Genomic DNA, 56,071 nt, shown 5'->3' on the forward strand with positions numbered 1-56,071 from the left:
CGGATACCTTGCCCTGCACCACATCCGAGGACTCGGTGACCGCGCGGGCCAGTGCGTCCTTGGTGCCGTCGAGGTGCTCGTGCACACCCTCGTCGACCTCGTCCAGGCGCCCGCGCAACGCGGTCTCCAGGGTCTCGATCCGCTCGCGGACCGGACCGTGCACGGAGCCGGGCACCTGGTCGATCTTGACGTCCTGCTTGTCGAGGTGACTGTCGAGTTCGTCGATACGGCGGTGGATGCTCGACAGCTTGTCCTCCAAGCCGTTCATCCGGCCCGCCACGCCCTCGAACCGCCCGGCGACGCCGTCGAGGCGGCCGTCGAGTTGGGCGAAGGGGGTGGCGAGCTTGTCGACGATGCTTTCGACCGCGCGGCCGATGGCGGCGATCGCGCTGTCCTGTGTCTCCAGCTTCCGCATCGCCTCGTCCAGGCGCTCCGCCAAGGCGCCGACCTCGGTGCGGTCGGGCATCTCGGACAGGCGCTTGCGAACCGAGCCGATCGACTCCAGCGGCGACAGCCTGGCATGGATCTCATCCAGGGCGTCGAAGATCTGCTGCTGTTCACTCTCACGGATCTCGGCCGCGCGCGTGAGCATGTTGCGCATCCGGTCGAACGACACCGTGGGGTTCGTGCTCTCGTTCACGGAGGTGACCTTCGTCCTGGGGAGGGGATGTGGAGACGCAGGGGAGCCTAGCCAGTCCCAGAAGGCGTCCATACACCACCCGTTGCTTGTTCGGCGGCCCAGACACGAACGATTGGGCCGTATGGTGGACAGTCGACCGGCGGTCGCCGGGACTTCGGCGTACCTTACGTGACCGGTTGATTACTCGAACGAGTGGTGCCCGGGTGTGGGTACCGTGTGCCCATGTCGACCCACGTCTCGGCACCGGTGACCCCGGAAGCCATTGTCAGCGCTCCTAAAGTCCTGCTCCATGACCACTTGGACGGCGGCCTGCGGCCCGGCACCGTCCTCGAACTCGCCGAGGCGAGCGGCTACCGCGACTTGCCGACCACCGACGTCGACAAGCTCGGCACGTGGTTCCGCGCGGCGGCCGACTCCGGCTCGCTGGTCCGGTACCTGGAGACCTTCGCGCACACGTGCGGTGTCATGCAGGACGAAAGTTCACTCGTTCGGGTGGCCGCCGAATGCGCCGAGGATCTCGCGGCCGACGGCGTCGTCTACGCCGAGGTCCGCTACGCGCCCGAGCTGTTCAGCGAACACGGGCTCGCGCTCGACGGGATCGTCGAGGCCGTCCAGGCGGGCTTCCGCGAGGGCGAGCGGCGCGCCGCCGCCGCGGGCCGCACGATCCGCATCGGCACCCTGCTGTGCGCGATGCGCCAGAACGCGCGCTCGCTGGAGATCGCCGAACTCGCCGTGCGGCACCGCGACACGGGCGTCGCGGGCTTCGACATCGCGGGCCCGGAGGAGGGCTTCCCGCCTACCCGCAACCTCGACGCGTTCGAGTACCTGCGTCAGCAGAACGCGCACTTCACCATCCACGCGGGCGAGGCGTTCGGGCTGCCGTCGATCTGGGAGGCCATCCAGCACTGCGGCGCCGAGCGACTCGGCCACGGCGTGCGGATCGTCGACGACATCAAGGTCGCCGAGGACGGCACCGTCCACTTGGGACCATTGGCGGGCTATGTCCGCGACCGGCGGATCCCGCTGGAGATGTGCCCCACCTCGAACCTGCAGACCGGCGCCGCGACGTCGATCGGCGAGCACCCGATCGGGCTGCTGACCCAACTCCGGTTCCGCGTCACGGTCAACACCGACAACCGGCTGATGAGCGGCTGCACGGTGTCCAGCGAGATGGCGGCCCTGGTCGAGGCATTCGGCTACGACTGGAGCGACCTGCTGTGGTTCACCATCAACGCGATGAAGTCCGCGTTCCTCGGCTTCGACGAACGCCTCGCGCTGATCAACGACGTGATCAAGCCGGGCTACGCGAAGCTGATGGGCACCTGAGTTCGGACGCACAGGTGACCGGAATGTCAGGGCGTGGGTGGGGCCTCCGGTCCCGCCTGCGCCCTGTTCGGTAGCCGACACCTCAGGTTGGCAATAGTCTCCTCATTCGCGCGAAGGATTCGATGTCCTCACGAAATTGCCCGAGAGACGCAAGGGTGTACATGCCATCGATCTGCCCGGATCGCCAAAGTTGGTAAATGCGGTTCAAGTCTGCGCGTCGACTCTTCCAGTCGATACCGTCGATTACAGCGACAACAAATTGCGTTGGCTTGCGAACCTCAGCCATCTCCATGACTTCCCGAACCGCATCGGTAAGCTTGGAACCGGTCGAATCGAAGCCCTTCGCCGCTACGGCGATCTGCGCATCCGTGCCGTTCGGAATGGCGAGATCACATGGTGCGTCCCGGCGGTTCCTCCCGATAAACCGCGTGCGCGTCTCGCAGGGCAGACCTAAGCTCGACACTATCGTTTCGATCTCGTCCTCGACTTTACGACCAGAGACTGCGGCGCGCTTGGCGGTCGTCCTGGTCCCAGCACGCGCCACAAGAATGTCACCAAAACTGTACTGCTCGCGTCGCTGATCGGCCACCATTCGCACACAGCGCGGCTTCCTTGAGTTCCGCCGTAGCCACAGTCAACGCGGTCGGATCAACATGGACAGTCAACCGGCCGAGTGAAGAAACGTATTCTTCGAAGTCGGGAGTATCGAGCGCCACGGCTACCGTCCAATGAACAGGTATTCGGCGACATCGCGGCGCTTTGCGGCGGAATGTGTGCCGAAAGAGTATTCGTGAGCAATTGGCCGAAGCTCGACGTCGTCCTTGACTTCACGTAGTAGACCGATGATGGCGGCAGCGTCTGGCAACGCGTTTGACGAGTACGAAAGCACTATGGTCGAGTCTTTGAATCGCTTGAATGTTTCCCGCAGCGCCTCGGTAACTGTTCGCTTGTACGAGAACGGCGTGAATCGCTTTTCGAGTTTCTTGGTCTTGGTGTGTTCCATAATCTTCTGACCTTGCCAGTATACCGACAGTCCCTCAAGGAAATGATATCGCTTGATGTAGTCGTTGTCGTCACGCGGCGGAGCATAGGGTGGATCCAGGTAGACCACATCGTGCCCTGTTGCGTCGACACTGGAGACATCTCCACAAAATGCGCGATTTCTCCGTCGATTTGTGAAAACCACACGGTTGTACGCGGCTACGCATTCGCGGAAATGTTCTCGGAGGGGTAGGTGGAGATCGCGCCGTCCGTCGTCGTATCTAAGATCGGTAAAGGTGAAGACGCCGCGTGGCTGCTTTTTTGCGGAAGCAAGGACCAGGGCTGAGATGGCAATCGCTCGCTTGTGACCGGTCAATTGATCGACGTGTGACCAGGCTGAATCCAAGAAGACTCGGTCATTCTGGGTGAAATAGAGTCCATCGAAAGTACGTTGAATGAAGTCTCGGCCGTCGGCTGACGTGCCACAGATCTTGTCCATGTCGGTTTCCGACAACTGGACTGTCTGGTTGACAACGGCGGCCCGGCAGATGATTGATGGAAAGTTCAAGAAGTCATTCGACGTGACTTGGTACCCCAGGCTCTTGAGCAGGTAGGAGACCACTCCGCTGCCGGAAAAGGCATCCAACGCGGTGTGTCCGCCGAGTTCAACGAAGACCTCGGCCAGATGCGGGGCAAGCCGGTACTTCGAGCCCATGTACCGAAGGCGCGGAAACGCTGCGGTTCGCGCCAGCGCCTCGTCCAAGTCAACACCCTGGTCGAGAATTGGAGTAGCGGTCACTGTGTCATCTTGGCTCATCAGTGGTCGTCAGTGCGGGCGACTCGCGCACGGTGTGCACAAATGTTCGGTGCCCAGGTTGCCCGCTACTGTCGTCCGGTCGGGTCAGCGCACGCGCAGCCGGTCTTCGAGGTTCTGCACCAGCTTGTTCCAGGTGGCCGCCTCGGCGTCGAACGGCGCGCTCGGCGCCATCCGGGTCGGGTCGGGGGCCACCACGTAGGAGACCAGCCAGCCCAGGCTCTCCGACTGGCTCAGCGACTCCGCCACGGTGTCGTCGCCCGCCCAGTCGGCGGCGTCGTTGAGCAGTTCCAGGGCCAGGTCGAGCTGCACCGGGTCGACGGCGTCCACGCCCTCGCCCAGGTCGTCGCCGAGGCCCTGCAGGACGTAGGTGTTGTCGGTGTCGACCTCGACGTCCAGGCTGCCGTCGGTGGCCTTGACCGCCACCTCGCTCCAGGTGGAGACCTCGGCGAGGTCGTTGTCGGCCAGATCCTCGTTCGCGAGGAACTTCGCCAGGCCGCGCGCGGAGGTCGCCACGTCGATCTTGCCCGCCGAGCCGAGGAACACCGGCACGTCATCGAGGTAGCAGCGCAGGGTGTAGTACTCCGAGCCATCGGTGATGATCTTGATGGGGTCGATGCCGACCTCGGCCCAGAAGCCGACCGGGCCGTCCTCTTCCTCTTCTGCGTCGTCCTCGGCGTCCTCGGCCGCGTCGAGATCGTCGTCCACGGCCTCGACCGCTTCGGCGTTGAACGCGGCCAGCTCTTCGGCACTCTTCTCCAACGCGGCCGCGTCCACGTCCGGCACCGCCACCACCGAGTCGAGCGCGTCGAGCACCTCGTCCCAGCGCTCGGCGATGGTCTGCGCCAGGTCGGTCCACAGCCGCTCGCCGTCGCGGCCGGTGAAGGGCAGCGTGCCCTGGTCGAGCACGGAGAACCCGTCGGCCGAGTTCAGCACGTCGTGCACCTCGTCCAGCTCGCACACGTCGGCGAGTGAGCGCACGATCGCGACGATGTCGGCCAGCTCGCCGACGGTCCAGGTGTCCGGCTCGTCCGCGGCCAGCTCCGGCACGCCGACCAAGTCGTACTGGTGTTCCTCGTCGGGCATCAGCTCGGCCACCGACAGCGCGGGCACCAGGTGCCACGCCGGGTGGTCGGACAGGTCGTGCTCGGTGGCGGTGCGGACGAACGCCGCGAGCTGCGCGGTGTCCGGGAAGGCGTAGAGGTCGTCCTCGTGGCCGAGGAACGCCTCCCATTCCTCGCCGTCCTCCCGCCAGCGCGGCGCCCACAGCGTGACGACGTCACCCTGCGGCAACCCGAGCTCGATCGGGACGATGTCCTGGGCCATTGGAGGTCCTCCTGGTCGCGCAGCCATCGGCGTACGTGCGCGCAAACACGCGCGATGCGATCGGCAGCCTACGGGGTGCGGATCATCGGTCGGAACGTAGGGAGGACAGGTCGAACGACAGCGGGTCGTCGGGGTCGAACCTGTCGTCGTGGACCGGGCCGCGGGCGGATGGTTCGCCGTCGGCGCGGCGGACCCGTTCGTCGCGCCCGCGTTGGAACTCCTCGGCGGTGATGCCCGGTTTCGCGGCCTGCCGGGCGGGCGCGGCGCGGCCGGAGATCAGCTCGATCGCGTAGGTCATGTTGTCGCCGAGCAGGGGTGCGAGCCTGTTGTAGCCCGCCTGCGTGGCCTGGTCCATCGCGGCCTTGGCGACCAGCACGATCAGCTTGCCGAGCTGGTCGGCACCCCAGCGCACCGCGTCTTGGCGCAACCACAGCTCGATGAGCTTGCCGCGGCCGTCGACGGTGACCCGGATGCTCTGGTGGTGGTCGTAGGCCGTGCCGGTGACGCCCTGCAGCACGGTGTCGATGTTCGCGAGCGCCTCCTGCCGCGCCCGGCCGTCCTCGATGAGCTGACGGGTGCTGCGCTCCAGCGGCTGCCGGTCGGTCACCTGGTGGCCCGCCGTCCGCCCGTGGGCCCGAGCGGCCGGTCGAACGCCTCGTCCTCGTCGTCCTCGATCGGCTCGTAGCCCAGTGACGTCAGGTGTTTCTCGCCCGCGGGGCCGAGTACCGGCGCGAGCGCCTGGTACATGTTCGCCCCCGCTCGCCGCGTCGCCCGCTCGGCGAGCGCCGTGATCTGCGCGGCCAGCGCGTCCGACCCGGCCGACAGCGCCGCCGGGGTCAGCGTCACCTCGGACAGCAGCCCGCCAGGCCCCACCACCACGGTGACCGCGCCGTCGCCGCTCGCGGCCTGGCCGGTGACCGGCCCGACCCGCCGCGCGGCATCCGCGCGGGTCTGCTCGACCTTGCGCGCCACGGTGTCCAGCTCGTGCTCGACGTCGATCTCCACGTCTCCCAGTCTGCCGCAGGGTCAGCCCGTCGGCCGGTAGAAACCGACGAACGGCATGCCGGAGTTGGTGGTGCGCAGCGGGCCGACCTGGACCGGGTCGCCTGCCTCGACGATCTGGCCGTTGCCGATGTACATGGCCACGTGGCCCTCCCAGCACACCAGGTCGCCGGGCACGAGCTGGTCGGCGGACGGCACCTCGGCGCCGATGTCCTGCTCGCGGGAGGTGCGCGGGATCTCCAGGCCGCCCTCGCCGTAGGCGTACTGGGTTAGGCCGCTGCAGTCCAGGCCGACGCCGGGCGCGGTGCCGCCCCAGACGTACGGCACGCCGAGCTGGCCCAGCGCGGCCCGCACGGCGCGCGCCGCGGTCTCGTTGGGCGCCTGCACGGTGCTGCCGTCCGGCAGGTTCACGGCGACGCCGGTTCCCGGCTGTGGCGGGATGGCCATCGGCAGCCTGCGCTTGGTGACCGCGCCTCCGCCACCCCCACCGCCGCCGTCCCCGCTCCCGCCGCCACCGGTCTGGCGGTCGTTGTACGCGGCGGGTGGAGCCGTCGTGGTCTCGGCGCCCGCCGCCGAGGTGGAGCCCGGGTCGCCGGTGAGCTTGGTGACAACCCCGCTGAGCTGGGTCATCACGGTTTCGAGGTTCATCGACGTGTCGCCGGTGAGCTGCGCGGCGTAGCTCGCCAGCCCGGTGAGCTTCTGCTGTGCGCCCGCCGGGTCGCCCGCCTGCCGCAGCGCCGCCGCGGCGGAGAGCAGCTCGGCGGCCTTGCGGTTGAAGTCGTCGATCTGGTCCTGGTTGACTTTCTGGCCGACCTTGAGGATCTCCCCGGCCTCCCGGACCGCCTGCCGCACGTCGGTGCTGTACTGGCTCAGCTCCGCGCCCATCGTGTCCTGCTGGGTGACGTCGGCCTGGTGGCGCACGGCCCCCTGCCCGGTCCACCCCTCGCGCAGCGAGCCCGCGTAGCGCGTCGCGTCGGTGCCGACGGTGTCCAGCGTGCTGGTGACCCCCGCGTGCGCGGTGCCGATCCGGTCGATGGCGTTGTCGTCGGTGGCGAGGTGGCGCTGGGCGGTGGCCGCGGGCTGGATCATCGGGTCCAGCAGTTCGCGCACAGGTGCGGTCACGTCGGCTCACCCGCCGCGCGGCGCAGGGCGGCCGAGGCGTCCTCTTCGGTGGCGGCCATGTTCGTCCACGTGTTGCGGACGGCCTCCGCGGTGCCGCCGAGGCTGTCCGCCAGCCCTTGGACGCGGCGGTGCTGGCGCAGCGTGGCCTCCCGGATCGCCTGGCTCAGCCCGACCTCGCTGCCGATCTTGGAGAACGCGTGCTCGCCGAACTGCGCCGTGCCGCCGAGGTCCCCGAGCCCCCGGAGCTGCTCGGCGAGCGGGTGCACGCCCGCGGTGTAGGCGCGGAACGCGTCCTCCTCGCCGTGGTAACCCCACACGTCCGAGTGCGTCATCTGGTCCCCCTCCTCGTCGGGACATAGGACGCCCGCCCGGTCCCGATCGCTCCCCTGCGATCGAAATCCAGGTTAGGACAAGATCCGCCCGCGAGGGGCCGAACGCACACGATTGGCGGACATACCCCGAACCGCGGGTGCGCGACTCCGGCGGCTGCTATCGGGACAGGACCGCGCGCAGCCGCGGGGCGAACCCGTCGGGGTCGCGCGGGCTCGCGCGCTTCGAGGGCCGCAGCTCGCTGCGGTCGTGGCTCTACACCGTGGCCACCACCGAGGACGTCACCTGGTCGATGCCGCCGATGGCGCACTGGTACCGCGGCATCGCCGCCGTCACCGACTTTGCCGTGCGGGTCCCGTTCACCTGCGGTTCGTGGCGGCATGTCGCGATCAGCGCGAACGGTCAGCCCGCGCTGGCCTGCTACCTCCGCACCGGCGACGAGGGGCAGCACACCGGTTGGTCGATCACCGTGCTGACGCTGCGCGGCGACCGGATCGCCGAGGTCACCTCGTTCGTCGGCCGCGACCATTTCGCCCTGCTGGGTCTGCCTGATTCGCTGCCCTGAACGCGCAGCGGCCACTCGCCGCTCGACTCGTCTGGGTTCGGACCGGGTCAGACGCCCATCGGGTGCCAGACGGTCTTGGTCTCCAGGACGGCCCGCAGCCGCGAGATGTCCGGCTGCCGGGTCCAGTCCGGCTCGGTCGACGGGGTGCGCAGGACGCGTTTGACGGTGCCCGCCGCGGCGGCCTCCAGTTCGGTGCGCAGCTCGGCCGGGGCGCCGGTCAGGTCGAGCGCGTTGACGTCGGCGTGCGAGGCCAGCCACGGGGCCAGCTCGGCGGTGTGCCCGGTGAGCAGGTTGACCACGCCGCCCGGCACGTCGGAGGTGGCCAGCACCTCGGACAGGGTGATCGCGGGCAGCGGGCGCGCGCCACTGGTGACCACGACCGCGGTGTTGCCGGTGGCGATCACCGGGGCGAGCACACTGATCAGGCCCAGCAGCGAGGACTCCTGCGGCGCGAGCACCCCGACGACCCCGGTCGGCTCGGGCACCGAGAACGAGAAGTACGGCCCCGCCACCGGGTTCGACGCGCCGAGCACGGTGGTGATCTTGTCGGTCCAGCCCGCGTACCAGACCCAGCGGTCGATCGCGGTGTCCACAAGCGACTGTGCCTTCTTCGCCTGCACGCCTTCGCTCGCGGACACCTCGGCGGCGAACTGCTCGCGCCTGCCCTCCAGCACCTCGGCGACCCGGTAGAGCACCTGGCCCCGGTTGTACGCGGTGGCCGACGACCACTTGCCGAACGCCTTGCGGGCCGCGCCGACGGCCTCGCGAAGGTCCTTTCTGGACGCTTGCGCCGCGTTGGCCAGGAACTTCCCGCGCGAGTCGGTCACCGGGTAGGTGCGGCCCGATTCGGATCGAGGGAAAGCTCCACCAAGGTACAACTTGTACGTCTTCGCGACGGCAACCCGTTGGTCGGCTCGGCCGAACGTGACTCGGTCAGACATCGAGGTATGCCTCCAGCCCAGTCCGGCCGCCCTCGCGACCGAAGCCCGACTCCTGATAGCCGCCGAACGGCGCGGTCGGGTCGAAACGGTTGAATGTGTTGGCCCACACCACGCCCGCGCGGAGCTGGTTCGCCATCCAGAGGATCCGGGAGCCCTTCTCGGTCCAGACGCCCGCGGACAGCCCGTACGGGGTGTTGTTCGCCTTCGCCACGGCCTCGTCCGGCGTGCGGAAGGTGAGCACCGACAGCACCGGGCCGAATATCTCCTCGCGGGCGATCCGCATGGCCTGGCTGACGTTCGCGAACACGGTCGGCGCGAAGAAGAAACCCTTGTCCGGCACCGGACACGGGCTGGTCCAGCGGACCGCGCCCTCCGCGTCGCCCGCCGCCACCAGCTCCTGGATCCTGGTGAGCTGCTCGCGCGAGTTGATCGCGCCGACGTCGGTGTTCTTGTCCAGCGGGTCGCCGACGCGCAGCGTGGCCACCCGGGTGTGCAGCTTCGCCAGCAGTTCCTCGGCCACCGACTCCTGCACCAGCAGCCGCGAGCCCGCGCAGCACACGTGGCCCTGGTTGAAGAAGATGCCGTTGACGATGCCTTCGACCGCCTGGTCGAGCGGGGCGTCGTCGAAGACGATGTTGGCGGCCTTGCCGCCCAGCTCCAGGGTCAGCTTCTTGCCGGTGCCCGCGAGCGACCGCTGGATGATCTTGCCGACCTCGGTCGACCCGGTGAACGCGACCTTGTCGACACCAGGGTGATTCACCAGCTCCGCGCCGACATCACCCGCGCCCGGCAGGATGTTCACCACCCCCGGCGGCAGCTCCGCCTGCTGGATGATCTCGGCCAGCACCAGCGCGGTCAGCGGCGTCGTCTCGGCGGGCTTGAGCACAACCGTGTTGCCGCAGGCCAATGCGGGCGCGATCTTCCAGGACGCCATCAGCAGCGGGAAGTTCCACGGGATGACCTGCCCGGCGACGCCCAGCGGCCGCGGGTCGGGGCCGAAACCCGCGTAGTCGAGCTTGTCGGCCCATCCCGCGTGGTAGAAGAAATGCGCCGCCGCGGTGGGCACGTCGGTGTCGCGCGCCTCCTTGATCGGCTTGCCGTTGTCGAGGCTCTCCAGCACCGCCAGCTCACGCCCGCGCTCGGCGATCATCCTGGCGACCCGGAAGATGTACTTCGCCCGCTCGCCGCCGGGCATCCGGCCCCACACCTTGTCCTGCGCGCGGCGCGCGGCCTTGACCGCGCGGTCGACGTCCGCCGTGCTCGCGGTGCTCACCTCGGCCAGCACTTCCTCGGTGGCCGGGTTGATCGTCTTGAGCGGTTCGCCCGCGCCCTCGACGAACTCGCCGTCGAGGAACATCCGGTAGCTCGGCTTGAGGTTCGCGATCCCCCGCGACTCGGGCGCGGGGGCGTAGTCCCAGGTCATCTCAGTCCACCGTCACATAGTCGGGGCCGCTGTAGTGGCCCTCAAGCTGGGTGCGCCGCTGCATCAGCAGGTCGTTGAGCAGGCTCGACGCGCCGAAGCGGAACAGATGCGGGTCGAGCCACCGCGGCCCGGCCACCTCGTGCACCGCGACCAGGTAGCGGATCGCGTCCTTGGTGGTGCGGATGCCGCCCGCGGGCTTGACCCCGCGCAGCTCCCCGGTCGCGGCGTGCCAGTCGTGCACCGCCTGGAGCATCACGTGCGTCACCGGCAGCGTCGCCGCGGGGGAGACCTTGCCGGTGGAGGTCTTGATGAAGTCGCCGCCCGCGAGCAGCGCCAGCCACGACGCGCGGCGCACGTTGTCGTAGGTCGCCAGCTCGCCGGTCTCCAGGATCACCTTCAGGTGCGTGTCGCCGCACGCTGCCTTGATGGTGCGGATCTCGTCGAAGACCTGGCCGTAGTGGCCGGACAGGAACGCGCCGCGGTCGATCACCATGTCGATCTCGGTGGCCCCCGCCTCGATCGCCAGCTCGGTGTCGGCGATCTTGATCCGCAGGCTGGAGCGGCCGGACGGGAACGCCGTCGCGACGCTGGCCACGCCCACCCCGGTGCCCGCCACCTCGGCGGCCGCGGTCGCCACCATGTCCGGATACACACACACCGCCGCGACGTGCGGCACGTCGGGCCGGTCCGGGTCGGGCCTGCGCGCCTTGGCGCACAGCGAGCGGACCTTGCCCGCGGTGTCGGCGCCTTCCAGGGTGGTCAGGTCGACCATGGTGATCGCGGTGTCGATCGCCCACAGCTTGCTGGCCTTCTTGATACTGCGCGTCGCCAGACCCGCACTGCGCTGCTCGACGCCGACCTGGTCCACGCCGGGCAGCCCGTGCAGGAACCGCCGCAGCGAGGTCTCGTCGCGGGTGGCGTCGGCGAACTCGGGCGGTGGCCCGGCACTCACCACTGGGGTCGACGTCTTCGTCGAGGACTCGGCCATGACGGCGAGTCTAGGCCGTGTCCCGAGTCGTTCCCGGTCAGGAACCGCGGTCGAGCATGGTGACGACCGGGCCGCGCGACCGGGGCACCATGCGCACGCCGTCCGTCATGCGGACATTTGGCGCCCGCGGGGTGTGCCGCCGCGACCGCCGTGTTGCGAGTGGGTGCCACCCGTGCCGTCAGTCCTCGATCTCCCTGCGGTCGTCGGCACTGCCGATCTTGGGTTTGCGCGTCGGCCGGACTTCGACCCCGCCCATCATCGCGAACCCCGTCACCCGCACGACCGGGCTGCCGGGCGGTCCCTCGGTGTAGACCCGGCCCTCGAACGCGCCCATGAACCCGGACCCGGTGACGTGCACCGTGATGTCCGGCGGCACGGTGATCTCGATGCCGCCCATCAGCGCGAACGCCTGGATGACGGTCTCCTGCGCCTCGAACTTCGCGTGGGTGAGGTCGATGTCGACGCCGCCCATGATGGCGACCGCGGTGAACGTTGGCGGGACCGTCCACGGGCCCTTGCGCTCGGAGCCGGACATGATCGCGATCGCGCTGGAGGACGAGCCGCGGCCGCCGATCCGGTTGTGCCGCGGCGCGGCGAGCGGTTGGGGCCGCGGTAGCGGCGCCGGGACCACCTGCTGGCCAGGCAGGTCGCGGACCAGCGGTTCGAGTTCGCCGAAGGTCTTGGCCGTGTAGAGCTGGTCGAGCCGTTCCTCCAGCTCGGTGACGCTGAGTCTGCCCTCGGACATGGCGTCGTGCAGGGCCTTGGCGAAGCGCTCCCGATCGGCGTCGGACGCGCGCATCTCGTACGGGCCGGGAAGTCCAGACTGCTCACTCACGCCGACGAGCGTAGCGCGACGGGGTGACGCCGTGGCCACGGGCGAAACATCCGTGACCACGGATTTCAACCGGACCGGGGCCCGTATCCGGCTACCGTGGCGCCATGTCGGAGACCCCGTCGTTCCGTGCCGACCGGATCGACCGCGCGGACCTCGACCGGCTTGTCGGCGTGCTCGATCTGCAGGCCGCGCTGCCCGACATCCGGCGCCTGCGCGACTGGGCGCACGCGGCGCTGGCCGTGCGGCCCGGCGAGCGGGTGCTCGACGTCGGCTGCGGCACCGGGTCGGAGGTCGTGGTGTTCGCCGGTTCGGCGGTGGCGGTCGGGGTGGAGCCGAACCCGGGGATGTGCGCGGTCGCGGCGGCACGGGCAGGCGCGTCGCCCGCGCGGTTCGTCGCAGGCGACGCGTACGCGCTGCCGTTCGCCGATGGCGCCTTCGATGCCGTGTACTGCGAGCGGGTGTTCCAGCATCTCGCGGAGCCGGAGCGGGCCGCCGCGGAGATCGCGCGCGTGCTGCGGCCGGGTGGCCGGGCCGTGGTCATCGACGCCGACTGGACCGCGGCGCTCCAGGACAACCGCGTGCTGGGGGAGGCGCTGTCCGCGACCGTCACGAATCCGTTCGCGGGCGACGAACTGCCGGACCGATTGGCCGCGGCCGGGCTGCGGGTGACCGACACCTGTGCGCGGACCGTGCTGACCGCGACGATGATCGCCCTGCTGGCGCGCAAGGCCGCCGGTTACGGTGTGTCCATGTCGGACACACCGGACGCGCCGCTGTCGTTTCGGGCTGATCGGATCGAGCCAGGGGACCTCGACCGGCTGGTCGAGGTGCTCGACCAGCAGGCCGCGCTGCCGGGCATCCGGCGGCTGCGCGAGTGGGCGCACGCCGCGCTGGCGGTGCGGCCGGGCGAGCACGCGCTGGACGTCGGCTCGGGCACCGGGTCGGAGGTGCGGGTCTTCGCCGCGGCGGTCGGCTCGGCGGGCGACGCGGTCGGCGTCGAGCCGAACCCGGGGATGCGCGCGGTCGCCGCGGAGCGGGCTACCGGGTCGTCGGCGCGCTTTGTCGACGGCGACGCGTACGCGCTGCCGTTCGCCGATGGCGCCTTCGACGTCGTGTACTGCGAGCGGGTGTTCCAGCATCTCGCCGAGCCCGCGCGGGCCGCCGCGGAGATCGCCCGGGTGCTGCGGCCGGGCGGTCGGGCCATGGTTGTCGACTCCGACTGGGCCACCGCGATCGTGCACCCCGGCGACCCCGAGGTGGTTCGGGCGCTCGGCGAGTCGATGCGGGCCAACCTCGCCAACCCGCACTCCGGCCGCCGGGTCCCCGGCCTGCTGACCGCGGCGGGCCTGCGGGTGGTCGACCTCGGCTCGCAGGCGCTCGTCCAGGAGCAGAGCGCGGCGACGGGCCCGCTGGTGCACATGATGGGGGAGGCGGGCGTGGCCGCGGGCGTCATCACCGCCGACCAGCGCGACCGGTTCTTCGCCGACCTCGCCACGGCCGCCGCGGGGGGCGGCTTCCACCTGTCGGTGACGATGTTCGCCGTGCTCGCGCAGCGGTGAGTCGTCCGGCGGCAACCGCTACGGTGTCGCCTCATGGACGTGCTCACCGTGGACCATCCGCTCGCCAAAGCCCGGCTCACCGTCATGCGGGACGCCCGGACCGACCGCGCCACCTTCCGGGCCGCGCTGCACGAGCTGACCGTCATGCTCACCTACGAGGCGATGCGCGACGCCCCGGTGCGCGTCGAGCGGATCCACACCCCGGTCGCCCGCACCGACGGCCACTGGTTGGCGAACCCGCCGCTGCTGGTTCCCGTGCTGCGGGCGGGCCTCGGCATGGCCGACCAGGCGCACAAGATGATCCCGGACGCGCAGATGGGGTTCGTCGGCCTGGCCCGCGACGAGGAGACGCTCAAGCCGACGCCGTACATGGCGTCGCTGCCCGACGACCTGTCCGGGCGCCCGGTGTTCGTGCTCGACCCGATGCTGGCCACCGGCGGGTCGATGGTCTACACCATCCGGCTGCTGGTCGAGCGGGGCGCGAGCGACGTGACCGCGGTGTGTGCGCTGGCCGCGCCCGAAGGTGTCGAGCATCTCGCCCAGTCGGGTCTGCCGGTGCGGCTGGTCACGGCGAGTGTCGACGAGCGCCTCAACGACTCGGGCTACATCGTCCCCGGCCTCGGCGACGCGGGCGACCGCCAGTACGGCGCGGTCTAGCGGTACCAGCCGACGAGGTTGGCGCGCAGGGCACGCTCGTAGGTGGTGAGCACGTCCAGATCCTCGGGCAGCGTGCCGCCGAGTTCCAGCGACACCAGGCCGTGCACGAGTCCCCAGCAGGCCATCGCCATGTCCCGCGGCGCCTCGTCGCGGAACACGCCCCGCTCGACGCCCGCGGTGATTGCGTCCTGCAGGGGTGACAGTGCGGTCAGCGCCTCGGCGTGCGCCTCCTCGTCCGGCTCGAAGCCCGGCACCACGTCGCCGAACATCACCCCGTAGAGGTGCGGGTCGGCTCGGGCGCTGTCCCGGTAGGCGAGGCCGAGCCGGACCAGGTCCTCGATCGGATCACCCGTACGGGTGACCGCGCGCAGCCTGCCGCCGAGCCTGCTGAATGCCTCGACGTAGAGCTCGCGGACCAGCGCGGGCTTGCCGCCGAACAGGGAGTAGACCGCGGTGGTCGAGGTGTCGACGTCGGCGGCGAGTTTGCGCAGACTCAGCGCACCTGCGCCTTTGCTGGACAACAGCTCCCCAGCCCGGTCGAGCAGGCGGACCCGGAGCGCCTCGTCGTGGGTCTTCGGTCGGGGCACGGCGGTCAGCTTACCGGGACAGCGTTTTGTAACGCGGTTACCAAACCGTCGGTGGTACCACAGTGGTATCGTCGTCGGCATGGCGATGACTCTGCGACTGACCGACGAGGAGAACGCCCGGCTCGACGAACTCGCAACGGCCGAGGGGCGTTCCAAGCAGGAGATCATGCGGCTCGCGCTGGCTGAGCGCTGGTCGCGGCTGCACAAGGAAGAGCAGCTCAACGAGGTGCTGAGCCGGGTTCTGCCGCGCTACCGCGGCCTGCTCGACCGCATCGGCACGGTCTGATCCTTGTCCGTGACGGTCTATCTCGACGCCAGTGACCTGCTCCTGCTCGCCGCCGCCGTCACCGGTGGCGACCTGGTCGTCCGCGACCTGGGCCTGCTCGACTCCGCCGCGCACCGCCCGCGCGCGACCGTGCTCGGCGTCGAGGCGTACGACTCGCTGTGGCTCAAGGCCGCGGCCCTGCTCGACTCCATCGTGCGCACCCGCCCGCTCGCCGAGGGCAACTGGCAGCTCGGCTGGGTGGCCGCGGTAACCATGTGCGACCTCAACGGCTGGTGGATCGACGCCGACACCGACGACGCGCTCGAAGTCGTCCGCGAGGTCGGCCGCGGTGGCCTGGAGGTGCGCAAGATGGCCGAGCACCTCCAGGCGTGGGCGCTGCCGAAACGGAGCGATCTCTAGATTCGAGTTGACCTGGAGTGCACTCCAGCTTCTACCGTCGACGGTGTGACCTACGCGATCGCCGAGGCGGCCCACCGCAGTGGACTGTCGATCGACACCCTCAGGTACTACGAACGCATCGAACTGATCGACCCGCCCGCCCGTGACTCCGGCGGCAGACGGGCCTACTCCGACGCCGATCTGGCGTGGCTGAGCTTCCTCACCAAGCTGCGCACCACCGGCATGCCCATCAAGCTGATGCGGGAGTACGCGCGGCTGCGCCACCAGGGCCCGGTGACCGCCGGACCGCGCAAGCGGATCCTGCAGAAGCACCGCGAGGACGTGCGTACCCGGATCGCCGACCTGCGGGTATGCCTTGAGGTGCTCGACTACAAGATCAACAACTATGAGTGTCTGGTGGAGAGCCAGCGCGTCCAGGAGGCTTCCGCATGACCCTTCCCACCCGCGAACTCGGCCCGCTGGTCGTCAGCGCGCAGGGGCTGGGCTGCATGGGCATGAGCCAGGGCTACGGCGCGGGCGACGCCGATGAGTCCGTCGCCACCCTGCGCGCCGCGCTCGACCTGGGGGTGACCCTGCTCGACACCGCCGACGCCTACGGCGACGGCGCCAACGAGGAACTGGTCGGCCGCGCCATCGCGGATCGGCGCGCCGAGGTGGTGCTGGCCACCAAGTTCGGCATCGCCGGCCGCGACGCCGCCACCGGCTTCCGACTGCGCGGCGACGCGGCGTACGTCCGCGAGGCGTGCGAGCGGTCGCTGCGCAGGCTCGGCGTCGACCACATCGACCTCTACTACCTGCACCGCGTCGACCCGGACACCCCGATCGAGGAGACCGTGGGTGCGATGGCCGAGTTGGTCGCCGAGGGCAAGGTGCGCCACCTGGGCCTGTCCGAGGCGGGCGCGGGCACCATCCGGCGCGCGCACGCGGTGCACCCGATCACCGCGCTGCAGAGCGAGTGGTCACTGTGGACTCGCGACATCGAGCGGGAGATCCTGCCCGCCTGTCGCGAACTGGGTATCGGCATCGTGCCGTTCTCCCCACTGGGCCGGGGTTTCCTCACCGGCAAGCTCGCGTCGCCCGAGTTCGCCGACGGTGACATTCGCGCCGCGATGCCCCGGTTCGCGCCGGAGAACTTCGACCGCAACCAGGCCATCGTGGCCGCGCTGTCGGCCCTGGCAACCGAACGCGGTGTCACGGCCGGGCAGCTCGCGCTGGCGTGGGTGCAGAGCCGGGGCGCGGACGTGGTGCCGATCCCGGGCACCAAGCGCCGCGAGTACCTGACCGAGAACGTCGCCGCGGCGACCCTGGAACTGTCCGAAGAGGACATCGCGGCCGTCGAGTCGGCCGCACCCGCCACCGCCGTCGCGGGCGAGCGCTACGCCCCCGCGATGATGCGCGCCGTGGAAAACTGAGAAGGGAATTCGAGTGACCACAATGGACACCCGGCTGCTGGGCGAGCTGCGCGTCGGCGCGCAGGGCCTGGGCTGCATGGGCATGAGCGAGTTCTACGGCCAGGGCGACGAGACCGAGTCGGTCGCGACCATCCGCCGGGCGCTGGACCTCGGCGTAACCCTGCTGGACACCTCTGACATGTACGGCCCGCACACCAATGAGGTGCTGGTCGGCAAGGCCATCGCCGGACGGCGCGACGAGGTCGCGCTGGCCACCAAGTTCGGCATCGTCCGCGACCCGGAAACCCCGGCGCGCCGCGGCATCCGCGGCGACGCGGCCTACGTCCGCGAGGCGTGCGAGGGTTCCCTGCGCAGACTCGGCGTCGACCACATCGACCTGTACTACCAGCACCGCGTCGACCCGAACACCCCGATCGAGGAAACCGTCGGCGCGATGGCCGAACTCGTCGCCGAGGGCAAGGTGCGCCACCTCGGCCTGTCCGAGGCGGGCGCGGACACCATCCGCCGCGCGCACGCCGTGCACCCGATCACCGCCCTGCAGACCGAGTGGTCCCTGTGGTCGCGCGACATCGAGGACGCCATAGTGCCGACCGTCCGCGAACTCGGCATCGGCGTGGTCGCGTATTCCCCGCTGGGGCGCGGTTTCCTCACCGGCCGCTTCGCCTCCACCGCGGACTTCGGCGCGGGCGACTTCCGCGGGACGGCACAGCCGCGGTTCGCGGAGGGCAACCTGGAGAAGAACCTGGCGATCGTCGAGGTACTGAAGAAGTTGGCGGCCAAACGCGGGGTGACGCCGGGGCAGTTGGCACTGGCCTGGGTGCAGAGCCGCGGCTCGGACGTGGTGCCCATCCCGGGGACGAAGCGGTTGAAGTACCTGGAAGAGAACGTCGCCGCTGTCGCGATTGGACTGTCCGATGAGGACATCGCGGCAGTGGAGGCCGCGGTACCCACCGGCGGCGTGGCCGGAGACCGCTACCCGGCCGAGGCAATGAAGATGCTCGGCCGCTGAGCCCAGGGCCAAGGACCATGCGGTGGGTCAGCACGCTCCGCGGTGACCACCGCATGCTCCGGTCACGCGGCGCCGTGGATCTCGGTTGCGGCGATTTCCCACAGGAAGGGAGCTCACAGTGCCCGCGCCCATCGAGTTCGAAGGCAAGATCCTCGACATCGACCCCGACGCCACCGAACGACTGATCCTGGACAAGGGCGGGCAGAAGCTCGGCGACAAGTTCATGCGCCGCCACGTCTACGACATCGTTCCCGGCGACCGGTCCAAGTGGATCAGGCTCCGCGACACCGGCGACGAGACCACGCTGACGGTCAAGGAGATCACCAGCGACGCCATCGACGGCACGCACGAGATCGAAGTCGGCGTGGACGACTTCGGCGCGACCAACGCAGTGCTGGCCATGCTCGGGTTCACCCCGAAGTCCTACCAGGAGACCAAGCGCACCAGCTTCATCCTCGACGGCGCACAAGTCGAGATCGACGCCTGGCCACAGATCCCGCCATACCTGGAGATCGAGGCCGGATCGAAGGCCGAGGTGATCCGGGTCGCCGGACTGCTCGGCTACGCCGAGACCGACCTGACTGGGGAGAACACCATCAAGGTCTACGCGCGGTACGGCATCGACCTCGACACCATCCCTGAACTGCGCTTCTGATCAGGAGACCCTGCATCCAGGGTTGCCTGCGGGTGGCCGTCGAGACGGCTCGACGGCCACCCGATCCGCGTCAGCGGCAGGAGACGAGCAGGAAGGCCAGGACTGAGCAGGTGGAGCGGGCCGTGTCGTTGGCCGGGTTCGGGTCCGCCGGGGTGCTGGCCGTGCGTTGCGCCGTCACCTGGTAGCTCCCGATGCTCAACAGTCCCAACGGAATGCGGAACGTCTTGGTCGTCCCGGCACCCACCGCGAGCGCACCCAACTGGCAGGTCACGGTGCGCCCGGCGACCGAGCAGCCCGGGCCGGGGGTCGCCGTCACGTACTGCGGCAGGGTCGCGGTGACGGTGCCCGACTGCAGCGCGCCGGGGCCGGTGTTGTTGACCGACACCGTGTATTCGATGGCGGGCACCAGCAGGCCGAACCGCGGGGTGGCGCGCAGTCCCACCGCGAGGTCGGCGGCGGGCGGTACCGGCGGCGTGGTTCGGTTCAACAGCACCGAGATCCCGTCCGCGACGCGGTTGGTGGTGACCAGGTCTGGGCGGCCGTCGACGTCGAGGTCGGCGGCGTGCACCTCGGTCGGCGTCGTGCCGGTGCCCAGGGTCGCGGCCGGGACGAAGGTGCCGTCGCCGTTGCCCAGCACGGCCACCGAGTCGGCGCCCGCCACGCTGACGGCGAGGTCCTGGTCGAGGTCGAGGTCGAGGTCCGCCACGGCCACCCCGAACGGGTTCGGGCCGACGGCCTGCGCGGTGGGGGCGCCGAACGTGCCGCCGCCGTTGCCGCGCAGGATGGAGACGGTGCCCGCGCCGAAATCGGCGGTGGCGAGGTCGACGCGGCCGTCGCCGTCGAAGTCGCCCGCGGCGATGTCGATCGGGTTGGCGCCGGTCGGGTACGCGACCGGTGGGGCGAAGCTGCCGTTGCCCGCGCCCTTGAACACCGAGACCGTGCCGGTGAAGAACCCGCCGATCGCGATGTCGACCTTGGCGTCGCCGTCGAGGTCGCGCAGCACCACACCGCGCGAGTAGCCGCCGGACGCGAGGTCGGTGCCCGCGCCGAGCGTGCCGTCGCCCGCGCCGAGCAGCACGGTGATGCCGTCCGGCCTGCTGATGACCACGTCCGCGCGGCCGTCGCCGTTCAGGTCGCCCGCCTTGATGCCCTCCGCGCCGCCGGACACCGGGAACTCCGCGCGGGGGTCGAAGGTGCCGTCGCCCACGCCGAGCAGGACGGACACCGCGTTCGCCACGGTGACCGCGACATCGGCGCGGCCGTCGCCGTTGAAGTCGGCGGTGGTGACGCCGGTGGGCTCATTGCCGGGGAACACCCCGGTGCGCGGGCCGAACGCGCCCGCACCCGTGCCCAGCAGAACGGTCAGTTCCGCCTGGAACCGGTCCGCGGTGATCAGGTCGGGCCTGCCGTCGCCGTTGAGGTCGGCGTCGACCACGGCTTCCGGGTGATTGCCGGTCGCGTAGTCCGCGCGCGGCGCGAACGTGATCGGGTTGGCCGCGGCGGCCGGGACCGCGAGCGCGGTCATCGCCGCTGCCGCGCTGGTCAGGATCGTGATCACCCGTGCGCGTACGCGAACGGTCATCAGGGCTACCTCCGGTGGGAGCGCAGGAGAAGGATGCGTCTCAAGCGAAATCGCTCCCCGGGGTCAGTCCGTTTCGGTGCGCGACCTGCCCGGCAGGAAGATCCACCGACGAGCGGCTGGGACCGGCCCCGGCTCACGGCAGCAGGCTCGCGGCGACCGTCGCGCCGAGTTCGCGGCAGCGGGCCAGGTCGCCCTTCGACGGTTCTCCGTGCACCACAACGGATTCGGCTGCCCGCACCCACGACAGACCCTTGGTGATGCCCTCGATGGCGGCCACGGCGCCCTCGGTGCCCTGGTTGCCGTGCACGTAGTACCCGAAGGGCCTGCCGCGGGTGGCGTCCAGACACGGGTAGTACACGGTGTCGAAGAAGTGCTTGAGCGCGCCCGACATGTACCCGATGTTCGCCGGGGTACCTAGCACGAGTCCGTCCGCCGCCAACACGTCCGACGCGGTCGCCGACAGTGCGGGACTGCGCCGCACCTCGACCTCCGCCAGCTCCGGGTCGTTCGCCCCGGACAGCACGGCCTCGAACATCGCCTGCAGGGCGGGCGACGGGGTGTGGTGCACGATCAGCAGCCTCGGCATCAGGTCAGGATCTCCGACACCGCCGCTGCCAGGTCGTCGAGCAGCGCGTTCGCCTGTCCGCGGGCCGATTCCAGGTCGTCCGGCCCGGCCACCGGGGCCACGACCTGCAGGTACGACTTGATCTTCGGCTCGGTCCCGGACGGCCGGACGACGACCCGCACCCGGTCGCCGGTGAAGCGCAGCACGTCCGCGCCCGGCCGCAGGTCGGCCATCGTCACCGCGACCCCGGCCAGCTCGGCGGGCGGTTCCGCGCGCAGTGACGCCATGAGCTGCCCGATCCGGCCGAGATCGGTCACCCGCACCGAGACCTGCCTGGTCACGTGCACGCCGTGGGCGAGCGCGAGGTCGTCGAGGGCGTCGGTCAGGCCGCGGCCCGCCGCCTTGAGCGTGGCCGCGAGGTCGCAGGCCAGCACCGCGGCGGAGATCCCGTCCTTGTCCCGCACCGAATCCGGGTCGACGCAGAGGCCGAGCGCCTCCTCGTAGGCGTACACCAGGCCGGTGCCCGCCCCGTCGCCCGCCCGCACCAGCCATTTGAACCCGGTGAGCGTGGCATCGTAGCGCACGCCGTGTTTCGCCGCGATCGACTCCAGTAGCGACGACGACACGATCGTGTTGGCCGCCAACGGGTCCGGGTGTGCCACACGGTCCACAGTGGACAAAATGTGCTCGCCGAGCAGTGCGCCGGTCTCGTCGCCGAGCAGCATCCGCCACGATCCGTCGCGATCCCGGATGCCCACCGCGCAGCGGTCCGCGTCCGGGTCGAGCGCGATCGCCAGGTCGGCGTCCACTTCGGACGCACGGGCGAGCAGCAGGTCGGTCGCGCCCGGCTCCTCCGGGTTGGGGAACGGCACCGTCGGGAACTCCGGGTCGGGCACGGACTGCTCGGCAACCAGGCTCACGTCCACGAACCCGGCCCGGTTCAGCGCGAGGGCCAGCGGACCCGCGCCGACGCCGTGCAGCGCGGTCGCGGCCACCTTGAGCGTGCGCGCGGTTCCCTTGGGCAGCAGGGAAACCCGGTCGAGATAGGCGTCGAGCACGTCGTCGCCCAGCGTCGTCCACGTGTCGGCACGCGGCACCGACACCGCGGCGGGCACACCGCGGATCGCGGCCTCGATCTCCCGGTCCGCGGGCGGCACGAGCTGCGCCCCCGCGTCGAGGTAGAGCTTGTACCCGTTGTCCGCGGGCGGATTGTGCGACGCGGTGATCTGCACCCCCGCCACAGCACCGAATTTACGCACCGCGAACGCCACTACCGGTGTGGGCAGCGGATGGGGCAGCGCCCGCACGTCGAAACCCGCTGCCGCCAACACCCCTGCCGCGTCGGCGAAGAACGTCTCGGACCCGTGCCGGGCGTCGCGGCCCACGATGACCGTGCCGCCCGCGTGCCCGTTCGCGGTCAGCCACGCGGCGAGCCCCGCCGTGGTGCGGATGACCACCGCGCGGTTCATCCCGTTGGGGCCCGCCCGCACCGGCCCGCGCAGCCCGGCGGTGCCGAAGGTGAGCGGCCCCGCCATCCGGTCGCGCAGGTCCTCGACGGCCGCGGCGTTGCCGCCCATGGCCGCCGCGGCGATCTTCTGCAGTTCGAGTTTGCTGTCGGCGTCCGGGTCGTCCGCCATCCATCGGAAGGCCCGGTCGCGCAGGTCGGAGGGCAGCGCCGTCACGACCGGACGACCAGCTCGCGCAGCAGCGTGCCCATCTTCCCGGCGGCGATTCGCCCCGCCTCCAACACTTCCTCGTGGTTGAGCGGCTCGCCGGTGATGCCCGCCGCCAGGTTCGTCACCAGCGACAGGCCGAACACCTCGACGCCCGCCGCGCGCGCCGCGATGGCCTCCAGCACGGTCGACATGCCGACCAGGTCGGCGCCCAGCGCGCGCAGCATGTGGATCTCCGCGGGGGTCTCGAAGTGCGGCCCCGGCAGGCCCGCGTACACCCCCTCGACCAGCGTCGGGTCGATCTCGCGGGCGAGGCCGCGCAGCCGCGGTGAGTACAGGTCGGTGAGGTCCACGAAGTTCGCCCCGACCAGCGGCGAGCGCGCGGTGAGGTTCAGGTGGTCGCTGATCAGCACCGGCTGGCCGACCTCGATGCCCTCGCGCAGGCAGCCCGCGGCGTTGGTCAGCACCACGGTGCGCACGCCCGCGGCCGCCGCCGTGCGCACGCCGTGCACCGCGCGCGCCACGCCGTGGCCCTCGTAGAGGTGCGTCCGGCCGAGCACGACCAGCACCCGCTTGCCCTCGACCTGGACCGAGCGGATGGTGCCGCCGTGGCCCTGCACGGTCGGCGCGAGGAAGCCGGGCAACTCGGCCATCGGCACCTCGGCGACCGGCGTGCCCAGTTCGTCCGCCGCCGGGCGCCAGCCCGACCCGAGGATCAGCGCGAGGTCGTGGCGGTCCGCCGCGGTGCGTTCCGCAAGCGCTTGAGCAGCCTGCTCGGCCACCGCCTGCGGGTCTGTGTCGATGTCGATTCCGGTCACGGCGGGGAGCCTACGCGGGCCGCGGACCCGGCCATGCGCCGCGAACGCAAGTCCGACCGTTACGACGTGCCGCTGCTCAGGTTCGGTCCCGGCTCGGCATGACTCCCACCAGATGCAGTTGGCTACCCAGTCGTCGATGCACTCATCAATGGTATACTCAATTTTGGTACTATTGAAGGTGGGAGCATGGCGGGATTCGTCGGCCGCAAGCGCGAGCTGCGGCTGCTGAGCGAGGAACTGGCCGCCGTTCGTGCCGTCGGGACGGGACGTTGCCTGCTCCTCCGTGGACGCCGAAGGGTCGGCAAGTCCCGACTGGTGGAGGAGTTCATCGAGCGGGCGGCCGTGCCCGCGGTGTTCTACTCGGCCGCCGGGGTCCCAGTAGAGCGCGAACTCGCCCAGTTCTCCGGTGCGGTGCTCGAATCGGACCTGCCCGGCCGGGAGCAGTTCACCGACGTCGGCCTCCGGTCCTGGGACGCCGCGCTGCGCCTGCTCACCGACGCGTTGCCCGACACCGGACCCAGCGTTGTCGTGCTTGACAAGGTGCCTTATCTCGTCGCCAACGACTCCGGGTTCGAGGGGACGTTGCAGCGGGCGTGGGACCGCGTCCTGTCCCGCAAGCCCGTGTTGCTGATCCTCGTCGGCTCCGATCTGTCCATGATGGAGGCGCTCAACACCTACGGCCGACCGTTCCACCAGCGGGGCGTTCCGCTAGTGCTGGATCCGCTCGACCCGGCGGAAGTCGGCGAGATGCTGGACCTCGGGCCCGCGACCGCCTTCGACGCCCACCTGGTCACCGGCGGGCTTCCCCTGGTGTGCGCGGAATGGCCCCGCGGTGGAACGGTCCGCGAGTTCCTGGCGCACGCGCTCGGTAGGCAGACCTCCGCGCTCGCGGTCTCCGCGGAACTGGCCCTCGCGGCCGAGTTCCCGACCGAGACCCAGGCGCGGCAGGTGTTGACGGCCATCGGCGCGGGTGAGCGGACCCGAGCCTCGATCGGCCGCGCGGTCGAGCTGCCGCATGCGTCGTTGGACCGGGCACTGAAGTTGTTGATCGAGAAGCGGGTCGTGGCGGCGGAACGGCCGCTGTCCACCGTGCCGTCGAAGGAGACCCGTTACCGGGTCGCCGATTCCTACCTGCGGTTCTGGCTGAACTTCCTCGCCCCGCACCGCGACGAACTCGACCGCGGCCGCGGTGATCGCGTGCTCGACCGGATCGACGCCGGGTGGACGAGCTGGCGCGGACGGGCGATCGAACCGGTGATCCGCGAGGCGCTGCTGCGCATTCTGCCCGGCGCGGACCCGGTCTCGGTCGGCGGCTACTGGACCCGGACGAACGAGGTCGAGGTCGACCTCGTCGGCGCCGACCGGTCGCCGGTCGCGCGCGAGATCAGGTTCGTCGGTTCGATCAAGTGGCTGGAGCGGCGCGCGTTCGACCACCACGACCTGGCCGAGTTGATCGTGCACCGCGACCGGGTTCCCGGCACGGACAGGGACACGCCGCTGATCGTCGTCAGCCGGGCGGGCTCGAAGGTGGGCGACGCCGTGCGGGCCTACGGTCCCGCGGACCTGATCGCCGCCTGGCACTAGCCACTAGCCGAGGCGGAAATCCGGGGCGATCCGGGCGAACAGCTCCCGCCTGCCGCTGTCCTCCTGCTCGATCGGCACCGTCACGGTCACCACCCACAGGTCCGCGCCGATCGGCAGGACGTTGGCGAACGCGGCTCGGTTCGCGTCCCCGGCCGCCGCGTCGGCGGCGACCTCCACCGTGCGGTAGGTCAACTGACGCGCGGGTTCCGGGGTGCCCGCGCCCGGCACCGTCACCGTTGTCGAACCGACCTCCCGGTAGCCGGGCGCGCGGGTCGCGAGCACGCGCAGGTACTGGTCGACGGTGTAGTCGGGGTAGAAGTTCGGGAACCGCTCCACCACGAGCGACGCGGTGCCGTCCGGCGACACCCAGTGCACGCGGGTGCTGTTCGGCATGGTCTTGGTCGCGCGCTGCTCCACGAACTTCACCCAGTCCCGCGGCACCGGCACGGCGAACCCGCCGCCCTGCTCGCCCGCGAGGGTGGCGGCGTCGGCGGACCGCACGACCAGCTCCCGCACCGGCGCCGCCGCCTGCGACGTCCCCGGCCCCGGCCGCGCGGGCGGCAGCACCGGCGCCCCGCCCACGACCCTGGCCAGCGCGAACCCACCCCCCGTCGCGCCCGCGAACAGCAGGACCGCCAGGCAGGCGAGCACCACGGTCCGCAGGGCACCCCGCCCGCGCGGCGCCTGCCTGCCGCCGAACGGCAGCGGTCCGGGCACGGGTGCCAGCGGCAGGCTCGGCGAGCTGACGAGGTCGGCGGGCGGCGCGGCGGCGACCGGCGCGGTGACCACGGTCGGGGCGTCCGGGGGCGGCGCGGGCGCGTTCATCGTCAGCGTCGCGAAGACCGTGCTGCCCGGCACCGGTTGCAGCGCGTGCAGCAGCTCGCGCACCTGGGCGAGCGGCATTCGCGCCGCCGGGTCCTTCACCATCAGCGCGGCGATCACCGCCCGCAGCGGACCAACGTAGTTGGGCACCGGCACCTCGCCGTGCACCACCTGCGCCAGGATCTCCAACACCGGCCCGTCCGGGTCGTACGGCGCGCGCCCGTCGACCGCCGCGAACAGGGTCGCGCCCAGGCCCCACAGATCCGCGCGCGGCGTGACCTCCCCGCCCGAGACGATCTCCGGGGCGATGTACGCGGGGGAGCCGAGCATGATCCCCGCGCGGGTCAGCGTCCGCTCCGAGACGTTGCGGGCGATGCCGAAGTCGGTCAGCTTCACCCGGCCGTCCGAGCCGACGAGCACGTTGCCCGGCTTGACGTCGCGGTGGGTGATGCCCGCCTCGTGCGCCGCCTGGAGCCCGGCGGCGACCGCGTCGGCCACCACGGCGGCCTGCGTGGTGTCCATCGGCCCGTTCGACCGCAGGAGCTGCGCGAGGCTCGTCGCGGGCATGTACTCCATCACCACGAACGGCTCGTCGCCCTCGCGCGCGACGTCGTGCAGAGTGATCACGTTCGGGTGGGACAGCACGGCGATCGCGCGCGCCTCGCGCAGGGTGCGTTCGCGCAGTTCGTCCGCCTCGGCCTGGGGAATGCCCGGCGGCAGCCGCACCTCCTTGACCGCGACCGGTCGCCGCAGGTACTCGTCGTAGGCCGCCCACACGGTGCCCATGGAGCCCTGGCCGAGCAGCCGCCGCAGGCGGTACCGGCCCGCCACCAGGCGTTGCGCCTGCTCTGGAGTGGACACCGGCCCATTGTCGCCGACCAAGCCGTCGTGACGCGGTGAAGTCGCCTGCGCAACCGCATCGTTAACCGCGATCAGCCTCACAGCGCTCTCACCTGGTGCCGCCGCCGGGTTTCCGTAGCATTGCGGGCCATGACATCCCCCTCCGCGCCGCAGGCCGTGCCGGACGAGCTGATCCTCGCGGGTGAGTTCGCCGGGGCCGCGCGCGAGCAGTGGCAGGACCTGGTCGCGGGCGTGCTGCGCAAGTCGGGCGCGCTCCCCGAGGGCTTCGACGGCGCGGTCGAGTCGCTGCTGACCAGCCGGACCTACGACGGGATCGTCGTCGCGCCGCTCTACACCGCCGAGGACGCCGCGCCGTCCGGCGGGTTCCCCGGTCTGCCGCCGTTCGTGCGCGGCGGCCGCCCCGAGGGACAGGTGGCCACCGGCTGGGACGTCCGGTCGCGGCACGCCGACCCGGACCCGGCCGCCGCGCGCGCGGCCGTGCTCGCCGACCTGGAGCACGGCGTCACCTCGCTCTGGCTCGTCGTGGGCGAGGCGGGCCTGCCCGTGTCCGCGCTCGGCGACGTGCTGGCGGAGGTCTACCTCGACCTCGCGCCGGTCACTCTGGACGCGGGCGCGGAGTTCGCCGCGGCCGCCGAGGAACTGCTGCGCGTGCACGCCGACAAGGGCGTCCCGGCCAGCGAGGTGAAGGGCAACCTCGGCGCCGACCCGCTGGGCCACCACGCCCGCACGGGCGCGGGCGCCGACCTCGACGGGGCCGCCGCGCTCGCGGTGCGCGCCGCCGCGGCGTACCCGAGGCTGCGCTCGATCGTGGTCGACGGCCTGCCGTTCCACCAGGCAGGCGGGTCCGACGCCGAGGAACTCGGCGCGAGCCTGGCCGCGGGCGTGGCCTACCTGCGCGCGCTCACCGCCGCCGGGCTCGACGTCGACGCCGCCGCCGCGCAGCTCGACTTCCGCTACGCCGCCACCGCCGACCAGTTCCTCACGATCGCCAAGTTCCGTGCGGCGCGCCGACTCTGGGCGCGGGTCACCGAGGTCAGCGGCGGCGCTGTCGCGCAGCGCCAGCACGCGGTCAGCTCGCCCGCGATGATGACCAGGCGCGACCCGTGGGTGAACATGCTGCGCACCACGCTCGCCTGCTTCGGCGCGGGCGTCGGCGGTGCGGACGCGGTCACCGTGCTCCCGTTCGACGCCGCGCTCGGCCTGCCCGACGCGTTCGCCCGGCGGGTCGCCCGCAACACCCAGGCGGTGCTGCTCGAAGAGTCCAAACTGGCCGGTGTGATCGACCCGGCCGGTGGTTCCTGGTACGTGGAAAGCCTTTCCGACGAGCTGGCCAAGGCGGCGTGGTCGTGGTTCACCGAGATCGAGCGCGCGGGCGGGCTGCTCGCCGCGCTCGACTCGGGGCTCGTCGCGGACCGGCTCGGCGCCACCTGGGCGGCCCGCTCGGCGAACCTCGCCACCCGGGTGGACGCGATCACCGGGGTCAGCGAGTTCCCGAACCTGGCGGAGAAGTCGTTGTCCCGCAAGGCGGAACCGGCTCGGCCCGGCGGCGGCCTGCCCGCGGTACGCTACGCCGAGGCGTACGAGGAACTGCGCGACCGTTCCGATAGGACACTGGCGGAGACGGGCGCGCGGCCGAAGGTCTTCCTGGCCACCCTCGGCCCGGTCGCCGCGCACACCGCGCGCGCGAGCTTCGCGGCCAACCTGTTCCAGGCGGGTGGCATCGAGACCGTCGCGGGGGGTGTCGCCACCGACGCCGAGACGGTCGCCGCGCGGTTCGCCGGGAGCGGCGCGACCGTGGCCTGTCTGTGCGGCTCGGACAAGAGCTACGCCGACCTGGCCGGGCCCGCCGCCGAGGCGCTCAAGGCGGCGGGAGCGGCGCAGGTGCTGCTGGCAGGCAAGCCAGCCGACGGCCTACTGCGGTCCGGTGTGGACGGTTTCGTCTTCGTCGGCTGCGACACCCTGAAGATCCTGCGCGCCACCCTGGAGACGTTGGGAGCAAAGGCATGACGATTCCCGACTTCGCCGCCGTCGAGCTCGGCGAGCCCGCCGCGGGCAGCGCCGCGGACTGGCAGGACGCGTTGCACGCGAGCACCGGCAAGGGTGCCGACGCGCTCGCCTGGGAAACCCCGGAAGGCATCGGCGTGAAGCCGGTCTACGCCGCGGAAGACCTGGCGGGCCTGGACTTCCTGGCCACCTACCCGGGCATCGCGCCGTACCTGCGCGGCCCGTACCCGACGATGTACGTCAACCAGCCGTGGACGATCCGGCAGTACGCCGGGTTCTCCACCGCCGAGGAGTCCAACGCCTTCTACCGGCGCAATCTCGCGGCAGGTCAAAAAGGACTGTCGGTGGCCTTCGATCTCGCCACCCACCGCGGCTACGACTCCGACCACCCGCGCGTTTCCGGCGACGTCGGCATGGCGGGCGTCGCGATCGACTCGATCTACGACATGCGCCAACTTTTCGACGGCATTCCGCTCGACAAGATGAGCGTGTCGATGACCATGAACGGCGCCGTGCTGCCGGTGCTCGCGCTCTACGTCGTCGCCGCCGAGGAACAGGGCGTCGCGCCCGAACAGCTTGCCGGGACCATCCAGAACGACATCCTCAAAGAGTTCATGGTCCGCAACACCTACATCTACCCGCCGCGGCCCTCGATGCGGATCATCTCCGACATCTTCGCCTACAGCTCGCAGCACATGCCCAAGTACAACTCGATCTCCATCTCCGGCTACCACATGCAGGAGGCCGGGGCGACCGCCGACCTGGAACTGGCCTACACCCTCGCCGACGGCGTGGAGTACATCCGGGCCGGTCGCGAAGCCGGGCTCGACGTCGACCGGTTCGCGCCGCGGCTGTCGTTCTTCTGGGCCATCGGCATGAACTTCTTCATGGAGGTCGCCAAGATGCGCGCGGCCCGACTGCTGTGGGCCAAGCTGGTCAAGCAGTTCGAGCCCGCTGACGTCAGGTCGTTGAGTTTGCGAACCCATTGCCAGACCTCGGGTTGGTCGCTGACCGCGCAGGACGTCTACAACAACGTCGCCCGCACCTGCGTCGAGGCGATGGCCGCCACCCAGGGGCACACCCAGTCGCTGCACACCAACGCCCTCGACGAGGCGCTGGCGCTGCCGACCGACTTCTCCGCGCGCATCGCCCGCAACACGCAACTGTTGCTGCAACAGGAATCCGGCACCACTCGCGTCATCGATCCCTGGGGCGGCAGCGCTTTCGTCGAACGGCTCACCTATGACCTGGCGCGCAAGGCATGGGGCCACATCAGCGAGGTCGAGGCCGCGGGCGGGATGGCGCAGGCCATCGACGCGGGCATCCCGAAGCTGCGCATCGAGGAGGCCGCCGCCCGCACCCAGGCGCGCATCGATTCCGGGCGCCAGCCGGTGATCGGCGTCAACAAGTACCGCGTGTCCGAGGACGAGCAGATCGACGTGCTCAAGGTCGACAACGCGGGCGTGCGCACCCAGCAGGTCGAGAAACTGCGCAGGCTGCGCGCGGAACGGGACTCCGCCGACGTCGAGCGCGCGCTCAACGCACTGACCAACGCCGCGAACAGCGACGGCAATCTGCTGGAACTGACCATCGACGCCGCCCGCGCCAAGGCCACCGTCGGCGAGATCTCCGAGGCGCTGGGCAAGGTCTGGGGCAGGCACTCCGCGCAGATCCGTACCATCTCCGGTGTGTACCGCGACGAGGTCGGCCAATCGTCCACTGTGGACGACGCGCGCCGCGTGGTGGACGCCTTCGCCGAGGCCGAGGGCCGCAGGCCGCGCATCCTGGTCGCCAAGATGGGCCAGGACGGGCACGACCGCGGCCAGAAGGTGATCGCCACCGCGTTCGCCGACCTCGGCTTCGACGTCGACGTCGGCCCGCTGTTCTCCACCCCGGACGAGGTCGCGCGCCAAGCCGTCGAGGCCGACGTGCACATCGTCGGGGTCAACTCGCTCGCCGCGGGCCACCTCACCCTGGTGCCCGCGCTGCGCGCGGAACTGGCCGACCTCGGCCGCGACGACATCATGATCGTCGTCGGCGGCGTCATCCCGCCGCAGGACTTCGCCGCCCTGCACGACGCGGGCGCCGCGGCGATCTTCGGCCCCGGCACCGTCATCGCCGACGCCGCCGCCGAACTGCTGGGCAAGCTGGCCGAGCAGCACGGACACGAGCTTGGCTAAGCGGATCGACGTCGCCGAGTACGCCAAGGGCGTGCTCGGCGGCGACCGCGGCGTGCTGTCGCGGGCGATCACCCTGGTCGAGTCACGCCGCGCGGACCACCGGGCGCTCGCCCAGGAACTGCTGGTCGAGCTGCTCCCGCACGCGGGCGGCGCGCACCGGGTCGGCATCACCGGGGTCCCGGGCGTCGGCAAATCCACCTTCATCGACGCCCTCGGCTCCACCCTGACCCAGGCGGGCCACCGGGTCGCCGTCCTCGCCGTCGACCCGTCGTCCACCCGCACGGGCGGCAGCATCCTCGGCGACAAGACCCGCATGGCGCGGCTCGCGGTCGACCCGGCCGCGTTCATCCGGCCCTCGCCCACCTCGGGCACGCTCGGCGGGGTCGCCAAGGCCACCCGGGAGACCATCGTGCTGATGGAGGCCGCGGGCTACGACACGGTGCTGGTGGAGACAGTCGGCGTCGGCCAGTCCGAGACCACCGTCGCCAACATGGTCGACTGCTTCCTGCTCCTCACCCTCGCCCGCACCGGCGACCAGCTCCAGGGCATCAAGAAGGGCGTGCTGGAACTCGCCGACGTCATCGCGGTCAACAAGGCCGACGGCGACCGCGTTCGCGAGGCCCAGCAGGCCGCCCGCGAGCTGGCCGGGGCGCTGCGCCTGCTGCGCGCGCCCGAGGCGACCTGGAGTCCGCCCGTGCTCACCTGCAGCGGCCAGGAGAACACCGGCCTGGACACCCTGTGGGCGCAGATCGAGCTGCACCACAAGGCCCTGTCGGAGACCGGTGAACTGGCCGAGAAACGCCGCCGCCAACAGGTCGACTGGACGTGGTCGATGGTGCGCGACACGCTGCTGTCGCGGTTACGCGAGCACCCGAAGGTCCGCGCCATGACCCCCGACCTCGAACAGCGGGTCCGCGACGGTGAGCTGACCGCCACGCTGGCCGCGGAACAGATCCTGCTGGCCTTCGCCGACAGTGAGCGGGCCGACTAATCTGGTCACTGTCTCCTCTCCCCGATCTGGAGGGCCGGAAATGCCCGTGCGCATGACCAGGCTGCTGCTCGGTGTGCTCCTCGCCGCCCTCGTCACCCTCGGCGCCGCCCCCCTTGCCGCCGCCGTCGCCCAACCTCCGGCCACCGACGCCCCGCTCACCGACGCGCCCGCGGGTCCGCGGCTCGACCCCCCGACCGAGGCCGACGCGGCCAAGTCGAAGGACAAATTGATCATCGGCGTCACCGCGCTGGTCCTGCTCGGCGTCGTGGTCTACGGCAACCGCGTACGCGCGAAGCGCCGCAAGACGACCCCGTCGTAACCGTGAGTACGACAATCGGCCGCCACCGCGCCGCCGAAGGGCCGACCACGCGCAGTTCACCCGAGATGAACAACCGGTCATCTCGATCATCGAACAGCCAGGCTGAACGCGCGCAGGCCACTCGTCGCAGCGGCACTACCGGCGAACCGCTCGACCAGGTTCGGCACGCCCTGCGCCTGCCCACCATGCGGCAGGATCGACCACGATGAGTATCGAGACCACACCCGGAGGGGTCGCGTGACTGTGCTGGATTCGCGGCCCGACATGCCCGCGGAAGGCGGCAGGAGCGCCCGCGCGGCCGCCGCCGGGAGGGACCCTGCTGTGCTGATCACCCCCAGTGGGGTCACTATGCCCACTGTGGAGGATCTCGGCGCGGGTCGCGGGCCCGAATGGCTCGACCAGTGGCTCGCGGCCAACACCGCCGACGTGGTGGCCTGGTTCCGGCACATCCACGCTCATCCTGAGCTGTCCCGCCAGGAGTTCGCCACCACCGAGCTGGTCGCCGGCCTGCTCAAGTCGTTCGGCCTGCAGCCCGAGCTGCTGCCCGCGGGCAACGGCCTGATCTGCGACGTCGGCGAGGGCGAGCGCTGCGTGGCCCTGCGCGCCGACATGGACGCGCTGCCGCTGACCGAGGCCACCGACCTGCCCTACGCCGCCACCGTGCAGGGCGCCTCGCACGCCTGCGGCCACGACGCGCACACCACGGTCCTGCTGGCCACTGGCATCGCCCTGGCGGCGGCACCGGAGCTGCCCGGACGCGTCCGGCTGATCTTCCAGCCCGCCGAGGAAGTCATGCCCGGCGGCGCCCTCGACGTCATCGACGCGGGCGCCCTCGACGGCGTCGAGCGGATCTTCGGCCTGCACTGCGACCCGCGGCTGGAGGTGGGCCGGGTCGGCACCCGGGTCGGTGCGATCACCTCCGCCACCGACCTGCTGGAGCTGCGCCTCACCTCGCCGGGCGGGCACACCTCCCGCCCGCACCTCACCGCCGACCTGGTGCACGCGCTCGGCACCGTGATCACCGGCCTGCCCGCGCTGCTGTCCCGGCGCATCGACCCGCGCTCGGGCACGGTGCTGGTGTGGGGCGCGGTCCACGCTGGCGAGGCGGCCAACGCCGTCCCGCAGGACGGCCTGCTGCGCGGCACCCTGCGCACCGGCGACCACGACGTCTGGGCCGACCTCGAACCCCTGGTCGCGGGCCTCGTGCAGTCGCTGCTCGCCCCCACCGGAGTCGGCTTCGAGCTGCTCCACCACCGCGGCGTCCCCCCGGTCATCAACGATCGGGAGAGCACGCACCTGCTGCGCACGGGCATCGAGACCGCGCTCGGGGAGGACGCCCTGGCGGGCACCAAGCAGTCCTCCGGCGGCGAAGACTTCGGCTGGTACCTCGAACACATCCCCGGCTCCTTCATGCGCCTCGGCGTCTGGCCGGGTGATGGCCCCATGCGCGACCTGCACCAGCCGACGTTCCAACTGGACGAACGCGCCCTGCTGACCGGCATCCGCGTCATGACCCACACCGCGCTGGCCGCCCTGGCTTGACGTCAGCTCGCGGTCAGGTCGTCATCAGCGGCCTCGGGCACACTTGGTTCCAGCAAGCCAAGGAGAGGTGCCCGGAGTGGTTTAACGGGTTCCTGTTTCAGGAAGGGCCTCGGCCCGCGCAGGTTCGAATCCTGCCCTCTCCGCCACCAGCAACGCGGCTACACTCCGGTTGGGCAGGGAATGTCGTCATTGAAGTCGGTCGGTGAACAGCAGACAACCCGCATGTCCACATAGCGTGCGCCGTTCAACCAGAAACTCCACACCACACTACGACCACTCTTGAGTCGTTCCACAGCGTCAAGTGCCCGCTCCTCGGGTGTGGAAGCCCAGTCCGGCACGGGGTACATCTTCGGCGGAAGTTGGGCGTGTTCATTCACCAACCATTGCGCGGCCGGGTTTACCTTCAGCCAGGTGCCTTTGACGAATGATCGAGGTTTCATCAATGTATGGTTGACGACATAGGGCAGTTGGCCCGCACCCGCGAACATCGGGTGGTTGGACCGCTTGGTTGCGTCCGAGGGCAACACGTCCTTGCCATCGCCCTGCCACACGTAGCCATGCCAGTGCATGAATCCTCCAGACCCACGACGACCCCGGGTGGTATTCGTCGCTACGAGATGCCGTATTCCGCTGACCTGTCGGCGACGAAGGCGCGGATCTCGGCTGCGGTGAAACGCAACTCGCCCGCCGAGTGGTTCTTCGAGTCGCGCAGGACCACAGTCCCGGCGCTGCCAGGGACCAGCGCGAACTCCACGCAGGATTCCTCGTTGCCATCGCCGGATGTCTGGTCGCCCGTGTTGCCGCCACAGGGCTTGGTCCAACTCAGCTCAGTCAGTTTCTCGTCGTACAGGCTCACGATGTGCTCCTCCAGTTAAGCGAGTGTCTGTAGCCATTGCCGGTCTGGAACGGGCTTGCTGCCGTCGAAAGGATGGGCAAGCCGGCAACGGACATGACTCGACAGTAAGGCAAACCGTTGTGGTGCGCGGTATTCAGTCGCCATTCCGCATGAACTCGGCAGCGACACCGTGCAGGAACGCGCGTGCCGCCGAATCTGTGAGTGCGCGGCCGAGAAAGTAGTCGAACAGATTGCGGTGGTAGGCGATCTCCAGCGGATCGCGCAGACTGATGCCGCCGGAGAATGTCTCGACGGTCACCAGTCGCTCGTCGTATATGACGAAGATGTTCAAGGGCGAGGCAGACACTTCCACCGATTGGGGAAGGACGGCCAGTTCGACATTGGGCCTCGCCGAGATCTCGGCCATGTGTTGTAGCTGCTCAACCATCACCGGCGCAGGCGCCCGCTTCCACCGCACCGCCTGTTCAGTCAGCAAGAACGAAAAGCGCCGGGAGCGGTCGTCCAGAATGGCCTGACCGGCGAGGCGTGTTTCGAGAATCCGTTCGACATCGTACGACGGCCTACCGGCGACTATTGGCGTGAGTACGCGACGCGCATACGCACGGGCTTGGAGTAGTCCAGTCGGAATTGCCGGAAGGAAGTAGCGCACAACCGATGCGGATTTTCCAAGGGCATTCAACTCCTCCTGTCGTCGCCACAGTCCGATCCGCGCGTAGGCGCGCGATGAGGTGTAGTCGACATTAGCCCGACGTGCCAGTGAGACAAGGCTCGTCGCGATGTCGGGGGGAACCTCCAATGCGGTCAGAATGCGTTCGACATCGATGACAGTGGGTAGCGTCCGCCCGGTCTCGATCCGGCTGATCTTCGCTTGACTCATGGCGCACCGGACGGCCAACCTCTCCCCGGAAAGGCCAGCCGCCTTGCGCAACTCCCGGAGCGTCTGAGCGAGTTCGGATCGCTCCGCGTCCTGGCGGTCAGGCTCGATACTCACCGAATGGTACGGACTCCTTCACCGCGATGGTGCTCCACTGGACATACCGCTCGATCTCGTTCGGCTCCGCCAGAGTGCGGCCGAGAAATGAGCCGTCGTCGTGATAGTGGAGCAGGAGAACGGTGGAGTCGTCGAACATCCAGAAATCCTGATTCGGGAGGTCGGGTGTTCGTTCGGTGACGTCCAGGATTCGATAGCTCTCACCCGCCTCGATGTTGGCCGGGATCGACCACGACAGGCCGTATCGCACGTATTCCGTCATCGGCCGACGGATGAGGCGCACTCTTTGCATCGACTTGCCGCACGCGATATTGGTGCGCACCAGGCTGTGCCAAGCCGCCTGCGCTTCGTCGGCCTCCGGTTTTGGTTCACCCGCAAGAAAGCGGGCGATGCGGGCCTGCTCGCGCACGATTCGGTAGACTTGGCGCGTCTCCAGCCGAAACGCCGACCGCGCGAAGTTTCGGAACAGGTCACCGAAGCCGTCACCAGCCGAGGACACGGACGGCTTCCCTGACGAGATCGATCGGCAGTTCCACTGCTTGCTCGCCGTTGCCAAGGTGTAACCCATCCGCGCGGTGGACCGCGTCGCCTTGGAACACCAGCGTTTCCCGATCGGACACATGTATGGCTGGGCAGTGCTCCAGTTCGCATCCACCCGCCAGTTGGGTCAGTTTCATTGCCGCGTCCTCCTCGGGCGAACCTGTAGTCGAGACGCTACGCAGGGTTGGCATCCAGGACAATCGAGACCGGTGGCCAGTCACGTAGTCGCATAAATCAGAGGGATGCGCGCAGTGCGGCGTCCTTTGCCAGTACCAGCGACTCCAACTCCGCTTGGAAAGTCGCCATCCGGGTCCGCAGCCCCGGGTCCGACGCCGCGAGGATGCGCACGGCCAGCAGGCCCGCGTTCCGCGCCCCGTCGACCGACACCGTGGCCACTGGAACCCCAGCGGGCATCTGGACGATCGACAGCAGGGAGTCCAGGCCGTCGAGGTGTTTCAGGGCCACCGGCACGCCGATGACCGGCAGCACCGTGGCCGACGCGACCATGCCCGGCAGGTGGGCCGCGCCGCCCGCGCCCGCGATGATCACGCGCAGGCCGCGGTCGGCCGCCCCGCGGGCGTAGTCGAGCATGCGTTGGGGGGTGCGGTGCGCGGAGATCACGCTGACCTCGTGCGCCACGTCGAATTCGGCGAGGGCCTCGGCGGCGAGGCGCAGCACGGGCCAGTCGGAGTCGCTGCCCATGATCACGCCGACCGAGGGTGTTGACACAGTCACGTCGCTCCTAGGGCCCGTTTAAGATGTGGCGCACGCGATAGCCGCGCCGAGGCGGCCCCTGACGGCACGGACGAATCGCCCAAATACAACCCGGTATGAGAGACGATCCGTCCGCACCGCCAGGAACCACCTCGATCACGACTCTCACGCACCCCACACCTTAAACAGGCCCTAGTGGATGTCGTACCCATCGAGCCATTCGCCGTGGGAGAGCCAGTGGGCGGCCAGGGCGGCGCGGGGGCGCACATCGGCCATCGACGCGCCAAGCAGCGTCACGTGGCCGATCTTGCGACCCGGGCGCTCCTGCTTGCCGTAGAGGTGCACATGCGCGTCGCGGAAGCGGGCGAACAGGTGGTGCAGGCGCTCGTCTGGACCCATCTGCGGGGCGACCGGCGCGCCGAGGACGTTGGCCATCACGACCGCGGGCGCCACCGGGTCGGTCGCGCCGAGCGGGTAGTCGAGCACCGCGCGCAGGTGTTGCTCGAACTGCGAGGTCCGCGCGCCCTCGATGGTCCAGTGGCCCGAGTTGTGCGGACGCATCGCCAGCTCGTTGACCACCACACCGTCCTCGGTCTCGAACAGCTCCACAGCCAGCACGCCGACCACCCCCAGGGCGTTCGCGACGCGCAGCGCCAGCTCCTGGGCGGCTTCGGCGCGCTCCGGCGCCAGGTCGGGCGCGGGCGCCAGCACCTCGACGCAGATCCCGGCGCGCTGGACGGTCTCGACCAGCGGCCAGCACGCGCCCTGGCCGAAGGGGGAGCGGGCGACCAGCGCGGCCAGCTCGCGGCGCATGTCGACCCTCTGCTCCACCAGCAGCGGGGTGCCCGCGGCCAGCAGGTCGGGCACGGCGGACTCCGCATCGGCCGCCGAGTCGAGCATCCACACGCCGCGGCCGTCATAGCCGCCGCGGGCTGCCTTGAGGACGCAGGGGAAGCCGAACTTCAGCACGTCCGCGACCTCGGTGACCTCGGCGAACTCCGGGATCGGCAGCCCGAGCCCGGCGAGTTTGTGCCGCATGACCAGCTTGTCCTGGGCGTGCACGAGCGCGTCCGGCCCGGGGTGCACGGCGACGCCCTCGGCGACCAGGGCGCGCAGGTGCTCGGTGGGCACGTGCTCGTGGTCGAAGGTCAGCACATCGCAGCCTGCGGCGAAGGCGCGCAGCGCGTCGAGATCGGTGTGGTGGCCCAGGGTCACATTCGGCGACACCAGCGGCGCGGGCTCGTCGGCCGACACCGCGAGGACGTGCAGCGACTGTCCTAGCGCGACCGCGGCCTGGTGCGTCATCCGGGCGAGCTGCCCGCCGCCCACCATCCCGACCACGGGGAAACCGGTTCGTGCGTCCACGAGCAGGGGACTCTACTCAGCCCGCCGGAGGTGCCTGACCAGCACTATCGTTCCGGCGACCAGCGGCACCAGCAGGTAGGCGCTGCCGATCACGTACTCCAGCGGATTCCACTCGAACTCGACGGCTCTGCCGTTGCGCATCGCGAGCAGCACGCAGCTCGCGAACACGAGCACGACCGACCCCACCCCCGCGAACGCGACCCAGCGGGCGCGGCGGTCGGCGGGCAGCGGGTCGGGCAGGCGCGACAGCAGGAACACGACCAGCGGCACCGCCCACACCCAGTGGTGCGACCACGACACCGGGCTCACCAGTAGCCCGAGGAACGCGGTGACCAGCAGCGCGGGCAGCGCGCGCCCGGCCAGGTGCAGCCGCCGCACCCACAGCACGCACGGGATCGCCAGCAGCGCCCCGATCGGCAGCGCCACCCGCAGCGACCAGTCGGCGTTGTCGGTGAACCGCAGCACCAGGCCGTTGATCGACTGGTTGCCCGCCCAGAAGATCGGCCCGATGCGCTGCGGGTCCTGCACGGCGTGCCCCCAGAACTGCACCACATCGTGCCGGATGAGCAGGAACATCAAGCCCTGCAACACGAGGAACGTGCCGATCGCGCGCGCGGCGTCCGCGCGGCGGCCGGTGACCAGCAGATGCGCGACGAAGATCAGCGGGGTGAGCTTCACCGCGGCCGCCACGCCGATCAGCACCCCGCCGAAGCGGCGCGCGCGACCGTGCGCGGCGCCGATCACGAGCACGTCCACGACGACGAAGGCCATCAGGATCAGGTTGATCTGACCGAGGAAAACCGTGCGCCACACCGGTTCTATGCCCAGCAGCACGACGCCGAGCACCGCGACGCGGGTCGGAGTCATCCACTGTGGACGGTCGGGCAGCGCGGCGACGCACACCCTGATCACCAGCGTCATGGCCACAATGGACACCGCGCCGAGCAGCCCCCACGCGACCTGGGTCGGCACCATCGCCAGCGGCACGAACAGCAGCGCCGCCGTGGGCGGGTAGGTGAACGGGAGCCGCGCCCAGGACGGCTCGGCGCTGAGGAACAGGTTGTCGTAGAGCGGTTCGCCGTGCAGCAGCGCGACCGCGCCCGAGCGGTAGACCGCGTTGTCCACCCCGAGGTGCCAGCCCAGCAGCCAGCCGACGACACCCGCGACCACGCATACCGCCGGAAAGAACAACAGCACCGGCAGCTCGCGCGGCGACCGGGTGCGCGCGGGCGCCAAGGCGTGCTCAGTCACCCCGACAGCAAACCATGCGCCCGCTCAGGCCCGGCTCACCCCATGCACGAGCCGCAGCGCGGCGGCCTCGGTCACCGGCAGCCGCTCGACCCGCACCTCCGGGCGCCGCGCGCTGCGCAACTCCGGGTCCACGGCGAGCCGGTCGGCGATCAGCCCGCGCGCGTCGGCCGCCCGCTCGGCCAGGCCGCCCTCGCGCTCGGCGAGCACCACCGCGACGGACGGGCCGAGCACGGCAACGCTCTCGCCGCCGTCGAACACCTGCCGCAGCACGTCGGCGACCAGCACCATCGCCATCAGCCGCGGCCAGCCCGCGACCCGGGACAGATCGACGCTGACGACCAGCAGCACGAACCGGTCGGACGGGCAGTACCCGTCGCGGACCGCCCGCCGGTAGACCTCGCCGAGGCGCACCCGCAGGTACTCCCCGGTGGCGAGCCCGGTCAGCGTCTCCACGGTCTCGGCGGCGCGCACCTCGCCCATCGCGGTGTCCGCCCAGGCCACCGCGGTGACCCGGAGCAGCTTCGCGGGCGTGGCGTCCGGGTCGGCCGAGACCAGGCCGCCGATCTCGGTCGGCGTGGTGAGCACGGCGTGCAGCGCGGCCAGGTCGGCCAGCGTCTCGTCCAGGCCCGCGCCCGCCCGCGCCCTGGCCCGGGCCAGCCCGGAGAGCGCGGTGAGCAGATCCGCGCCGCCGACGACGGACACGCAGACGTCATCGACCTCGGGCAGCCCCCAGTCGCTGGGGAACCGCCAGCCCGCCGCGATGCTCGCGGTGCGCCAGCGGGCCCGCAGCACGCGCAGCGCCCGGTCAGCGCCACCGCGGTGGCCCCGCGCCCCCACCTCTCGTACCGCCACAGCTACGCGTCCCTTCGCCGGTTGCCCGAGTGAGGAACGGGGTGGGCCCCGCCCTGTGACGCCGCTTCGGGTGAATCCGTGTCCGCGCTGACCGGGTGACGAGATGACGGGCGGGTGAGCATCGGTCACACTTGGTCGCGCAGCGCGGCGTCGAGGTCAGGTCGGGAGCCCCGGCCGAGGGGTCGCGCGGACCCGAGGGAGGACCGTGTCGACCGTTCCGGCTGATATCGACGGCCCGAGTGACGCCGAGCTGATCGAGTCCGTGCGGTCCGGCACCGTCGCGTCCTACGGGCCGCTCTACGAACGACACGTCGGCGCCGCCCGCAACCTGGCGCGCCAGCTCACCCGCTCGCCTGCCGAGGCCGACGACCTGGTCTCCGAGGCGTTCGCCAAGGTCCTCGACACGCTGCGCCAGGGCCGCGGCCCGGACTCGGCGTTCCGCGCCTACCTGCTCACCGCGCTGCGGCACACCGCGTACGACAAGACCCGGCGCGACCGCAAAGTCGAGCTGTCCGACGACGTCAGCCAGGTCCGCGGCGTCAACCCGGACGCGGTGAGCGTGCCGTTCGCCGACACCGCCGTGGCCGGGCTGGAGCGCACGCTGGCCGCGCGGGCGTTCGCGCTGCTGCCCGAGCGCTGGCAGGCCGTGCTGTGGCACACCGAGATCGAGGGCCAGTCGCCCGCGCAGGTGGCGCCGCTGCTGGGGCTGAGCCCGAACGGCGTGTCCGCCCTCGCCTACCGCGCCCGCGAGGGTCTGCGTCAGGCGTATCTGCAGGTCCACCTAGCCGAGTCCACCGCCGACCGCTGCCGCTCCACCGCCGACCGGCTCGGCGCGTGGGTGCGCGGCGGGCTGTCCAAGCGGGAGACCGCGCAGGTCGAAGCCCACCTCGACGACTGCGAACGGTGTCGCGCGCTCGCCGCGGAACTGGCCGACATCAACGGCGGACTGCGTGCCGTCGTCGCGCCGCTGGTGCTCGGTTTGGGCGCCACTGCCGGCTACCTCGCCGCCGCCAAGGCCGCCGCGGGCACCACGGCCGTCGTCGCCACGGCCGCCGCCGCGAGCACCGGTGGCGCGGCGGGTGCGCTCGCGGGCGCCCCCCGGCAGTTCCTCGGCGTCGCCGCGTCCGGCGTCGCGCTGGCCGCGGCTGTCGCGGTCGGCCTGGCGTCGTCGCCGTCCGGCCAGCAGATCCCGGCCGCCGCCGCGCCCGTGCCCACGTCCCAGGCGCCCGCGCCGCCCGCCCCCCAAGCGCCGCCGCCCGCGCCGCCCGCGCCCGCGGCCCCGGAACCCCCCGCGCCGAGCGTCACCGAGCCGCGGCCGGTGCCGGAGCCGCCCCAGCCGCCACCCGCGCCGGAGCCGACGCCGACCCCCGGTCCACCCGCCCTGTCCGCCGACGGCCCGGCGACTCCGGTGGCCCTGATCCCCGGCGGCGGCCCGGCCGACCTGCCCATCACCGTGCGCAACACCGGCAGCAGCGTGTCGCAGCCGGTCAGCGCGGCCCTCGCGTTGCCCCCCGGGGTCAGCGCGGTGCCCGCGGGCCCGACCAGGCTCGCGGGGGAGCCGATGCTGCGGCTCAACGGGCGCGCGCAGACCGGCACCGTGTTCTGTCCCGGCGGAACGGGCACTGTCACCTGCGCCACCACCGACGGCCTGCGCCCAGGTGACTCCGCCACCCTGCTGTTCCGGCTCGTCGCGAGCCCCGGCGCGGGCGGCGGCCAGATCACCGGGACGGTGAGCGCGGGCACGACGATCAGCGTCCGCGTCTCGCTGCCGGTCAAAGTGCTCCCACCGCCGACCGTGGACGGTGTAGACGTGCTGGCTGTCACCGACCCGGGCGACTGGTTCCGCAGGCTGCTGCCGTGGCCACGGGATGTGCGGGTGCTCGCGCAGACGATCAACACCGGCACGAGCACCAAGCCGATCACGGTCACCACCGACGTCGGCGGCACCCTGCTGTACTCGACCGCGCCAGTGTCCTGCACGGCGAGCGCGACTGCGGTGAGCTGCCGCACCACCGCACCCGTCGCGCCGGGCACGCGCGTGGACGTGGTGTTCCTGGTCGGCCGGAGCTACCACTGGTCGCCCGGGCTCGGGACGCGCAAGGTCACCGTCACCGTGGCGCTGGGGACGGCGGTGGACTCCGCGTCGGTGAAGGTGCCGTGGTGGCCCGGGCTGTGGTGGCCGGGGCTGGCGCCGGAGGTGCCGACCTCCCCGCCACCCGTGCCGTCGACGGCGGTGAAACCACCGCCCACCAAGCCAACCACCACCACGACGACCACTGCCCGACCGGTTCCGCTGCCGACGTCCACCGTCCCGCCGACCGCGCCGCCGAGCACGGAACCGGGCACGCAACCGACCCCGATCTGCTCCGGCAAGGACCGCGGCGGCACCAAACGCTGGGACCTACCCTGCTGACCCACTTGTCCACATCCGCGCCACCCATCCACAGGTTTTGCCGCACCCTGGCTTTTCCCGCCACCACCGATAGACTGGCGCAGGGCCGATCCCCCGGTGGATGGGTGGGGGTTTGGGTACTGCTGGGGCTTGGAAAATGGTGGAGTGGTCTGCGTGCTGTCGGTGGCCCTTTTGGCCGCCGGTCGGCGGTATCGGCGGCCGCCTGCGCGGCCGGCGCCGCCGACGGACCGGCTCGGCAATCGGGTGCGCGGCTGACCCGTTTGGCGGGTTGCGGTCACTGGTGGTGATCAGCGCGGATAGACTCCGCCGCCATGGCCTTCGTGGAGTCGGTGCTCACCCGTGTTCCCGCACCGCTGCGGGCGCGGCTGCTCAGACACCGCGAGCTGGTGAAGTTCGCCGTGGTCGGCAGCCTCAGCTTCGTGTTCACCATGACGGTGAACTACGCGCTCAAGCTGACGATCCTCACCGAGCACCCGGTCACGGCGCTGGCCATCGCGGTCACCATCGCCACGATCCTGTCGTACATCCTCAACCGCGAGTGGTCCTTCCGCACCCGCGGCGGCCGGGAGCGCCCGCATGAGGCGGCGCTGTTCTTCCTGATCAGCGGGGTCGCGGTGGGGTTGAACTCGCTGCCGCTCTACGTCTCGCGGTACTTCCTGCACCTGCAGGTGCCCGAGGTCAGCCTGGTCACCCAGGAGGTCGCCGACTTCGGCTTCGGGATCATCCTGGGCACCCTGCTCGGCACGGTGTTCCGCTGGTGGGGCTTCAAGAAGTGGGTGTTCCCCCAGGCCGATGTCCGCGTCCGGCCGCTGCGGTCCGTGACCGAACCGGTTGCGGACGAACGCGCCGCGTGACCGCCCGTAGACTGCGGCCGTGACCGTCGTCGAGTCCGTGCTGGCCCGGGTCCCGGGGCCGCTGCGCGCGGTGTTGATCAAACACCGGGAACTGCTCAAGTTCGCCATCGTGGGCGGCACCACGTTCGTGATCGACAACGGGATCTGGTTCCTGTTGAAGTTCACCGTCCTGGAGAGCAAGCCGATCACGGCGAAGGCCATCGCGGTGATCATCGCGACGATCGTGTCCTACATCCTCAACCGCGAGTGGTCCTTCCGCACCCGCGGCGGCCGCGAGCGCCACCACGAGGCCGCGCTGTTCTTCCTGATCAGCGGCGGCGGCGTGGTGATCAACCTGATCCCGCCGTACATCTCCCGCTACGTGCTCGACCTCGAAGTCCCGCACGTGAGCCTGCTGGTCCAGGAGATCGCCGACTTCGCCAGCGGCTCGATCATCGGCATGCTGCTCGCGATGTTCTTCCGATTCTGGGGCTTCCGCAAATGGGTCTTCCCCGACGAACTCGGCCGCAGACGGCACCTCGACGAGGACTCCGCCGAGGAAGAACTCGGCCACTCCTAGCTCAAGCTAGCGCGGTGAGCGCTCAGACGGCCAGCGGACGCCGGGGATGTCGCCCGCCTTCGGGACCGGCAAGAACACGGTGAACGTCGCCGGGCGGGCGATGGACAGCTCCAGCCTGCCGCCGTCGGAGTCGACCAGGGCGCGGGCCAGGGCCAAGCCGAGACCGGTGGACCCCGCCCCGGACACGCCGCGCTCAAAGATGTGCGGCGCCAGCTCGTCCGGCACCCCCGCGCCGCTGTCGGTCACCTCGACCACCACCGTGTCCGCGCCCGCGTGGTCGCCGCCGCGCGCGGAGAGGGTGACGGTGCCCGCGCCGTGCCGCAGAGCGTTGTCGAGCAGCACGCCGATGGCCTCGCGCAGCCGGGCGGGGGTGACCCGGGCGACCAGGCCGGTCGGCAGCCGCATCCGCAGCGACCGGCCGTCCGAGCGCAGCATGTCGCGCCACTCGTCGGCGATGGCGGCGAGTTCGCGGGCCACGTCGATCGGTTCGGCGTCGACCGCGCGCGCCTCGCGGGCCGCGGTGAGCAGTTCGTCGAGCACGTCGGCGAGGCGTTCGGCCTGGTCGAGGGCCTCGCGGGCCTCGGCGGCGGTGTCCTCGTCCGGGACGGCGGTCAGCGCCTCCAACCTGAGCTGCAACGCGGTGAGCCTGCTGCGGAGCTGGTGGGACACGTCGCCGACGAGGTCACGTTCGCGCTGGACGAGCTGTGCCAGCGCGGTCGCCGACGCGTCCAGCGACTCCGCCACCAGGTCGAGTTCCTGCAGGTCGTAGCGGGTCCGGTCGAGCCGGAAGTCGCCCGCGCCGAGCCGGGTCGCGCGGTCGGCGACGTGCCGCAGCGGCCGCGCGAGGCGCCGGGCGGTGACCCGGGCGACGATCGTGCCGACCCCCACCGTGAGCACCACGACCAACGCCACCAGCGCCGCCACCTGGGTCTGCCTGGTCCGCATCGGCCCGGCGTCGATGTCCAGCCGGACCCGGCCCTGCTGGACGATCGGCACCTCCTCGGACACGGTGTCGTCGCCCTGGTCCGGGCCGAGCGTGCGGTCGGCCTGCCCGGGCAGCATCACGGTCAACCGGCCGCCCGGCGGCACCGCGAGCAGCACGGTGTCCAGCTCGATGCGCCTGCCGTTGGCGATCTCGTCGTCCAGGGTGGCCGCGATCTGCTGGGCGCGGCCCGCGAGATCCTCCCTGGTCAGACTTTCCACGACGCGCAGCGCGGTGTAGCCGAGCGGGATGCCCAGCGCGCACGCCGTCACCAGGACGGCGAGCAGGATGGCCAGCAGGATCCGTCGGCGCACGGCTACTCGGCGTTGAATCGGAAGCCGACGCCGCGCACGGTGGCGATGCGCCGCTCGGTCGACTTGGGGCCGCCCTCGCCGAGCTTGCGGCGCAGCCACGACATGTGCATGTCGAGGGTCTTGCTGGTCTTGAGGTCGGGGTCGCTCCACACCTCGGACAGGATCTCCTCGCGGGTGACGACCTGGCCCGCGCGCTGGATCAGCACCCGCAGCAGCTCGAACTCCTTGTTGGCCAGGGTGATCTCCGTGCCGTCCACGGTGACCACGCGCGCGCCCGGGTCCACCCGGACGCCGTTGACGTCGATCGCGCCCGGGGCCTGGCGGCGCAACAGCGCCCGGATGCGGGCCAGTAGCTCCGCGAGCCGGAACGGCTTGGCCACGTAGTCGTCGGCACCCGCGTCGAGCCCGACGACGAAATCCACCTCGTCGGCGCGCGCGGTCAGCATCAGCACCGGGATGCCGCGCCCCGCCGCGCGCAGCCTGCGACACACGTCCAGGCCGTCCAGCCCGGGCAGCCCCAGATCGAGCACGAGCAGGTCGGGATGGCCGGTGCAGGCCCGTTCCAGCGCGCTGTGGCCGTCGCCGACCACCTCGACCTCGTAGCCCTCCCGGTGTAGCGCCCGGGACAGCGGGTCGGCTATCGCCGTGTCGTCTTCAGCCAGCAACACCACGCTCACGACCACAGCGTAGGCGTGACACCATCGCCCGCGTGTCCCGCGACCTGACCTTCGCCCTGCGGCTCGCCGATGCGGCCGACGAGATCACCCGTTCCCGCTACCAGGCGCACGACCTGGTGGTCGAGCGCAAGCCCGACCGGACCCCGGTCACCGACGCCGACACCGCCGTCGAGGACGCCGTCCGTGCCCTGCTCGCCGAGGCCCACCCGGCCGACGCGGTCGCGGGCGAGGAGCGCGGCGGCACCATCGGCTCGGGCCGGGTCTGGGTGCTCGATCCCATCGACGGCACCAAGAACTTCCTGCGCGGCGTGCCCGCGTGGGCGACGCTGATCGCGCTGGTCGAAGCGGGCACGCCGACCGTGGGCGTGGTGAGCGCACCCGCGTTGGGCAGGCGCTGGTGGGCCGCACGCGGCGAGGGGGCGTGGCTGAGTCGTGACGGCGGCGAGCCCCGGCGCATCGCCGTGTCCGGCGTCCGCGACCTGGGCGACGCCTACCTGTCGACCACCCACCTCGGCTCGTGGGTCGAGTTCCACTCCCGCGACGCGTACCTGTCGCTGGTCGACGCCTGCTGGGAGAACCGCGCGTTCGGCGACTTCTGGCAGCACTGTCTGGTCGCGGAGGGCGCCATCGACCTCGCCGCCGAGGCCATCGTGAACCCGTGGGACGTCGCCCCGCTCCAGGTGCTGGTCGAGGAGGCGGGCGGCCGGTTCAGCGACCTGCGCGGCGCCCCCCGGTTCGACGGCGGCTCGGTGCTGACGTCCAACGGACACCTGCACGACGCCGCGCTCGGCCTGCTTCAGCTCGGCTGAGTCACCCCGACCACCCCGCGCACCACCTGCGACCAGGTGATCCGGCCGAACAGGTAGTGGCAGGCCACCGTCTCGCTGGTGAACCGTGCCCAGTCGTAGCGGTTGCCCTGCTCGCGCCAGAAGACTTCCCAGCCCTCGGCGTCGGACAGCAGGCACCAGGTGTTGTCGGCCTCGACCCCGATCGAGACGACCTCCGCTGGCACCCCGACGGCACGCAGCCACTCGATGATCGACTCGGCGTTCACTGGTCGGCTCCAGGGGTGATCTCGGTCAGGTAGCCCAGCGCGACCAGGTCGGCCGCGGACTGGGTGGTGCGATAGCGCTCACCGCCGCCGGGCTGGGCGAACCAGGGCGCCGACAGCGCGCGCCACACGGGCAGCGGGCGCAGCACCCGATACCGGTGGTAGCCCGCGTCGAGGTGCGCGGGCGGGAGCGACCGGGCGGCGAACCGGGTGCCGTCCGCGGCGAACACGCGGCCGTCGGCGGTACCGAACCGATCGAGGACGACGTCCGTGCGCAGCACCTCGGGCTCGCCCGGGGCAGTGCCGCCCTCCGGGTACAGCTCGCCGGGCGGCCAGGCGTACTCGGTCGGCAGCTGCGTGTCCGGGTCGGCGGGGCGGACCAGGAACCGGCGGTCCCAGTCCCGCTCGTGCTGCCCGCCGAGTGGGTCGTGGCCCTCGGCGAGCGCGCTGCCGGTCCCCGGGTGGACGGGCTCGGTCTGCTCGGTGCGGGCGGTGGCGTTGATCAGCCAGGACTGCGGGTGGTCATCCGGTGCGAACCGCAGCCCCGCCGCGTAGTCGAGTTCAGGTGGCGGCTGTGGGAGTTGGCGGGTGGGCGCGCAGGCGGCGACCGGGAGGTGGCCGATCGGGAACATGTGGACCAGGAACAGCGCCATGACGGTGTCGCGCTCGCGGGCCGCGGGCCGCGGTGGGTCGGCGGGGAGCGATTGCCCACCGGACTGCGGCGCCGGGCCCGCTGGGGCCGGGAGATGGTGGGGGACGCCGTATGCCTGTGGACCCGCCGGTACGCCGAGCGGGAGCACCAGGCCGATCACGGGATCGACCGGGCTCCCCGGCTGCGGGAAGGCCGGGTTGATCGCTCGATCGGGTCCGGGTTGGGGGAGTGCGGGGTTGAGCGAGGCATCGGGGCCGTCTGGTCTCGGGAGGGCCGGGTTGGTCGGGGGGTCGTCGGCTTCGTCGGGATTGGGGTTCGGGTTGGCCAAGGCGTCCGGGGTCGGCGGGGTTGCGGCCCGTGCGCTGCTCGGGGGGCCGCCGCTCGCGGAGGAGGTGGCGGCGGCGGGTTTGCCGCGCTGTTCGGCGGGGGGTTGGGCAGCGGCGTCGCCGAAGGTGGGGCGGTTCGCGGCTGGGGAGCCTGCCTGCGGCCGGTGGCCTGGGACGGCGGCGGCTGCCGCGGCCGGGACGCCCGGTGGGACGGCGCCGGGTGCGGGAGCAGATGGGGCCGCGCCGGGTGCGGCTGGTTGGGCCGGAACAGGGACGCCGCCTTGTGCGGGTGCCTGGGTCGGAGCGGGAGCGTCGAGGACGGCCGCGGAGGCGGCCTGGACGGCATCCTGCGGAGCCGGGCTGTAGCCGGCCGGGATACCCGTGGGGGGTGTCGGCAGGTCGGCGATGGCGTCGAGGGGGAGGCGGATGGGTCCGGTGCCCGCGTTCCCTTCGGCGACCTGCGCCGGTTCGCCGCCGACAACCTGGTGGACGCTGTCGCGCACCACATGGCCTGCACCTGTCGCGGTGTCGGTGATGTCCTGGACAGCGCCAGTGGCCGCCTGCACGGTGTTGGTCAGGAGGTTGCCGCGCGGCCCGTCCCCGGCGACCGTGTCGGCCACGCCGTGGACGGTGCCTGTGGCTGTGTCGGCGACGCCGTGGACGGTGTTGGCGATCAGGTTCAGTGGGCCGCCGCGAGAGTCGCCCGCACCCGGCAGCGCGTCCACCGGAACCGCCGGACTCGCCGTGCCGTGCGGCAAACCTCCCGGCAGCAGACCGCCGAGGAAGTCGCCGGGGTTGGCCGCCACCACCGGGCGGACTGCCGACACGTCGACCCCCGCCCCGGGCTGGACGGCGCTGACCAGCGTGTCCTTGATGTTCGTGACGTTGACCGCGGTGCCGCGGATCGCCGTGTCCAGGCCCAACAGGGCGTTGGGGTGGCCCGCGGCGGCGGCCTGGCCCGCCGCGTCGGTGTTCTTGGCCAGGGCGACGAGGTTGCGGACTATCTCGACCTTGGCCGCGCCCACCTGCTCGGCCGCGTGGTCGAGGCGGTCCGCGGCGGCGGTGCAGCCGCCCGCGGCGGCGGTGAGGTGGCCGGTGTCGGGCTGGACGAACCGCGACCAGTGGGTGTTCGCCGCGGCGGCGGTATCGCCATCGATGGCGTTGAGCGCGGTGCGGGCGGCGCTGTCGGCGTCCGCGGTGAGGGTGGTGATCCGGGTGCCCGCGTCCCGCCAGGCCGCGGCGGACTCGCGCAGCTTGTCCTCGTCGGCCTCCGGCCAGGCGACGCCCGCGGCGGCGGCGGCGTCGACCAGTTCGGCGGGCAGTTCGATCCCCATCCCGGCCCCCTACGCGTCCGACGAGCCGAGGAGGCGCGTGTTGTCCCGCTCGCCGCTCTCGTACCCGCGGGCGGTGTCGGCGAACCGGCCGCCGACGTCGCCGATCAGGGCAGGCAGGGCGGCTAGGGAACCCACGGTCTCGTCGGCGGGCGCGGTGTGCGTCGCGGAGAAGCTCTGGCCGACCTCGTCGGCACCCCAGCACGGACCCGCGGCGCCGAGCCGGTCGACCAGGTCGCGGTGGATCGCGTCGGCCTGCTCGGCCAGCCCGGCGAACTCGTCCGCCCGCTCGGCGAGCCGGTCGACCTCGGCGCGGAAACCGTCCATCACTGCCTCCCCTGGTGCCCGGGTTCGAGCCACGTGACGTCTTCGAAGCTCTCGTCCGGGTCCGCGGGCGGCGCGAGTTCGGCGGGCGTGAGATCGGCGGTGCCGCGCAGCAGCGCGTCGGGGTCGGTACCCGGGGGCAGTATCGGCGCGACGATCTCGCTCGCGGCTCGGCTCGCCCGCTCGGCGGCCACGGCGGTGGTGCGCACGACTGCGTCGGCCAGCTCGGCGGGGCGGTGCACGCGGTAGGCGGCGTCATCGATGGTGAGGGCGGTCAGGACGCCCTGGGCGGACACCGTGGCGGTGACCAGCCCGCACGGGCTGGTGGCCGACCCGCTGAGCGTCGCGAGCGCCCGGTGCACCCCGGCGAGCTGGTCGCGGCCGCGTCGGTAGTCCGCGAGCAGTTCGTCGACTTGGGCTCGGTGGTCAGCCACCACGGCCACCTCCGCTGAGTCGTCGGCACCGGCATGCTGCCCGGTCGCGCGTTGGACGGCCACCCGGCGCGCCCGGTTCCGTCCGACCGGGTGAACCTCGGCAGCTATCCCCGCAACGCGCGCACGACCCGCGACGGACTCGGCCTGCCCAGCCGCTCGGACATCCAGGCGCTGGTCTCGGCGAGGCGGTCGAGGTCGACCCCGGTCTCGATGCCGAGGCCGTCGAGCATCCAGACCAGATCCTCGGTGGCGAGGTTCCCGGTGGCGGACTCGGCGTACGGGCAGCCGCCGAGGCCGCCCGCGGACGAGTCGACCGTGGTGACGCCCAGGCGCAGCGCGGCCAGCGTGTTGGCCAGGGCCTGGCCGTAGGTGTCGTGGAAGTGCACGGCGACCGCGTCCACGCCGATCCCGGCCGCCGCGACCGCGCCGATGACGGCCTCGACCTGGCCCGGCGTGGCCACCCCGATGGTGTCGCCGAGTGAGAGCTGCGAGCAGCCCAGGGCCATCAGCCGCCTGCCGACCGCGGCGACCTGGCCCGGCTCGACAGCGCCCTCCCACGGGTCGCCGAAACACATCGACACGTACGCGCGCACGGCGAGACCCTCGGCGCGGGCGCGCGCGACGACCGGCTCGAACATCGCGTACTGCTCGTCGAGGGTGCGGTTGAGGTTCTTCTTGGCGAAGGTCTCGGTGGCGCTGCCGAAGATCGCGATGTGCCGCACCCCGGCGGCCAGCGCCCGGTCGAGCCCGCGCTCGTTGGGCACCAGCACCGGGTAGTGCACACCGTCCACTGTGGACAGTCCGGCGAGCAGGTCTTCGGCGTCGGCGAGCTGCGGCACCCACTTCGGGTGCACGAAGCTGGTCGCCTCCAGGGTGGTGAGCCCGGCGTCGGCGAGCCTGCCGAGGAACTCCAGCTTCACCTCGACCGGGACGATCGCCCGCTCGTTCTGCAGCCCGTCCCGCGCGCCGACCTCCCAGATCGTCACCGCGTCCGGGAGCCCACCCGCGGGCACGGCCATCGGCAGGCCGACCTCGCGTGCGCCCACGGCTCAGCGCCGACCGCGCGGATCGCCCTGCTCGGGGTAGTCCTGCGGGTAGGCCTGGGTCTGCGGCTGCTGGGGGAAGCCCGGCGCGCCGGGGCGGTGGAAGTCGTCGTGCGGGTTGTCGTTGACCTCGCGGTAGAGCAGCGTGTGCACCTTCTCCACCCTGGGGATGTCGTCGAACTCCAGCGGCTCCTGCGCGGAGGACTCCACGATCAGCGTGCCGCAGCCCACGATCCGGTCTATCAGGCCGTGCTCGAAGCGCACGCTGCTGATCCGCGACAGCGGGATGTCGATGCCGGTGCGGTTGATGACGCCCTCGCGCGCCATCACCCGGTCGGTGGTGACGATGAAGTGCGTGGTGCGCCACCGCACGAACGGCACGAAGAACAGCCACACGATCAGGATCAGCCCGACCGCGCCGATGATGATCCACGCCACCGTGGCCCAGGACAGATCCTGCGCCAGGATCGCGAGCCAGATGCCCGCGCCGAGGGTGACCAGCAGGATGAGGTAGGGCAGCAGCAGCATCTTCCAGTGCGGGTGCTTGTGCAGTACGACGCGCTCGCCGTCGCTGAGCAGGTCCTCGGGGTATGCCACGGTGTTCCTCCCGATCAGCACTGATGACGCGGTTACCGTACCGGCGCGGCGGCCTCGCGGTCCCGTCGACTCACGAAGTCGGCTCAGCCGTTCACGCGCAGGTGGACGACGTCGCCCGCGGAGACGGTCCGGGCGGTGCCGCCCGCGTCGACCACGAGTTGGCCGTCAGTGTCGATATCGGTCGCGAGGCCCTGGATGTCTCGGCCCTCGGGCAGTTCGACCCGGACTCGCGCGCCGATGGTGGCGCAGTTGGACCGGTACTCCGTGAGCAGCCCGGCGGTGGCCAGGTCGCCGCGGGCGCCGCGCCACGAGCGCTCGGCGTCGTCGAAGGCGCGCAGCAGCGCGATCGCGGCCACGGCCCGGTCGCCGTTGCCCCCCTCGTTGGCGAACGAGGTCGCGGCCAGCCCGCCCGGGCCGACCGGCACGTCGGCGGGCATCGGGCCCACGTTGAGCCCGATGCCAACCACGACGGCCGGGTCCTGGCCGCCCGAGACCTCGGCGAGCACGCCCGCGCACTTGCCCATCGACGCGCCGGCAAGCAGGTCGTTGGGCCACTTGAGCGCGGCCACGACCCCGGCGTGCCGGGCCGCGCGCACCAGCGCGACGCCCGCGACCAGCGCCAGCGAGCCGTACCGGGCCGTCGGGACGCCGGTCGGGCGCAGCAGCACGCTGAGGTACACCCCGAACCCCGGCGGCGACACCCACTCGCGGGCCCGCCTGCCCCGGCCCGCGGTCTGCGCCTGGGCGATCAGCACCGTCCGGTCGGCGGCGCCCGCGGCGGCGAGCAGGTCGGCGTTGGTCGAACCGGTGGACGCCACCACGTCCAGCGCGGCGTAGGGACCGACCAGCGCGGCACGCAGCGCCTCGGCGTCGAGAGCAACCATGGACACAGCGTAGGACGCGGGCGGTGGGTCCGCGGTGATCTGGCATACGCCTACTCCGCGCGAGTCCGAATGCTCGCTAGGCTGCCGGTCCATGAGCAGCGCGACCGAGCCGATGGGCGAGCACCCGACGGACGAGCCGGACATCCACACCACGGCGGGCAAACTCGCGGACCTCTACCGGCGCAACGACGAGGCCGTGCACGCCGGGTCGGCCCGGGCGGTGGAGAAGCAGCACGCCAAGGGCAAGATGACCGCCCGCGAGCGCATCGACATGCTGCTCGACCCCGGCTCGTTCATCGAACTGGACGAGCTGGCGCGGCACCGCTCCACGAACTTCGGCCTGGAGAAGAACCGCCCCTACGGCGACGGCGTGGTCACCGGCTACGGCACGGTCGACGGCCGACCGGTGTGCGTGTTCAGCCAGGACGTCACGGTCTTCGGCGGCTCGCTGGGCCAGGTGTACGGCGAGAAGATCGTCAAGGTGATGGACCTCGCGATCAAGACCGGCCGCCCGATCGTCGGCATCAACGAGGGCGGCGGCGCGCGCATCCAGGAGGGCGTGGTCTCCCTCGGCCTCTACGGCGAGATATTCACCCGCAACGTGCGCGCGTCCGGCGTGGTCCCGCAGATATCGCTGATCATGGGCGCGAACGCGGGCGGGCACGTCTACTCGCCCGCGCTGACCGACTTCGTGGTGATGGTCGACCAGACCTCCCAGATGTTCATCACCGGCCCGGACGTGGTGAAGACGGTGACCGGCGAAGAGGTCACCCTGGAGGAGTTGGGCGGCGCGCGCACGCACAACACCAAGTCCGGCGTCGCGCACTACATGGGTGCCGACGAGGAGGACGCGCTCTCCTACGTCAAGGAGCTGCTGTCGTTCCTGCCGTCGAACAACCTGTCCGACGCCCCGGTGTTCGAGGGCTTCGCCGAGGACGGGTCGGTGTCGGACAACCTCACCGACACCGACCGCGAGCTGGACACGCTGATCCCGGACTCGGCCAACCAGCCCTACGACATGCACGAGGTGATCACCCGGGTCGTCGACGACGGCGAGTTCCTGGAGGTCCACCCGCTGTTCGCGCCGAACATCGTGGTCGGCTTCGGCCGGGTCGAGGGGCGCAGCGTCGGCGTGGTGGCCAACCAGCCGACCCAGTTCGCGGGCTGCCTCGACATCGACGCCTCCGAGAAGGCCGCCCGGTTCGTTCGGACCTGCGACGCGTTCAACATCCCGGTGCTGACGTTCGTGGACGTGCCTGGCTTCCTGCCGGGCACCGACCAGGAGTGGACCGGCATCATCCGGCGCGGCGCGAAGCTGATCTACGCCTACGCCGAGGCCACCGTCCCGCTGGTCACGGTCATCACCCGCAAGGCGTACGGCGGCGCGTACGACGTGATGGGGTCCAAGCACCTCGGCGCCGACATGAACCTCGCGTGGCCCTCGGCGCAGATCGCGGTGATGGGCGCGTCCGGCGCGTCGAACATCCTGCACCGCAAGACGCTGAAGAAGGCGCTGGACGCGGGTGAGGACGTGGACGCGCTGCGCGCCAAGCTCGACGCCGACTACGAGGACACGCTGCTCAACCCGTACGTGGCCGCGGAACGGGGCTACGTGGACTCGGTGATCCCGCCCGCCTACACCCGCGGCTACGTGGCCCGCTCGCTGCGCATGCTGCGCGACAAGCGGGAGACCATGCCGCCCAAGAAGCACGGGAACATCCCGCTGTGACGCCGGGAGATCCAGTGCGCGAGCCCGCGAACGAACCGCCGCTGCTGAGTGTTGTGCGCGGCACGCCGGACGACGTGGAACTGGCCGCGCTGACCGCGGTGGTGGTGGCCGCGGCCGCCGCGAGTGCCGCCGCGGACGCGGGCCCGCCGTCGCCGTGGGCCGCGCGCACCGCGCTGGTGCGCAGGCAGCTCGACCACGGCCCGGGCGCTTGGCGCGCGTCGGGCCTGCCCCGCTGACCTCTACGCTCCCTGACAGGGGTTCGCGAGGTGTAGAGGCGGGGTCATGACGAGCACGGTGCGCAGCCCCTGGGCGGCGTTGGCCGCGCTGTGCGCGTGTTTCTTCATGGTCATGCTCGACTCGACCATCGTCACCGTGGCCATCCCGGCGATCCTCACCGGCCTGGACGCCACGCTGAACGAGGTCATCTGGGTCAACAGCGTCTACCTGCTCGCGAACACGGTCCCGCTGCTGCTCACCGGCAGGCTCGGCGACCGCTACGGCCCCAAGCGGGTGCTCGTCGTCGGCCTGGTCGTGTTCCTCGGCGCGTCGCTGTGGTGCGGGCTGGCGACCTCGGCGGGCTCGCTGATCGCGGCGCGCGCGGTGCAGGGGCTGGGCGCGGCGGCGATGACCCCGCAGACGCTGTCGTTCATCACGCGGCTGTTCCCGGCGGAGCGGCGGGGCACGCCGATCGCGGTGTGGGGCGCGGTCGCCGGGGTCGCCACGATCGCCGGGCCAGTGGTCGGCGGGCTGCTGGTGCAGCACGTCGGGTGGCAGGCGATCTTCCTGCTGAACCTGCCGATCGGGCTGGTCGGACTGGTGGTGGGTGTCGTGCTGCTGCCGGACTGGCGGCCACGCGCGCGCGTCCGGTTCGACGCGCTCGGCGCCGTGCTGGCGTCGGTGGGACTGGCGGCGCTGGTGTTCGGGGTGCAGAACGGGCAGCACTACCACTGGGGCTCGATCGTCGACCCGATTGGCGTGCTGCCGGTGATCGGGTTCGGGCTGCTGGCGCTCGGCACGTTCGTGATCTGGCAGCGCCGGATGCGCGACGAGCCGCTGGTGCCGCTGGACCTGTTCGCGAACCCGACCTTCTCCTACGCCAACCTGACCCACGGCGCGCTCGGGTTCGCCACCACCGGGATGTTCCTGCCCCTGGTCATCTACGTGCAGTCGGTGCTCGGCCTGGACCCGGTGGCGTCGAGCCTGCTGTGCGCGCCGATGGCGGTGGCCGCGGGCGGCGCGGCGCTGATCGCCGGGCGCGGCCTGCGCCGGGTCGACGGCAAGCACCTGATCATGGCCGGGCTCGGCGGGCTCGCCGCGGGCACAGTGGTGCTGGCGGTGCTGGCCGAGCCGGACACCGACCCGCTGGCGCTGGTGCCGGGCCTGGTGCTGGCGGGCGTCGGCATCGGGCTGGTGTTCTCCCCGCTCACCGCCGCGGCCACCCTCGGGCTGCCGTCGCACCTGGTCGGCGCCGCGTCCGGGGTGTTCAACACCTCGCGGCAGGTGGGGGGCGTGCTGGGCAGCGCCACGACGGGCC

General features: G+C 71.3%; 59 protein-coding genes and 1 tRNA gene (2 of these 60 running past the window's edge). 24 read left to right on the top strand and 36 right to left on the bottom strand.

Features of this window, described 5'->3' with window-relative positions; all coding sequences use genetic code 11:
* Window positions 1–601: the 5' portion of a hypothetical protein gene (locus tag ACT4N7_RS07225; RefSeq protein ID WP_444827874.1), read on the bottom strand. 632 nt of this gene lie to the left of the window's left edge; only the first 601 of its 1,233 coding nucleotides appear in the window; the start codon lies at window positions 599–601; its stop codon lies beyond the left edge, outside the window.
* 261 nt (window positions 602–862) lie between these two features.
* On the opposite strand from ACT4N7_RS07225, the gene ACT4N7_RS07230 reads away from it, so the two are divergent.
* Window positions 863–1,966 carry an adenosine deaminase gene (locus tag ACT4N7_RS07230; RefSeq protein ID WP_444827813.1) on the top strand — a complete coding sequence of 368 codons (1,104 nt, stop codon included), beginning with the start codon at window positions 863–865 and terminating at the stop codon, window positions 1,964–1,966.
* Between the two features lie 82 nt (window positions 1,967–2,048).
* On the opposite strand, the gene ACT4N7_RS07235 is transcribed toward ACT4N7_RS07230, so the two are convergent.
* The 7 genes from ACT4N7_RS07235 to ACT4N7_RS07265 all read right to left on the bottom strand — a co-directional run bounded on the left by ACT4N7_RS07235 (window position 2,049) and on the right by ACT4N7_RS07265 (window position 7,543).
* Complete coding sequence (locus ACT4N7_RS07235; protein ID WP_444827814.1) at window positions 2,049–2,555, bottom strand: hypothetical protein; 507 nt, start codon at window positions 2,553–2,555, stop codon at window positions 2,049–2,051.
* A 129-nt stretch (window positions 2,556–2,684) separates the two neighbouring features.
* Complete coding sequence (locus ACT4N7_RS07240; protein WP_444827815.1) at window positions 2,685–3,710, bottom strand: DNA adenine methylase; 1,026 nt, start codon at window positions 3,708–3,710, stop codon at window positions 2,685–2,687.
* 138 nt (window positions 3,711–3,848) lie between these two features.
* Window positions 3,849–5,087 (bottom strand): primosomal protein, encoded by a 1,239-nt coding sequence (locus ACT4N7_RS07245; protein ID WP_444827816.1) that lies wholly within the window; start codon window positions 5,085–5,087, stop codon window positions 3,849–3,851.
* Window positions 5,088–5,169: 82 nt separating this feature from the next.
* Window positions 5,170–5,694 (bottom strand): YbaB/EbfC family nucleoid-associated protein, encoded by a 525-nt coding sequence (locus ACT4N7_RS07250; protein ID WP_444827817.1) that lies wholly within the window; start codon window positions 5,692–5,694, stop codon window positions 5,170–5,172.
* Complete coding sequence (locus ACT4N7_RS07255) at window positions 5,691–6,092, bottom strand: YbaB/EbfC family nucleoid-associated protein (protein ID WP_444827818.1); 402 nt, start codon at window positions 6,090–6,092, stop codon at window positions 5,691–5,693. The genes ACT4N7_RS07250 and ACT4N7_RS07255 overlap by 4 nt, the downstream gene beginning before the upstream one ends.
* Before the next feature lie 21 nt (window positions 6,093–6,113).
* Entirely contained in the window at window positions 6,114–7,211 is a 1,098-nt protein-coding gene (locus tag ACT4N7_RS07260; protein WP_444827819.1) for a C40 family peptidase, read from the bottom strand.
* Window positions 7,208–7,543, bottom strand: coding sequence for a hypothetical protein (locus tag ACT4N7_RS07265; protein ID WP_444827820.1), 336 nt, complete (start codon window positions 7,541–7,543; stop codon window positions 7,208–7,210). The genes ACT4N7_RS07260 and ACT4N7_RS07265 overlap by 4 nt, the downstream gene beginning before the upstream one ends.
* Window positions 7,544–7,680: 137 nt before the next feature.
* Between ACT4N7_RS07265 and ACT4N7_RS07270 the strand changes: the two genes are divergently transcribed.
* Window positions 7,681–8,106 (top strand): hypothetical protein, encoded by a 426-nt coding sequence (locus tag ACT4N7_RS07270; RefSeq protein WP_444827821.1) that lies wholly within the window; start codon window positions 7,681–7,683, stop codon window positions 8,104–8,106.
* Between the two features lie 47 nt (window positions 8,107–8,153).
* Here the strand turns inward: ACT4N7_RS07270 and ACT4N7_RS07275 are convergent, their stop codons facing one another.
* The 4 genes from ACT4N7_RS07275 to ACT4N7_RS07290 all read right to left on the bottom strand — a co-directional run bounded on the left by ACT4N7_RS07275 (window position 8,154) and on the right by ACT4N7_RS07290 (window position 12,293).
* The gene (locus ACT4N7_RS07275) at window positions 8,154–9,047 is read right to left on the bottom strand and encodes an aldehyde dehydrogenase family protein (protein WP_444827822.1); all 894 of its coding nucleotides are present in this window, start codon (window positions 9,045–9,047) and stop codon (window positions 8,154–8,156) included.
* The gene (locus ACT4N7_RS07280) at window positions 9,040–10,470 is read right to left on the bottom strand and encodes an aldehyde dehydrogenase family protein (RefSeq protein ID WP_444827823.1); all 1,431 of its coding nucleotides are present in this window, start codon (window positions 10,468–10,470) and stop codon (window positions 9,040–9,042) included. Before ACT4N7_RS07280 ends, ACT4N7_RS07275 begins: the two co-directional genes overlap by 8 nt.
* 1 nt (window position 10,471) lies before the next feature.
* The gene (gene deoC, locus ACT4N7_RS07285) at window positions 10,472–11,458 is read right to left on the bottom strand and encodes a deoxyribose-phosphate aldolase (RefSeq protein WP_444827824.1); all 987 of its coding nucleotides are present in this window, start codon (window positions 11,456–11,458) and stop codon (window positions 10,472–10,474) included.
* 178 nt (window positions 11,459–11,636) lie between these two features.
* The gene (locus tag ACT4N7_RS07290) at window positions 11,637–12,293 is read right to left on the bottom strand and encodes a DUF1707 SHOCT-like domain-containing protein (RefSeq protein ID WP_444827825.1); all 657 of its coding nucleotides are present in this window, start codon (window positions 12,291–12,293) and stop codon (window positions 11,637–11,639) included.
* 104 nt (window positions 12,294–12,397) lie between these two features.
* Here ACT4N7_RS07290 and ACT4N7_RS07295 point away from each other — a divergent pair, with 104 nt between their 5' ends.
* Window positions 12,398–13,852 carry a methyltransferase domain-containing protein gene (locus ACT4N7_RS07295; protein WP_444827826.1) on the top strand — a complete coding sequence of 485 codons (1,455 nt, stop codon included), beginning with the start codon at window positions 12,398–12,400 and terminating at the stop codon, window positions 13,850–13,852.
* A 33-nt stretch (window positions 13,853–13,885) separates the two neighbouring features.
* Window positions 13,886–14,509, top strand: a complete 624-nt coding sequence (upp, locus tag ACT4N7_RS07300) for a uracil phosphoribosyltransferase (RefSeq protein WP_444827827.1) — start codon at window positions 13,886–13,888, stop codon at window positions 14,507–14,509.
* Here the strand turns inward: upp and ACT4N7_RS07305 are convergent.
* Entirely contained in the window at window positions 14,506–15,096 is a 591-nt protein-coding gene (locus ACT4N7_RS07305) for a TetR/AcrR family transcriptional regulator (protein ID WP_444827828.1), read from the bottom strand. The genes upp and ACT4N7_RS07305 overlap by 4 nt on opposite strands.
* A gap of 79 nt (window positions 15,097–15,175) precedes the next feature.
* Here ACT4N7_RS07305 and ACT4N7_RS07310 point away from each other — a divergent pair, with 79 nt between their 5' ends.
* The 6 genes from ACT4N7_RS07310 to ACT4N7_RS07335 all read left to right on the top strand — a co-directional run bounded on the left by ACT4N7_RS07310 (window position 15,176) and on the right by ACT4N7_RS07335 (window position 18,857).
* Window positions 15,176–15,382, top strand: a complete 207-nt coding sequence (locus ACT4N7_RS07310; RefSeq protein WP_444827829.1) for a ribbon-helix-helix protein, CopG family — start codon at window positions 15,176–15,178, stop codon at window positions 15,380–15,382.
* A 9-nt stretch (window positions 15,383–15,391) separates the two neighbouring features.
* A complete protein-coding gene (locus ACT4N7_RS07315; protein WP_444827830.1) occupies window positions 15,392–15,781 on the top strand; it encodes a type II toxin-antitoxin system death-on-curing family toxin in 390 nt (129 codons plus the stop codon).
* Window positions 15,782–15,826: 45 nt separating this feature from the next.
* Window positions 15,827–16,213, top strand: coding sequence for a MerR family transcriptional regulator (locus ACT4N7_RS07320; RefSeq protein ID WP_444827831.1), 387 nt, complete (start codon window positions 15,827–15,829; stop codon window positions 16,211–16,213).
* Window positions 16,210–17,193, top strand: a complete 984-nt coding sequence (locus ACT4N7_RS07325) for an aldo/keto reductase (RefSeq protein WP_444827832.1) — start codon at window positions 16,210–16,212, stop codon at window positions 17,191–17,193. The genes ACT4N7_RS07320 and ACT4N7_RS07325 overlap by 4 nt, the downstream gene beginning before the upstream one ends.
* A 22-nt stretch (window positions 17,194–17,215) precedes the next feature.
* Window positions 17,216–18,202 (top strand): aldo/keto reductase, encoded by a 987-nt coding sequence (locus tag ACT4N7_RS07330; protein ID WP_444827875.1) that lies wholly within the window; start codon window positions 17,216–17,218, stop codon window positions 18,200–18,202.
* Window positions 18,203–18,320: 118 nt separating this feature from the next.
* The gene (locus tag ACT4N7_RS07335) at window positions 18,321–18,857 is read left to right on the top strand and encodes a class IV adenylate cyclase (RefSeq protein WP_444827833.1); all 537 of its coding nucleotides are present in this window, start codon (window positions 18,321–18,323) and stop codon (window positions 18,855–18,857) included.
* Between the two features lie 70 nt (window positions 18,858–18,927).
* Here ACT4N7_RS07335 and ACT4N7_RS07340 read toward each other — a convergent pair whose 3' ends face one another.
* The 4 genes from ACT4N7_RS07340 to ACT4N7_RS07355 all read right to left on the bottom strand — a co-directional run bounded on the left by ACT4N7_RS07340 (window position 18,928) and on the right by ACT4N7_RS07355 (window position 23,495).
* On the bottom strand, window positions 18,928–20,439 hold the full coding sequence (locus tag ACT4N7_RS07340) for an FG-GAP-like repeat-containing protein (RefSeq protein WP_444827834.1): 1,512 nt from the start codon (window positions 20,437–20,439) through the stop codon (window positions 18,928–18,930).
* 133 nt (window positions 20,440–20,572) lie between these two features.
* Window positions 20,573–21,025 (bottom strand): flavodoxin family protein, encoded by a 453-nt coding sequence (locus tag ACT4N7_RS07345; RefSeq protein WP_444827835.1) that lies wholly within the window; start codon window positions 21,023–21,025, stop codon window positions 20,573–20,575.
* A complete protein-coding gene (locus ACT4N7_RS07350) occupies window positions 21,025–22,641 on the bottom strand; it encodes a phospho-sugar mutase (protein ID WP_444827876.1) in 1,617 nt (538 codons plus the stop codon). Before ACT4N7_RS07350 ends, ACT4N7_RS07345 begins: the two co-directional genes overlap by 1 nt.
* 41 nt (window positions 22,642–22,682) lie before the next feature.
* A complete protein-coding gene (locus tag ACT4N7_RS07355) occupies window positions 22,683–23,495 on the bottom strand; it encodes a purine-nucleoside phosphorylase (RefSeq protein ID WP_444827836.1) in 813 nt (270 codons plus the stop codon).
* 186 nt (window positions 23,496–23,681) lie between these two features.
* Between ACT4N7_RS07355 and ACT4N7_RS07360 the strand changes: the two genes are divergently transcribed.
* Window positions 23,682–25,079 (top strand): ATP-binding protein, encoded by a 1,398-nt coding sequence (locus ACT4N7_RS07360; RefSeq protein ID WP_444827837.1) that lies wholly within the window; start codon window positions 23,682–23,684, stop codon window positions 25,077–25,079.
* A gap of 3 nt (window positions 25,080–25,082) precedes the next feature.
* On the opposite strand, the gene ACT4N7_RS07365 is transcribed toward ACT4N7_RS07360, so the two are convergent.
* Window positions 25,083–26,762 carry a serine/threonine-protein kinase gene (locus ACT4N7_RS07365; protein ID WP_444827838.1) on the bottom strand — a complete coding sequence of 560 codons (1,680 nt, stop codon included), beginning with the start codon at window positions 26,760–26,762 and terminating at the stop codon, window positions 25,083–25,085.
* A gap of 129 nt (window positions 26,763–26,891) precedes the next feature.
* Between ACT4N7_RS07365 and ACT4N7_RS07370 the strand changes: the two genes are divergently transcribed.
* From ACT4N7_RS07370 to ACT4N7_RS07395, 6 genes are all read left to right on the top strand, one after another.
* Window positions 26,892–28,769, top strand: a complete 1,878-nt coding sequence (locus tag ACT4N7_RS07370; RefSeq protein WP_444827839.1) for a methylmalonyl-CoA mutase family protein — start codon at window positions 26,892–26,894, stop codon at window positions 28,767–28,769.
* Complete coding sequence (scpA, locus tag ACT4N7_RS07375) at window positions 28,766–30,946, top strand: methylmalonyl-CoA mutase (protein WP_444827840.1); 2,181 nt, start codon at window positions 28,766–28,768, stop codon at window positions 30,944–30,946. The genes ACT4N7_RS07370 and scpA overlap by 4 nt, the downstream gene beginning before the upstream one ends.
* Window positions 30,939–31,937: a methylmalonyl Co-A mutase-associated GTPase MeaB gene (gene meaB, locus ACT4N7_RS07380; protein WP_444827841.1), complete on the top strand. Its 999-nt coding sequence runs from the start codon at window positions 30,939–30,941 to the stop codon at window positions 31,935–31,937. Before scpA ends, meaB begins: the two co-directional genes overlap by 8 nt.
* A 40-nt stretch (window positions 31,938–31,977) precedes the next feature.
* Window positions 31,978–32,256, top strand: coding sequence for a hypothetical protein (locus ACT4N7_RS07385; protein WP_444827842.1), 279 nt, complete (start codon window positions 31,978–31,980; stop codon window positions 32,254–32,256).
* Window positions 32,257–32,493: 237 nt separating this feature from the next.
* A complete protein-coding gene (locus ACT4N7_RS07390; protein WP_444827843.1) occupies window positions 32,494–33,798 on the top strand; it encodes a M20 family metallopeptidase in 1,305 nt (434 codons plus the stop codon).
* A gap of 61 nt (window positions 33,799–33,859) precedes the next feature.
* Window positions 33,860–33,944: transfer RNA gene (locus ACT4N7_RS07395), tRNA-OTHER, on the top strand.
* 12 nt (window positions 33,945–33,956) lie between these two features.
* Here ACT4N7_RS07395 and ACT4N7_RS07400 read toward each other — a convergent pair.
* The 9 genes from ACT4N7_RS07400 to ACT4N7_RS07440 form a co-directional block, all read right to left on the bottom strand.
* A complete protein-coding gene (locus ACT4N7_RS07400; RefSeq protein ID WP_444827844.1) occupies window positions 33,957–34,367 on the bottom strand; it encodes a hypothetical protein in 411 nt (136 codons plus the stop codon).
* 41 nt (window positions 34,368–34,408) lie between these two features.
* Window positions 34,409–34,654, bottom strand: coding sequence for a DUF397 domain-containing protein (locus ACT4N7_RS07405; RefSeq protein WP_444827845.1), 246 nt, complete (start codon window positions 34,652–34,654; stop codon window positions 34,409–34,411).
* A 133-nt stretch (window positions 34,655–34,787) separates the two neighbouring features.
* Window positions 34,788–35,645 (bottom strand): helix-turn-helix domain-containing protein, encoded by an 858-nt coding sequence (locus ACT4N7_RS07410; RefSeq protein WP_444827846.1) that lies wholly within the window; start codon window positions 35,643–35,645, stop codon window positions 34,788–34,790.
* Window positions 35,629–36,144, bottom strand: a complete 516-nt coding sequence (locus ACT4N7_RS07415; RefSeq protein ID WP_444827847.1) for a DUF6879 family protein — start codon at window positions 36,142–36,144, stop codon at window positions 35,629–35,631. The genes ACT4N7_RS07410 and ACT4N7_RS07415 overlap by 17 nt, the downstream gene beginning before the upstream one ends.
* Window positions 36,128–36,322, bottom strand: coding sequence for a hypothetical protein (locus ACT4N7_RS07420; protein ID WP_444827848.1), 195 nt, complete (start codon window positions 36,320–36,322; stop codon window positions 36,128–36,130). Before ACT4N7_RS07420 ends, ACT4N7_RS07415 begins: the two co-directional genes overlap by 17 nt.
* A 97-nt stretch (window positions 36,323–36,419) precedes the next feature.
* Entirely contained in the window at window positions 36,420–36,914 is a 495-nt protein-coding gene (purE, locus tag ACT4N7_RS07425; protein WP_444827877.1) for a 5-(carboxyamino)imidazole ribonucleotide mutase, read from the bottom strand.
* Between the two features lie 177 nt (window positions 36,915–37,091).
* On the bottom strand, window positions 37,092–38,264 hold the full coding sequence (locus ACT4N7_RS07430) for a 5-(carboxyamino)imidazole ribonucleotide synthase (protein WP_444827849.1): 1,173 nt from the start codon (window positions 38,262–38,264) through the stop codon (window positions 37,092–37,094).
* Window positions 38,265–38,276: 12 nt separating this feature from the next.
* Window positions 38,277–39,515 (bottom strand): glycosyltransferase 87 family protein, encoded by a 1,239-nt coding sequence (locus tag ACT4N7_RS07435; RefSeq protein WP_444827850.1) that lies wholly within the window; start codon window positions 39,513–39,515, stop codon window positions 38,277–38,279.
* 24 nt (window positions 39,516–39,539) lie between these two features.
* On the bottom strand, window positions 39,540–40,367 hold the full coding sequence (locus ACT4N7_RS07440; RefSeq protein WP_444827851.1) for a GGDEF domain-containing protein: 828 nt from the start codon (window positions 40,365–40,367) through the stop codon (window positions 39,540–39,542).
* Between the two features lie 205 nt (window positions 40,368–40,572).
* Between ACT4N7_RS07440 and ACT4N7_RS07445 the strand changes: the two genes are divergently transcribed.
* The 3 genes from ACT4N7_RS07445 (at window position 40,573) to ACT4N7_RS07455 (ending at window position 44,193) form a co-directional block, all read left to right on the top strand.
* Complete coding sequence (locus tag ACT4N7_RS07445; RefSeq protein WP_444827852.1) at window positions 40,573–42,780, top strand: sigma-70 family RNA polymerase sigma factor; 2,208 nt, start codon at window positions 40,573–40,575, stop codon at window positions 42,778–42,780.
* A gap of 311 nt (window positions 42,781–43,091) precedes the next feature.
* Window positions 43,092–43,634, top strand: a complete 543-nt coding sequence (locus ACT4N7_RS07450; RefSeq protein WP_444827853.1) for a GtrA family protein — start codon at window positions 43,092–43,094, stop codon at window positions 43,632–43,634.
* Window positions 43,635–43,653: 19 nt separating this feature from the next.
* Window positions 43,654–44,193, top strand: coding sequence for a GtrA family protein (locus tag ACT4N7_RS07455; protein ID WP_444827854.1), 540 nt, complete (start codon window positions 43,654–43,656; stop codon window positions 44,191–44,193).
* A gap of 6 nt (window positions 44,194–44,199) precedes the next feature.
* Here ACT4N7_RS07455 and ACT4N7_RS07460 read toward each other — a convergent pair whose 3' ends face one another.
* Together ACT4N7_RS07460 and ACT4N7_RS07465 are read right to left on the bottom strand one after the other, a co-directional pair.
* Window positions 44,200–45,489 (bottom strand): sensor histidine kinase, encoded by a 1,290-nt coding sequence (locus ACT4N7_RS07460; protein WP_444827855.1) that lies wholly within the window; start codon window positions 45,487–45,489, stop codon window positions 44,200–44,202.
* Window positions 45,490–45,491: 2 nt separating this feature from the next.
* Complete coding sequence (locus tag ACT4N7_RS07465; RefSeq protein ID WP_444827878.1) at window positions 45,492–46,160, bottom strand: response regulator transcription factor; 669 nt, start codon at window positions 46,158–46,160, stop codon at window positions 45,492–45,494.
* Window positions 46,161–46,198: 38 nt separating this feature from the next.
* Between ACT4N7_RS07465 and hisN the strand changes: the two genes are divergently transcribed.
* Complete coding sequence (gene hisN, locus ACT4N7_RS07470) at window positions 46,199–46,975, top strand: histidinol-phosphatase (protein ID WP_444827856.1); 777 nt, start codon at window positions 46,199–46,201, stop codon at window positions 46,973–46,975.
* Here hisN and ACT4N7_RS07475 read toward each other — a convergent pair.
* The 7 genes from ACT4N7_RS07475 to ACT4N7_RS07505 form a co-directional block, all read right to left on the bottom strand.
* Window positions 46,963–47,220: a hypothetical protein gene (locus ACT4N7_RS07475; RefSeq protein ID WP_444827857.1), complete on the bottom strand. Its 258-nt coding sequence runs from the start codon at window positions 47,218–47,220 to the stop codon at window positions 46,963–46,965. The genes hisN and ACT4N7_RS07475 overlap by 13 nt on opposite strands.
* Complete coding sequence (locus ACT4N7_RS07480; protein ID WP_444827858.1) at window positions 47,217–49,529, bottom strand: glycohydrolase toxin TNT-related protein; 2,313 nt, start codon at window positions 49,527–49,529, stop codon at window positions 47,217–47,219. Before ACT4N7_RS07480 ends, ACT4N7_RS07475 begins: the two co-directional genes overlap by 4 nt.
* Window positions 49,530–49,538: 9 nt before the next feature.
* A complete protein-coding gene (locus ACT4N7_RS07485) occupies window positions 49,539–49,853 on the bottom strand; it encodes a hypothetical protein (RefSeq protein WP_444827859.1) in 315 nt (104 codons plus the stop codon).
* Entirely contained in the window at window positions 49,853–50,284 is a 432-nt protein-coding gene (locus tag ACT4N7_RS07490) for a YbaB/EbfC family nucleoid-associated protein (RefSeq protein WP_444827860.1), read from the bottom strand. Before ACT4N7_RS07490 ends, ACT4N7_RS07485 begins: the two co-directional genes overlap by 1 nt.
* A gap of 104 nt (window positions 50,285–50,388) precedes the next feature.
* Entirely contained in the window at window positions 50,389–51,330 is a 942-nt protein-coding gene (locus tag ACT4N7_RS07495) for a hydroxymethylglutaryl-CoA lyase (protein ID WP_444827861.1), read from the bottom strand.
* Window positions 51,331–51,333: 3 nt separating this feature from the next.
* Window positions 51,334–51,924, bottom strand: coding sequence for a PH domain-containing protein (locus ACT4N7_RS07500; protein ID WP_444827862.1), 591 nt, complete (start codon window positions 51,922–51,924; stop codon window positions 51,334–51,336).
* An 83-nt stretch (window positions 51,925–52,007) separates the two neighbouring features.
* A complete protein-coding gene (locus ACT4N7_RS07505; RefSeq protein ID WP_444827863.1) occupies window positions 52,008–52,808 on the bottom strand; it encodes a biotin--[acetyl-CoA-carboxylase] ligase in 801 nt (266 codons plus the stop codon).
* Between the two features lie 91 nt (window positions 52,809–52,899).
* On the opposite strand from ACT4N7_RS07505, the gene ACT4N7_RS07510 reads away from it, so the two are divergent.
* The 3 genes in view from ACT4N7_RS07510 to ACT4N7_RS07520 are tightly spaced (at most 46 nt apart) and all read left to right on the top strand, a layout consistent with a single transcriptional unit that may run on beyond the window.
* Window positions 52,900–54,537, top strand: a complete 1,638-nt coding sequence (locus ACT4N7_RS07510) for an acyl-CoA carboxylase subunit beta (protein WP_444827864.1) — start codon at window positions 52,900–52,902, stop codon at window positions 54,535–54,537.
* 14 nt (window positions 54,538–54,551) lie between these two features.
* Window positions 54,552–54,773, top strand: coding sequence for an acyl-CoA carboxylase epsilon subunit (locus ACT4N7_RS07515; protein ID WP_444827865.1), 222 nt, complete (start codon window positions 54,552–54,554; stop codon window positions 54,771–54,773).
* 46 nt (window positions 54,774–54,819) lie between these two features.
* Window positions 54,820–56,071 carry the 5' portion of a DHA2 family efflux MFS transporter permease subunit gene (locus tag ACT4N7_RS07520; RefSeq protein ID WP_444827866.1) on the top strand. 362 nt of this gene lie beyond the right edge of the window, so the window shows 1,252 of its 1,614 coding nt (coding positions 1–1,252); its start codon is at window positions 54,820–54,822; the stop codon falls past the right edge of the window.

It is taken from the genome of Actinokineospora sp., from assembly GCF_052390155.1.
GTDB lineage: Bacteria > Actinomycetota > Actinomycetes > Mycobacteriales > Pseudonocardiaceae > Actinokineospora.

Bases quoted from the DNA above. Each gene is read 5' to 3' on its own strand.
- ACT4N7_RS07230 (WP_444827813.1), top strand. From the start codon at position 863: ATGTCGACCCACGTCTCGGCACCGGTGACCCCGGAAGCCATTGTCAGC.
- ACT4N7_RS07245 (WP_444827816.1), bottom strand. From the start codon at position 5,087: ATGGCCCAGGACATCGTCCCGATCGAGCTCGGGTTGCCGCAGGGTGAC.
- ACT4N7_RS07265 (WP_444827820.1), bottom strand. From the start codon at position 7,543: ATGACGCACTCGGACGTGTGGGGTTACCACGGCGAGGAGGACGCGTTC.
- ACT4N7_RS07275 (WP_444827822.1), bottom strand. From the start codon at position 9,047: ATGTCTGACCGAGTCACGTTCGGCCGAGCCGACCAACGGGTTGCCGTC.
- ACT4N7_RS07280 (WP_444827823.1), bottom strand. From the start codon at position 10,470: ATGACCTGGGACTACGCCCCCGCGCCCGAGTCGCGGGGGATCGCGAAC.
- deoC (WP_444827824.1), bottom strand. From the start codon at position 11,458: ATGGCCGAGTCCTCGACGAAGACGTCGACCCCAGTGGTGAGTGCCGGG.
- ACT4N7_RS07295 (WP_444827826.1), top strand. From the start codon at position 12,398: ATGTCGGAGACCCCGTCGTTCCGTGCCGACCGGATCGACCGCGCGGAC.
- upp (WP_444827827.1), top strand. From the start codon at position 13,886: ATGGACGTGCTCACCGTGGACCATCCGCTCGCCAAAGCCCGGCTCACC.
- ACT4N7_RS07310 (WP_444827829.1), top strand. From the start codon at position 15,176: ATGGCGATGACTCTGCGACTGACCGACGAGGAGAACGCCCGGCTCGAC.
- ACT4N7_RS07325 (WP_444827832.1), top strand. From the start codon at position 16,210: ATGACCCTTCCCACCCGCGAACTCGGCCCGCTGGTCGTCAGCGCGCAG.
- ACT4N7_RS07330 (WP_444827875.1), top strand. From the start codon at position 17,216: ATGGACACCCGGCTGCTGGGCGAGCTGCGCGTCGGCGCGCAGGGCCTG.
- ACT4N7_RS07340 (WP_444827834.1), bottom strand. From the start codon at position 20,439: ATGACCGTTCGCGTACGCGCACGGGTGATCACGATCCTGACCAGCGCG.
- ACT4N7_RS07345 (WP_444827835.1), bottom strand. From the start codon at position 21,025: ATGCCGAGGCTGCTGATCGTGCACCACACCCCGTCGCCCGCCCTGCAG.
- ACT4N7_RS07350 (WP_444827876.1), bottom strand. From the start codon at position 22,641: ATGGCGGACGACCCGGACGCCGACAGCAAACTCGAACTGCAGAAGATC.
- ACT4N7_RS07360 (WP_444827837.1), top strand. From the start codon at position 23,682: ATGGCGGGATTCGTCGGCCGCAAGCGCGAGCTGCGGCTGCTGAGCGAG.
- ACT4N7_RS07370 (WP_444827839.1), top strand. From the start codon at position 26,892: ATGACATCCCCCTCCGCGCCGCAGGCCGTGCCGGACGAGCTGATCCTC.
- scpA (WP_444827840.1), top strand. From the start codon at position 28,766: ATGACGATTCCCGACTTCGCCGCCGTCGAGCTCGGCGAGCCCGCCGCG.
- ACT4N7_RS07385 (WP_444827842.1), top strand. From the start codon at position 31,978: ATGCCCGTGCGCATGACCAGGCTGCTGCTCGGTGTGCTCCTCGCCGCC.
- ACT4N7_RS07400 (WP_444827844.1), bottom strand. From the start codon at position 34,367: ATGCACTGGCATGGCTACGTGTGGCAGGGCGATGGCAAGGACGTGTTG.
- ACT4N7_RS07420 (WP_444827848.1), bottom strand. From the start codon at position 36,322: ATGAAACTGACCCAACTGGCGGGTGGATGCGAACTGGAGCACTGCCCA.
- ACT4N7_RS07450 (WP_444827853.1), top strand. From the start codon at position 43,092: ATGGCCTTCGTGGAGTCGGTGCTCACCCGTGTTCCCGCACCGCTGCGG.
- ACT4N7_RS07480 (WP_444827858.1), bottom strand. From the start codon at position 49,529: ATGGGGATCGAACTGCCCGCCGAACTGGTCGACGCCGCCGCCGCCGCG.
- ACT4N7_RS07485 (WP_444827859.1), bottom strand. From the start codon at position 49,853: ATGGACGGTTTCCGCGCCGAGGTCGACCGGCTCGCCGAGCGGGCGGAC.
- ACT4N7_RS07505 (WP_444827863.1), bottom strand. From the start codon at position 52,808: ATGGTTGCTCTCGACGCCGAGGCGCTGCGTGCCGCGCTGGTCGGTCCC.
- ACT4N7_RS07510 (WP_444827864.1), top strand. From the start codon at position 52,900: ATGAGCAGCGCGACCGAGCCGATGGGCGAGCACCCGACGGACGAGCCG.